Origin of the sequence: Pseudonocardia autotrophica (genome assembly GCF_003945385.1) — a bacterium.
In the GTDB taxonomy this organism is placed as follows: Bacteria; Actinomycetota; Actinomycetes; order Mycobacteriales; family Pseudonocardiaceae; genus Pseudonocardia; species Pseudonocardia autotrophica.
In genome coordinates this window covers 4,847,471-4,903,056 of sequence record NZ_AP018920.1, presented here as the reverse complement: position 1 = coordinate 4,903,056, position 55,586 = coordinate 4,847,471, and the positions used below count along the sequence as shown (strand labels likewise).

Annotated in this window: 54 protein-coding genes, 1 tRNA gene and 1 pseudogene (2 of these 56 running past the window's edge); 26 read left to right on the top strand and 30 right to left on the bottom strand. The window is 73.0% G+C overall.

Going from position 1 to position 55,586, the window contains the following annotated elements; genetic code table 11:
• The 3 genes from Pdca_RS22800 to Pdca_RS22790 form a co-directional block, all read left to right on the top strand.
• Positions 1-1,492 carry the 3' portion of a sigma-54-dependent Fis family transcriptional regulator gene (locus Pdca_RS22800; RefSeq protein ID WP_085915554.1) on the top strand. The gene continues 173 nt to the left of window position 1, outside the view, so the window shows 1,492 of its 1,665 coding nt (coding positions 174-1,665); its start codon lies beyond the left edge, outside the window; its stop codon occupies positions 1,490-1,492.
• A gap of 8 nt (positions 1,493-1,500) precedes the next feature.
• Positions 1,501-1,806, top strand: coding sequence for a hypothetical protein (locus tag Pdca_RS22795; protein WP_085915555.1), 306 nt, complete (start codon positions 1,501-1,503; stop codon positions 1,804-1,806).
• Positions 1,807-1,959: 153 nt separating this feature from the next.
• Positions 1,960-2,163 carry a cold-shock protein gene (locus tag Pdca_RS22790; protein ID WP_085915556.1) on the top strand — a complete coding sequence of 68 codons (204 nt, stop codon included), beginning with the start codon at positions 1,960-1,962 and terminating at the stop codon, positions 2,161-2,163.
• 75 nt (positions 2,164-2,238) lie between these two features.
• Here the strand turns inward: Pdca_RS22790 and Pdca_RS22785 are convergent, their stop codons facing one another.
• The 3 genes from Pdca_RS22785 to Pdca_RS22775 form a co-directional block, all read right to left on the bottom strand.
• Positions 2,239-2,883, bottom strand: coding sequence for a TetR/AcrR family transcriptional regulator (locus Pdca_RS22785; RefSeq protein WP_158092288.1), 645 nt, complete (start codon positions 2,881-2,883; stop codon positions 2,239-2,241).
• Between the two features lie 161 nt (positions 2,884-3,044).
• Positions 3,045-4,649, bottom strand: a complete 1,605-nt coding sequence (locus Pdca_RS22780; protein WP_085915558.1) for an alpha/beta hydrolase — start codon at positions 4,647-4,649, stop codon at positions 3,045-3,047.
• Between the two features lie 4 nt (positions 4,650-4,653).
• On the bottom strand, positions 4,654-4,959 hold the full coding sequence (locus Pdca_RS22775) for a hypothetical protein (protein WP_125911525.1): 306 nt from the start codon (positions 4,957-4,959) through the stop codon (positions 4,654-4,656).
• Positions 4,960-5,163: 204 nt separating this feature from the next.
• On the opposite strand from Pdca_RS22775, the gene Pdca_RS22770 reads away from it, so the two are divergent.
• Positions 5,164-5,610, top strand: coding sequence for an SRPBCC family protein (locus Pdca_RS22770; RefSeq protein ID WP_085915560.1), 447 nt, complete (start codon positions 5,164-5,166; stop codon positions 5,608-5,610).
• Here Pdca_RS22770 and Pdca_RS22765 read toward each other — a convergent pair.
• Complete coding sequence (locus Pdca_RS22765; RefSeq protein WP_174824357.1) at positions 5,607-6,371, bottom strand: IclR family transcriptional regulator; 765 nt, start codon at positions 6,369-6,371, stop codon at positions 5,607-5,609. The two genes, Pdca_RS22770 and Pdca_RS22765, sit on opposite strands and share 4 nt — an antisense overlap.
• Before the next feature lie 140 nt (positions 6,372-6,511).
• Here Pdca_RS22765 and Pdca_RS22760 point away from each other — a divergent pair, with 140 nt between their 5' ends.
• Both Pdca_RS22760 and Pdca_RS22755 read left to right on the top strand, forming a co-directional pair.
• Positions 6,512-7,999: an aldehyde dehydrogenase family protein gene (locus Pdca_RS22760; RefSeq protein ID WP_174824358.1), complete on the top strand. Its 1,488-nt coding sequence runs from the start codon at positions 6,512-6,514 to the stop codon at positions 7,997-7,999.
• A complete protein-coding gene (locus tag Pdca_RS22755; RefSeq protein WP_085915561.1) occupies positions 7,996-9,543 on the top strand; it encodes a GMC family oxidoreductase in 1,548 nt (515 codons plus the stop codon). Before Pdca_RS22760 ends, Pdca_RS22755 begins: the two co-directional genes overlap by 4 nt.
• 30 nt (positions 9,544-9,573) lie before the next feature.
• Here the strand turns inward: Pdca_RS22755 and Pdca_RS22750 are convergent, their stop codons facing one another.
• Positions 9,574-10,338, bottom strand: a complete 765-nt coding sequence (locus Pdca_RS22750) for a helical backbone metal receptor (RefSeq protein ID WP_085915562.1) — start codon at positions 10,336-10,338, stop codon at positions 9,574-9,576.
• Positions 10,335-11,252, bottom strand: coding sequence for a LysR family transcriptional regulator (locus Pdca_RS22745; protein WP_197719802.1), 918 nt, complete (start codon positions 11,250-11,252; stop codon positions 10,335-10,337). The genes Pdca_RS22750 and Pdca_RS22745 overlap by 4 nt, the downstream gene beginning before the upstream one ends.
• Positions 11,253-11,320: 68 nt before the next feature.
• Between Pdca_RS22745 and Pdca_RS22740 the strand changes: the two genes are divergently transcribed.
• Both Pdca_RS22740 and Pdca_RS22735 read left to right on the top strand, forming a co-directional pair.
• On the top strand, positions 11,321-12,562 hold the full coding sequence (locus Pdca_RS22740) for an MFS transporter (RefSeq protein WP_085915564.1): 1,242 nt from the start codon (positions 11,321-11,323) through the stop codon (positions 12,560-12,562).
• Between the two features lie 63 nt (positions 12,563-12,625).
• A complete protein-coding gene (locus tag Pdca_RS22735; protein ID WP_232021128.1) occupies positions 12,626-13,840 on the top strand; it encodes an alpha/beta fold hydrolase in 1,215 nt (404 codons plus the stop codon).
• 51 nt (positions 13,841-13,891) lie between these two features.
• Here the strand turns inward: Pdca_RS22735 and Pdca_RS22730 are convergent, their stop codons facing one another.
• Both Pdca_RS22730 and Pdca_RS22725 read right to left on the bottom strand, forming a co-directional pair.
• The gene (locus tag Pdca_RS22730; protein WP_085915566.1) at positions 13,892-14,116 is read right to left on the bottom strand and encodes a helix-turn-helix domain-containing protein; all 225 of its coding nucleotides are present in this window, start codon (positions 14,114-14,116) and stop codon (positions 13,892-13,894) included.
• Positions 14,117-14,118: 2 nt separating this feature from the next.
• Positions 14,119-14,727 carry a DUF2975 domain-containing protein gene (locus Pdca_RS22725; RefSeq protein WP_158092289.1) on the bottom strand — a complete coding sequence of 203 codons (609 nt, stop codon included), beginning with the start codon at positions 14,725-14,727 and terminating at the stop codon, positions 14,119-14,121.
• A 140-nt stretch (positions 14,728-14,867) separates the two neighbouring features.
• Between Pdca_RS22725 and Pdca_RS22720 the strand changes: the two genes are divergently transcribed.
• The 3 genes from Pdca_RS22720 to Pdca_RS22710 are packed head-to-tail and all read left to right on the top strand — an operon-like array spanning position 14,868 to position 17,096.
• Positions 14,868-15,257, top strand: coding sequence for a GntR family transcriptional regulator (locus tag Pdca_RS22720; protein ID WP_085915568.1), 390 nt, complete (start codon positions 14,868-14,870; stop codon positions 15,255-15,257).
• A 4-nt stretch (positions 15,258-15,261) separates the two neighbouring features.
• Complete coding sequence (locus Pdca_RS22715) at positions 15,262-16,149, top strand: ATP-binding cassette domain-containing protein (RefSeq protein ID WP_085915569.1); 888 nt, start codon at positions 15,262-15,264, stop codon at positions 16,147-16,149.
• Complete coding sequence (locus Pdca_RS22710; protein WP_085915570.1) at positions 16,146-17,096, top strand: hypothetical protein; 951 nt, start codon at positions 16,146-16,148, stop codon at positions 17,094-17,096. The genes Pdca_RS22715 and Pdca_RS22710 overlap by 4 nt, the downstream gene beginning before the upstream one ends.
• A gap of 42 nt (positions 17,097-17,138) precedes the next feature.
• On the opposite strand, the gene Pdca_RS22705 is transcribed toward Pdca_RS22710, so the two are convergent.
• From Pdca_RS22705 to Pdca_RS22685, 5 genes are all read right to left on the bottom strand, one after another.
• Positions 17,139-18,215 (bottom strand): serine/threonine-protein kinase, encoded by a 1,077-nt coding sequence (locus Pdca_RS22705; RefSeq protein ID WP_085915571.1) that lies wholly within the window; start codon positions 18,213-18,215, stop codon positions 17,139-17,141.
• Positions 18,212-18,796, bottom strand: a complete 585-nt coding sequence (locus Pdca_RS22700; RefSeq protein ID WP_085915572.1) for a hypothetical protein — start codon at positions 18,794-18,796, stop codon at positions 18,212-18,214. Before Pdca_RS22700 ends, Pdca_RS22705 begins: the two co-directional genes overlap by 4 nt.
• A 509-nt stretch (positions 18,797-19,305) precedes the next feature.
• Entirely contained in the window at positions 19,306-20,730 is a 1,425-nt protein-coding gene (locus Pdca_RS22695) for an MFS transporter (protein ID WP_158092290.1), read from the bottom strand.
• Positions 20,731-20,806: 76 nt separating this feature from the next.
• Positions 20,807-24,106 carry a fused isobutyryl-CoA mutase/GTPase IcmF gene (gene icmF / locus Pdca_RS22690; protein ID WP_085915574.1) on the bottom strand — a complete coding sequence of 1,100 codons (3,300 nt, stop codon included), beginning with the start codon at positions 24,104-24,106 and terminating at the stop codon, positions 20,807-20,809.
• A 206-nt stretch (positions 24,107-24,312) separates the two neighbouring features.
• Positions 24,313-24,717 carry a hypothetical protein gene (locus Pdca_RS22685; protein WP_085915575.1) on the bottom strand — a complete coding sequence of 135 codons (405 nt, stop codon included), beginning with the start codon at positions 24,715-24,717 and terminating at the stop codon, positions 24,313-24,315.
• An 85-nt stretch (positions 24,718-24,802) separates the two neighbouring features.
• Here Pdca_RS22685 and Pdca_RS22680 point away from each other — a divergent pair, with 85 nt between their 5' ends.
• Positions 24,803-25,585: a maleylpyruvate isomerase N-terminal domain-containing protein gene (locus Pdca_RS22680; RefSeq protein WP_085915576.1), complete on the top strand. Its 783-nt coding sequence runs from the start codon at positions 24,803-24,805 to the stop codon at positions 25,583-25,585.
• Positions 25,586-25,592: 7 nt separating this feature from the next.
• Here Pdca_RS22680 and Pdca_RS22675 read toward each other — a convergent pair whose 3' ends face one another.
• Both Pdca_RS22675 and Pdca_RS22670 read right to left on the bottom strand, forming a co-directional pair.
• Positions 25,593-27,314 (bottom strand): alkaline phosphatase D family protein, encoded by a 1,722-nt coding sequence (locus tag Pdca_RS22675; protein ID WP_085915577.1) that lies wholly within the window; start codon positions 27,312-27,314, stop codon positions 25,593-25,595.
• The gene (locus Pdca_RS22670) at positions 27,311-28,309 is read right to left on the bottom strand and encodes an ROK family protein (RefSeq protein ID WP_085915578.1); all 999 of its coding nucleotides are present in this window, start codon (positions 28,307-28,309) and stop codon (positions 27,311-27,313) included. The genes Pdca_RS22675 and Pdca_RS22670 overlap by 4 nt, the downstream gene beginning before the upstream one ends.
• A gap of 81 nt (positions 28,310-28,390) precedes the next feature.
• Here Pdca_RS22670 and Pdca_RS22665 point away from each other — a divergent pair, with 81 nt between their 5' ends.
• The gene (locus tag Pdca_RS22665) at positions 28,391-29,524 is read left to right on the top strand and encodes a DoxX family protein (protein WP_085915579.1); all 1,134 of its coding nucleotides are present in this window, start codon (positions 28,391-28,393) and stop codon (positions 29,522-29,524) included.
• Positions 29,525-29,603: 79 nt separating this feature from the next.
• Here Pdca_RS22665 and Pdca_RS22660 read toward each other — a convergent pair whose 3' ends face one another.
• Positions 29,604-30,764 (bottom strand): hypothetical protein, encoded by a 1,161-nt coding sequence (locus Pdca_RS22660; protein ID WP_085915580.1) that lies wholly within the window; start codon positions 30,762-30,764, stop codon positions 29,604-29,606.
• A gap of 127 nt (positions 30,765-30,891) precedes the next feature.
• Between Pdca_RS22660 and Pdca_RS22655 the strand changes: the two genes are divergently transcribed.
• From Pdca_RS22655 to Pdca_RS22640, 4 genes are read left to right on the top strand one after another with little or no spacing between them, the layout of a single operon-like run.
• Positions 30,892-32,088, top strand: coding sequence for a Tm-1-like ATP-binding domain-containing protein (locus Pdca_RS22655; protein ID WP_085915581.1), 1,197 nt, complete (start codon positions 30,892-30,894; stop codon positions 32,086-32,088).
• Entirely contained in the window at positions 32,085-32,918 is an 834-nt protein-coding gene (locus tag Pdca_RS22650; protein WP_085915582.1) for a phosphoenolpyruvate hydrolase family protein, read from the top strand. Before Pdca_RS22655 ends, Pdca_RS22650 begins: the two co-directional genes overlap by 4 nt.
• Positions 32,918-33,673, top strand: a complete 756-nt coding sequence (locus Pdca_RS22645; protein ID WP_085915583.1) for a hypothetical protein — start codon at positions 32,918-32,920, stop codon at positions 33,671-33,673. The genes Pdca_RS22650 and Pdca_RS22645 overlap by 1 nt, the downstream gene beginning before the upstream one ends.
• A 22-nt stretch (positions 33,674-33,695) precedes the next feature.
• Entirely contained in the window at positions 33,696-34,130 is a 435-nt protein-coding gene (locus tag Pdca_RS22640) for an SRPBCC family protein (protein ID WP_085915584.1), read from the top strand.
• Between the two features lie 819 nt (positions 34,131-34,949).
• Here the strand turns inward: Pdca_RS22640 and Pdca_RS22635 are convergent.
• Positions 34,950-35,972: an alanine racemase gene (locus Pdca_RS22635; protein WP_085915585.1), complete on the bottom strand. Its 1,023-nt coding sequence runs from the start codon at positions 35,970-35,972 to the stop codon at positions 34,950-34,952.
• Entirely contained in the window at positions 35,954-37,252 is a 1,299-nt protein-coding gene (locus Pdca_RS22630) for a D-arabinono-1,4-lactone oxidase (protein ID WP_085915586.1), read from the bottom strand. The genes Pdca_RS22635 and Pdca_RS22630 overlap by 19 nt, the downstream gene beginning before the upstream one ends.
• Before the next feature lie 155 nt (positions 37,253-37,407).
• On the opposite strand from Pdca_RS22630, the gene Pdca_RS22625 reads away from it, so the two are divergent.
• Positions 37,408-38,592, top strand: a complete 1,185-nt coding sequence (locus Pdca_RS22625) for a cytochrome P450 (protein WP_085915587.1) — start codon at positions 37,408-37,410, stop codon at positions 38,590-38,592.
• Here the strand turns inward: Pdca_RS22625 and Pdca_RS22620 are convergent.
• The gene (locus Pdca_RS22620; protein WP_125911524.1) at positions 38,582-39,403 is read right to left on the bottom strand and encodes an alpha/beta fold hydrolase; all 822 of its coding nucleotides are present in this window, start codon (positions 39,401-39,403) and stop codon (positions 38,582-38,584) included. The two genes, Pdca_RS22625 and Pdca_RS22620, sit on opposite strands and share 11 nt — an antisense overlap.
• A 159-nt stretch (positions 39,404-39,562) precedes the next feature.
• Here Pdca_RS22620 and Pdca_RS22615 point away from each other — a divergent pair, with 159 nt between their 5' ends.
• Both Pdca_RS22615 and Pdca_RS22610 read left to right on the top strand, forming a co-directional pair.
• Positions 39,563-40,804, top strand: a complete 1,242-nt coding sequence (locus Pdca_RS22615) for an acyl-CoA dehydrogenase family protein (RefSeq protein WP_158092292.1) — start codon at positions 39,563-39,565, stop codon at positions 40,802-40,804.
• Between the two features lie 88 nt (positions 40,805-40,892).
• Positions 40,893-41,921 (top strand): 5-methyltetrahydropteroyltriglutamate--homocysteine methyltransferase, encoded by a 1,029-nt coding sequence (locus Pdca_RS22610; protein ID WP_232021126.1) that lies wholly within the window; start codon positions 40,893-40,895, stop codon positions 41,919-41,921.
• A gap of 7 nt (positions 41,922-41,928) precedes the next feature.
• Here Pdca_RS22610 and Pdca_RS22605 read toward each other — a convergent pair whose 3' ends face one another.
• Positions 41,929-42,153, bottom strand: a complete 225-nt coding sequence (locus Pdca_RS22605) for a DUF2795 domain-containing protein (protein ID WP_085915590.1) — start codon at positions 42,151-42,153, stop codon at positions 41,929-41,931.
• A gap of 223 nt (positions 42,154-42,376) precedes the next feature.
• Here Pdca_RS22605 and Pdca_RS22600 point away from each other — a divergent pair, with 223 nt between their 5' ends.
• A complete protein-coding gene (locus tag Pdca_RS22600) occupies positions 42,377-42,913 on the top strand; it encodes a metal-dependent hydrolase (protein WP_085915591.1) in 537 nt (178 codons plus the stop codon).
• A 6-nt stretch (positions 42,914-42,919) separates the two neighbouring features.
• Here Pdca_RS22600 and Pdca_RS22595 read toward each other — a convergent pair whose 3' ends face one another.
• From Pdca_RS22595 to Pdca_RS22585, 3 genes are all read right to left on the bottom strand, one after another.
• The gene (locus Pdca_RS22595; RefSeq protein ID WP_085915592.1) at positions 42,920-43,117 is read right to left on the bottom strand and encodes a DUF4177 domain-containing protein; all 198 of its coding nucleotides are present in this window, start codon (positions 43,115-43,117) and stop codon (positions 42,920-42,922) included.
• Between the two features lie 82 nt (positions 43,118-43,199).
• Positions 43,200-45,020: a DUF2075 domain-containing protein gene (locus Pdca_RS22590; RefSeq protein WP_232021125.1), complete on the bottom strand. Its 1,821-nt coding sequence runs from the start codon at positions 45,018-45,020 to the stop codon at positions 43,200-43,202.
• A gap of 227 nt (positions 45,021-45,247) precedes the next feature.
• Positions 45,248-46,114 carry an LLM class flavin-dependent oxidoreductase gene (locus Pdca_RS22585; protein ID WP_085915594.1) on the bottom strand — a complete coding sequence of 289 codons (867 nt, stop codon included), beginning with the start codon at positions 46,112-46,114 and terminating at the stop codon, positions 45,248-45,250.
• Positions 46,115-46,372: 258 nt separating this feature from the next.
• Here Pdca_RS22585 and Pdca_RS22580 point away from each other — a divergent pair, with 258 nt between their 5' ends.
• Positions 46,373-48,151 (top strand): BCCT family transporter, encoded by a 1,779-nt coding sequence (locus Pdca_RS22580; RefSeq protein ID WP_085915595.1) that lies wholly within the window; start codon positions 46,373-46,375, stop codon positions 48,149-48,151.
• 52 nt (positions 48,152-48,203) lie between these two features.
• A tRNA-Ile gene (locus Pdca_RS22575) sits at positions 48,204-48,278 on the top strand.
• 257 nt (positions 48,279-48,535) lie between these two features.
• Here Pdca_RS22575 and Pdca_RS22570 read toward each other — a convergent pair.
• A complete protein-coding gene (locus Pdca_RS22570; protein WP_085915596.1) occupies positions 48,536-49,273 on the bottom strand; it encodes a CbtA family protein in 738 nt (245 codons plus the stop codon).
• 13 nt (positions 49,274-49,286) lie between these two features.
• Positions 49,287-49,502, bottom strand: coding sequence for a CbtB domain-containing protein (locus Pdca_RS22565; protein WP_085915597.1), 216 nt, complete (start codon positions 49,500-49,502; stop codon positions 49,287-49,289).
• A 99-nt stretch (positions 49,503-49,601) separates the two neighbouring features.
• Between Pdca_RS22565 and Pdca_RS22560 the strand changes: the two genes are divergently transcribed.
• Complete coding sequence (locus Pdca_RS22560) at positions 49,602-50,201, top strand: histidine phosphatase family protein (RefSeq protein WP_197719801.1); 600 nt, start codon at positions 49,602-49,604, stop codon at positions 50,199-50,201.
• 17 nt (positions 50,202-50,218) lie between these two features.
• Here Pdca_RS22560 and Pdca_RS22555 read toward each other — a convergent pair whose 3' ends face one another.
• A complete protein-coding gene (locus Pdca_RS22555; protein ID WP_232021124.1) occupies positions 50,219-51,082 on the bottom strand; it encodes an SDR family NAD(P)-dependent oxidoreductase in 864 nt (287 codons plus the stop codon).
• Between the two features lie 87 nt (positions 51,083-51,169).
• Here Pdca_RS22555 and Pdca_RS22550 point away from each other — a divergent pair.
• Both Pdca_RS22550 and Pdca_RS22545 read left to right on the top strand, forming a co-directional pair.
• Positions 51,170-52,049 (top strand): annotated as a pseudogene (locus Pdca_RS22550) (IS5 family transposase).
• Between the two features lie 149 nt (positions 52,050-52,198).
• Positions 52,199-52,795 (top strand): TetR family transcriptional regulator, encoded by a 597-nt coding sequence (locus Pdca_RS22545; protein WP_085916840.1) that lies wholly within the window; start codon positions 52,199-52,201, stop codon positions 52,793-52,795.
• A 17-nt stretch (positions 52,796-52,812) separates the two neighbouring features.
• Here the strand turns inward: Pdca_RS22545 and Pdca_RS22540 are convergent, their stop codons facing one another.
• The 4 genes in view from Pdca_RS22540 to Pdca_RS22525 are tightly spaced (each overlapping or abutting the next) and all read right to left on the bottom strand, a layout consistent with a single transcriptional unit that may run on beyond the window.
• On the bottom strand, positions 52,813-53,622 hold the full coding sequence (locus Pdca_RS22540; protein ID WP_158092388.1) for an ABC transporter ATP-binding protein: 810 nt from the start codon (positions 53,620-53,622) through the stop codon (positions 52,813-52,815).
• A complete protein-coding gene (locus Pdca_RS22535) occupies positions 53,615-54,430 on the bottom strand; it encodes an ATP-binding cassette domain-containing protein (protein ID WP_085916838.1) in 816 nt (271 codons plus the stop codon). The genes Pdca_RS22540 and Pdca_RS22535 overlap by 8 nt, the downstream gene beginning before the upstream one ends.
• Positions 54,427-55,200 (bottom strand): ABC transporter permease, encoded by a 774-nt coding sequence (locus Pdca_RS22530; protein WP_085916837.1) that lies wholly within the window; start codon positions 55,198-55,200, stop codon positions 54,427-54,429. The genes Pdca_RS22535 and Pdca_RS22530 overlap by 4 nt, the downstream gene beginning before the upstream one ends.
• On the bottom strand, positions 55,197-55,586 hold the end of the coding sequence (locus Pdca_RS22525; RefSeq protein ID WP_085916836.1) for an ABC transporter permease subunit. 582 nt of this gene lie beyond the right edge of the window; only the last 390 of its 972 coding nucleotides appear in the window; the start codon falls outside the window, past its right edge — the gene reads right to left on this strand; the stop codon is at positions 55,197-55,199. The genes Pdca_RS22530 and Pdca_RS22525 overlap by 4 nt, the downstream gene beginning before the upstream one ends.

The window sequence follows — 55,586 nt, the reverse complement described above, 5'->3', positions numbered from 1 at the left end:
CCCGATCATGACCGAGATGGCCGGGCTGCTGGTCGGCGACCGGTCCTGCCTGGCGCTCTCCGACGAGCACGGCAGCGTGATCTGGCGCTGGGTGTCCGAGCCGATGCTGCGCGGCACCCTCGACAACCTGTCGGTGATCGAGGGCTTCTGCTTCGGCGAGGAGTACGTCGGCACCAACGGCCTCGGCACCGCGCTGGAGACCGGCGCGCTCGCCGTCGTGCACGGCACGGAGCACTACGTGCAGCGCTTCCACGACGTCACCTGCGTCGCCGCGCCGGTCCGGCACCCGATCACCCGGCGCACCGTCGGTGCCGTCAACGTGACCTGCCGCGCCGGCGACGCGAACCATCTGCTCGTCGTGGTCGTGCGCAAGCTGGTGGAGGAGATCCGGACCGCCATGCTCGACCAGGCGAGCATCCGCGAACGGCACCTGCTCGACGCCTTCCTGGCCGAGCAGCGGCGGGGGAGCGGGCCGGTCGCGGTGATCGGCGAGGGTGTCCTGATCACCAACTCGGAGGCCGCCGACATCGGCCTCGACCGGCTCGACATCTGGGACGAGCTCCGCTCGCCGCGCTCCGTCGTGGACGGGACCTCGATCGACCTGCCCGCCGATCTGACCGCCCGGGTACGGCTGGTGCGGGCCGGCGGCACCACGGCGGGCGCGCTGCTGACCGTGTCCGCGCAGGAGCCGGCGGCCGCGGTCCCCGGCCCGCGCCGCCGCCCGGCCCCGGAGGCCGATCCGTGGTCGGCGGCCGCCGACCGCGCCGCCCGGCTGATCGACTCCGGGCCGGTCGCGGTCCGCGGCGAGGCCGGGACGGGGAAGGCGACCGCGCTGGGCACCGTCCTCGGGCCGCACACCACGGTGGACGCCGCGATGCAGGCCGTCGACGGCCCTGGGCCGTGGATCGGGCGCCTGCGGGCCGCGCTGGACGAGGGTGCCGTGCTTCTGCGGCACGTCGAGATGCTCGATCCGGCCACGGCCCGCGCGGCCGCCGCCGTGCTCGCCGGCCGGTCGCCGATCGGGCTGACCGTCACCGTCGGCGACGGCGAGGTACCCGGGCCGTCCGCGGCGATGCTGCTCGACGCGCTCGGCGCCGGCACCGTGTCGTTGCCGTCGCTGCGCAGCCGCCCCGACGACGTCGCCGCGCTCGCCAGGACGCAGCTGCGCCGGCACGGCGAGGGCCTGTCGTTCGCGCCGGACGCACTCGCCGCGCTGCGCCGTCACGACTGGCCCGGCAATCTGGCCGAGCTCGCCAGGGTGGTCCGGGACGCCGTCGCCGAGGATCCCGGGCCGGTGCTGCCCGCCACCGCGCTGCCCGACGGGATCCGCGCCGCGGCCGCCCGCCGGGCGCTGTCCCCGCTCGAGCGTGCCGAGGCACAGGTCATCCGTACCGTGCTGGGCACGCACGGTGGGAACAAGTCCACCGCCGCCCGCGAGCTGGGGATCTCCCGGACCGCGCTCTATGCCAAGATCCGCAGCTACCGCCTCTGAGGAGACCCGTGTTCGTAGCAGTCACCGAGTCCGACGTCCGGCTGGCCGAGCCGGAGGTGTTCACCGCCTTCCACGTGGTCCGTCCGGCCGACATGACGCCGGAGGGGCTCGCCGCTGCGCTGGCCGGGCACGACGTCGGGCAGCTCGACGGCGAGGACGTCCTGGTGCGGGTCGACGCGGTCCGCAGGCTCGCCGCGGGCCGGGTCGGCGACGACTGGGAGGACGGCTTCGCCGGGATGCTCGCCTACGCCGACCGGAAGGGCTGGCTCACCGACGACGGCGCGGCAGTGCGCGCCCACGTCGAGATCGGCTGAGCACGCCCGGGGGGCGGTCGCAAAGATCAGGACCGAGCGGACGCCGCCCGGCGACGCGCCCGAGATTTTGATGCTGTTGTGCAGTCCCCCTCGGGCGTGTTGACGGCTAGGGTCCATCTCGTAGGTACCGGCAAGACGCGAGGAGATATCCGGATGCCACAGGGAACCGTCAAGTGGTTCAACGCGGAGAAGGGGTACGGGTTCATCACGCCGGACGGAGGCGGGCAGGACCTGTTCGTCCACTTCAGCGCGATCCAGTCCTCCGGATACCGCTCCCTCGACGAGGGGCAGGCCGTGACCTTCGAGGTCACACAGGGGCAGAAGGGTCCGCAGGCGGATCAGGTCGTGCCCACCTGAGCGGGAGAATCTCTCACCGACGGGAACGCCCGGGGTGCGTCGAGCACCCCGGGCGTTCCCGTGTCGGTAGGTCGGTCAGCCGGCGGGCCGGGCCTCCAGCCCGGCGATGACCAGCTCGACCCGGCGCAGTGTCCAGCTGCGGGGCGGATTGTCGACCTGGTCGCGGAACACCGCGCGGATCCGCGGGTCGAGTTGCCGCGTTGAATCGATGATCTGGTCGCGGCGGCGGGCATCGCCCACCCCCTGGCCGTTCGCGCTGAGCCAGGGGTGCATGCCCATCTCGAACGCCGTGCTGGTGGCCAGCACGGCATCCTCGGCACTGAAGCCCGCGGCGAGCAGCCGGTCGGTGAGCCGCTGCATCGCCGCCATCAAGGCATCCGGCGTCTCCGGCAGCCGGACCATCGCCGGTGCGAGCCCGGGATGCGCTGCCATGATGTCGAAGGTCGCCGCCGCGAAGGCGAGTAGCTGCTCCTGCCAGCGGCCCTCGGCGTCGGGAAAGGCGTCCTCGGTCACGACGTCGTCCACCAGGGCTGCCACCAGCGACTCCAGGCTGGGGAAATGCCGGTAGAACGTCGAGTACTTGACGCCGACCCGGGCGGTCACCGCGCCGACCGTGAGGTCGGAGAAGCCGAGCTCTCGGGCCGCTGCGAGCAGCGTTGCCCGGTCGGTCAACGGGGGACGTCCGGTGCGCCGCGCCGGTCTGCTCTCGGTCTCGGTCACGCTCGGCATGCTACTGCTCGTTCCTGCTCCGGTGGGAGGGTAGTCGCCGTCTATCTGACGACTATCTGTGACCTGCGCCATCGATGGTTCCTTGAGCGGTCGCTCATTCCGCCGGACGGAGGGGTGGCGGTCCCGAAGAGCGTCCTTCCGGTCACTCAGCGTCATCGTGTCGCAGTGCCCGCGACGATCCGCCCGATGGTGTGGAGTCCGGGTGTCCCCGGATCCCAGTAGGCGCTGTGCGCGGACATCCATTCCGACTCGTCGGTCGGTGTCGCGGGGTCGTCGAACCGGTCGCGACCCAGCGGTCCCGGCGCCGAGTCGAACACGGTGCCGCCGAATCCGGCACCGGCCGGATTCGCCCCGTGCACCAGGCCGGTCGGTGCCTGCCCACGCGAGGTGCTGAACACCTCGGTGCCCGGAGCGTGCTGGATCGGGTCGTTGCGTGCGGTCGTCGCCCAGACCCGGTCGGTAGGCACCCCGAGCTCGGACGCGTGCGGCACCCCGACGCCGGGGCTGCCGACGAACACCACGTCGTCGGCGGCGATACCGGGCCCCGCCGCCCGGCCGAGCACCAGCGAACCGTACGAGTGCCCGACCGCGGTCAGGTGCACCGGTCCGTCGTGACCGGTGCGCAGCCCGTCCTGGAAGCGGCGCAGGTCCGCGGCGGCGCGGTCCGCCTCCCGGCCGTCGGTGGCGCCCGCGAGGTCGGCGGGGGCGTCGTAGCCGGTCCACAGCACCGCGGCCACCTCGCCGTCGCCCGCCGCGTCGCGGGCGGCGTCGCGGGTCGCGTCCACCCGGCGCAGGTCCTCCTTCGCGGAGGTCCAGCCGGTACCCGTCCCCGGGACGTGCGTGACGACGTGTGCGGCCCGCTCCGGATCGCCGACGGCCAGCGCCACCCGCCCGTTCCCGGAGCCGCGGTCGAGCCCCATGAGCGTCGCGTCGCCCGCGTCGAGCCTGCGGGACACCGCGTCCAGTCCGGCGAGGCCGGCCTCCGCGCGCTCGGCGCCGTCGTCGTCGCCGGCCATCCGCAGCCGGTCGGCGTGTGCCCGCAGCCTGCTGCGCTCGGCGTCCAGCCGGATCCGGTTGGCCCGGTCGCGGGCCGCCGCGGGGATCCCGTCGGTGCCCCCGACGAGATCCGGCCGGGTGCGGGTCAGCCGGTCGCGCTCGCCCTCCGGCAGGCCGGCCCACCAGGTACGGGCGGCGGCCGCGCCGGCCGGCGCCACCGCCGGGACCCCGCCGGGCGCCGCCGGGCGCAGTGCGTGCAGCGCTGCGGTGGTCGCGGCGTCCGAGCGGGCGGCCTCGGCGAGCGCCGACCGTACGGCGTTGCCGAACCGCAGGTTCTCCACCGCGAGCAGGCGGACGACCGCGGGTCCGCCGACCGCGAACACGGTGGCGATGCCCCGTGTCACGGCCGGGACCGAGACGGTGCCGGAGGCCAGATCGACGTCGAGCAGCGGATGCACCGCGAGCGCGGCCTGCACGATCCGGCGCTGTGCCGCGAGCACCTCCCCGGCGTGCCGGCCCAGCACCTCCCCGGCGCGGGTCGCGACCGCGCCGTCGGTCGTCAGCCGGGCGCGCAGCGCGTCCTGCTGCTCGCGCGCACGATCGGCGTCGGCGCCGGTCCAGCGCCCGGGCAGCGCCGCGTGCCCGGTGCGGTCGAGATCGTCGGCGCGGGCCGCGAGATCGCGCGACAGCGCGTCCCAGGCACCGGCTCGGCGCAGCCAGGCTCCCGGATCGGCGGCGAGCAGCTCGCTCAGTGACGGCACCGGATCAGCCGGCGAACGACGCGGCGGCGGTCGCGTCGGCCTCGAGCCAGCTCGCGGCGGCGGCGCGCACCGCACCCGCGGTGTGCCGGGCCCGCTCTGCGTGCCCGCGGACGGCGTCGATCAGGTCCGCCTCCAGGTCGGCGGCCGCTGTGCCCGAACCGAATCCGGGCTCCGGCGGCAGCGCGGGCACCGATGCGGCTGCGGAGCCCAGTGCGTCGGCGAGCAGGGTCAGCCGCTCCGCCGAGCTGACGAGCAGGTCCGGCTCGACCTGCACCGTTCCGGTCGTCGCGGACGTGTTCCTCGGTGCCACCGGTCGGCCTCCCGGGTGCGGCGCGGGCGTTCGGTACGTCCCGCTGGGGTTCCGCAGTCTGCGCCGGACGGCGCTGTCCGCGCGGCGGAACGCCGGAACCGGATCACGGCCGCGATCGCCGCACCGGTACCCGGCCGCGCTCTCGATCAAGGTTCCGCGACGTGAGACCATCTTCGCCGTCCGAGTCGGGGTGAGAGGAGCGACGTGGTCGGCTTCCAGCGGGTGATGACGGTGTCCACCCCTGCCGGTGCCGTGCTCGGCTACCTGGCCGATCTCGGGCACAGCGAGGACTGGAACCCCGGGACGAAGTCGTGCACCCGGTCCGACGCCGGGGGGCCGATCTGCGTCGGCTCCACCTGGCACGCGGTCGCGGTCTACAACGGCCGGGAGACCGAGCTGGCCTACACCCTGATCGGGCGCAGCGACTCGCGGCTGGAGTTCGTCGGGGAGAACAGCACGGTCACCGCCACCGTGGACGTCGTCGCGGAGCCCGTCGAGCCCGCCCAGGACGGCGGCAGCGTCGTGACCTACCGGGCGGACCTGCGCTTGAAGGGGCTGCTCAAGCTGGCCGCGCCGTTTCTGCGCCGTGAGTTCGAGCGGCTCGGGGACGAGATCGAACGCAATCTCCCGCCGGCGCTCGAGAAGCTCTAGGCGGGTGGCTCCCAGAAGCCCATCCGGCGGCTGATCTCGCGCCCGGCCGCGACCACGTCCGGGGTGATCAACTCGATCCGTTCGACCGAGAGCCGGTAGGACGGCCCGGACACCGACAGCGCCGCGACGACGCTCCCGCTGTGGTCGCGCACCGGTGCGGCGACCGCGTTCAGCCCGGTCTCCAGCTCCTCCATCGACCATGCGTACCCGGCGGCGGCGACCTCGGCGAGCTCCTCGGACAGCGCAGCGCGATCGGCCGGCCGGACCTCATCGGGCAGCGCCGTGGGATCGTCGATCACGGCGGCGGCGAGCAGAACCTTGCCGCTGGACGTGTTGTGCATCGGGGTGATCCGGCCCAGCCAGTTGTAGGTCGTGACCATCGACGGCCCGCGGGCCTGGTCGACGTTCACGGCGAAGCCGCGGTCCGGGATCGCGATGTTCACGGTCTCGCCGAGCCGGGCGGCGAGCTCGTCGCACACCGGGCGGCCCTGGGTGGTGACCTCCAGGCGCTCGGCTACCCGGCCGGCGAGCGGGATCAGGCCGAAACCGAGCCGGTACTTGCCCCGGTCCCCGATCTGCTCGACCAGGCCGTGCTCCTCCAGCGCCCCGAGCAGCCGGAACGCCGTGGACTTGTGCACCTCGAGCGCAGCGGCGAGTTCGCTGACCCCGGCCTCGCCGAGCCCGGCGATGAGCTCCAGCACGGTGATCGCGCGATCGACGGACTGCACCCCGGACTCGCGACTACGCACCGGGTTGCCCATGGCGCAACCCTAACCGGGCAGTCGGCGGGACGCCCGCCCGGACATCGCGGAATGGCGTCACCCTCACCCACCCGGTGCGGATCGTCATACCGTTCCGACCACGGCTTGCGTTCGTTCATCCGCAGGTGAACGCTGCCCCGGTGCCGAGTCTCTACATTGACGGAACCTGGACCGGCGGCTCCGCCGGGACCGCTCCGGTGATCAACCCGTACGACGCCTCCACCGTGGCCGAGGTCGACCAGGCCGGGCCGGACGACGTCGACCGTGCCGTCGCCGCCGCCCGCCGTGCGTTCGACACCGGGCCGTGGCGTGCCACGTCCACCGCCGAGCGCGGCGAGATCCTCTCCACGATCGCGGACCTGCTGGTCCGGGACCGGGAGGAGATCGCCCGGACCGAGACGCTGGACACCGGAAAGACCATCGCCGAGGGCAGGCAGGACGTCGACGACGTCACCGCCGTCTTCCGTTACTACGCCGGACTCGCCGACAAGGACGCCGGACGGATCGTGGACACCGGCAGCAGCACCGTGGTGTCCCGGATCGTGCACGAGCCGATCGGCGTCTGCGCGCTGATCACGCCGTGGAACTACCCGCTGCTGCAGCTGTCCTGGAAGGTCGCCCCGGCGATCGCCGCCGGGAACACGATGGTGATCAAGCCCAGCGAGGTGACCCCGCTGACGTCGGTCAAGCTGGTCGAGCTGTGCGCGGAGGCCGGGATCCCGCCCGGCGTGGTCAACATCGTGCTCGGCGACGGCCCGTCGGTGGGCGCCCCGCTGACCGAGCACGACGACGTCGACATGGTGTCGTTCACCGGCGGGCTGAACACCGGGCGGGCGATCATCCGGGCCTCGGCGGAGACGGTGAAGCGCACCGCCGTCGAGCTCGGCGGGAAGAACCCGAACATCGTCTTCGCCGACACCGACTTCGAGCTGGCCGTGGACTACGCGATGCTCGCGGTGTTCCTGCACTCCGGGCAGGTCTGCTCGGCCGGTGCGCGGCTGATCATCGAGGACTCGATCGCGGATGCCGTGGTCGACGAGATCGTCCGCCGGGCGCAGCTGATCCGGCTCGGCAACGGATTGGCCGACGGTGTCGAGGTCGGCCCGCTGGTGTCCGCCGCGCACCTGGCCAAGATCGAGGACTTCGTCGCGGCGGCCCGTTCGGAGGGGGCGACGATCCGCTGCGGCGGCGCCCGGCCGGACGACCCGGAGCTGAAGGACGGCTACTTCTACCTGCCGACCGTGATCACCGACCTGGCTCCCGGCTCGCGGCTGATCGGGGAGGAGACCTTCGGCCCGCTGCTCACGGTCGAGCGGTTCAGCACCGAGGCCGAGGCGATCCGGCTCGGCAACGACACCGAGTACGGCCTCGCGGGCGCGGTGTTCACCCAGGACATGGGGCGCGCCAACCGGGTCGCGAACGCGCTGCGTCACGGCACCGTGTGGATCAACGACTTCCACCCGTACTTCCCGGGGGCGGAGTGGGGCGGCATGGGCCGTTCCGGCAACGGCCGTGAGCTCGGTCCGACCGGGCTGGCCGAGTACCAGGAGATCAAGCACATCTGGCACAACACCGCGCCCGAGCCGCAGCGCTGGTTCGCCGGGAGCACCGAGGGAGGCCGGGCATGAGCGACCGGTTCGACTACGTCGTCGTGGGTGGCGGCTCGGCCGGATGCGCGCTCGCCGCGCGGCTGTCCGAGGACCCGTCGACCCGGGTGCTGCTGCTGGAGGCCGGCCCGTCGGACGTCGGCGACCAGGCCATCCTGCGGCTCGCCGACTGGATGAACCTGCTCGACTCCGGCTACGACTGGGACTACCCGGTCGAGCCGCAGGAGCGCGGCAACTCGCACATGCGGCACGCCAGGGCGAAGGTGCTCGGCGGCTGCTCGTCGCACAACTCGTGCATCGCGTTCTGGACCCCGCGCGAGGACCTCGACGAGTGGGCCGCGTCCGGGCTGACCGGCTGGTCGGCCGACGAGTGCTGGCCGCTGATCGCCCGCCTGGAGACCAACGACGGGGAGTGGGACGGGCACGGCCGCTCCGGCCCGGTCAATCTCATGCAGATCCCGCCGCACGACCCGTGCGGCAATGCCGTGCTGGAGGCCGCGGCCGCGGTCGGGATGCCGACCGTGCGGTTCAACGAGGGCACGACGGTCACCGACGGCGCCGGGTACTTCCAGATCAACTCCTTCCCGGACGGGACGCGGGCGTCGTCGTCGGCGTCCTACCTGCACCCGATCCTGGACTCACGGCCGAACCTGGAGGTCCGGACCGACTGCTGGGCCTCGCAGGTGCTCTTCGAGGGCAACCGGGCGACCGGCGTCGAGTACCAGCGCGGGATCGGCCCGGGCCGCGAGACGGTGCACGCCGACCGCGAGGTGATCCTCTCGGCGGGCGCGATCGACACCCCGAAGCTGCTCATGCTCTCGGGCATCGGGCCGGCCGGGCACCTGCGCGAGTTCGGCATCGACGTGCGGGTGGACGCACCCGGCGTCGGGTCCAACCTGGACGACCACGTGGAGGGCCTGGTCTTCTGGGACGCGGCACGCCCGATGGTGACCGAATCGACCCAGTGGTGGGAGATCGGCCTGTTCCACCGCACCGACCCGGGGCTGGACCGGCCGGACCTGATGATGCACTACGGCTCGGTGCCGTTCGACATGAACACGCTGCGCTGGGGCTACCCGACCACCGACAACGGGTTCTGCCTGACCCCGAACGTCACCCGCGGCCGGTCGCGGGGCACGGTGCGGCTGCGCACCCGCGACTTCCGGGACCGGGCCCGCGTCGATCCGCGGTACTTCACCGATCCCGAGGGCCACGACATGCGGGTGATGACCGAGGGGATCCGGCTGGCCCGGCGGATCGCCGAGCAGCCCGCACTGAAGGAGTGGATCGCCGCGGAGCTGGCACCCGGCCCGGACGCCGTCACCGACGACGAGCTGGCCGACTACATCTCCAAGACCCACAACACCGTCTACCACCCGGCGTGCACTGCGAAGATGGGCACCGACGACGACCCGGCGGCCGTCCTCGATCACCGGCTGCGGGTGCGCGGCGTGACCAACCTGCGGGTCGCGGACGCCTCGGCGATGCCGTTCCTGCCGGCGATCAACCCGAACATCACCACCATGATGATCGGCGAGAAGTGCGCCGACCTGCTCCGGTCCTGAGCCGGGCCCGCGCCGGGGCCCCGCCGGGCCTCAGGTGCGGGCCGGTAGGCCCAGCGCGCCGGGCAGCTCCCGCGCCGCCTCCACCAGGCTGGGGCCGTACCAGGTCAGAAGTCGCCCGCTGACCAGGGCGGACGGTGCGCCGAACGCCTCCGGGCCGTCGTCGGCGGTGAACAGGTACGGCTCGTCGGGCAGCACCACCAGATCGTGCGGGGGCAGCTCGGCCGGATCGATGCGCGGGTAGCGCTCGGCGGAGCCGGCGAGCACGTTGTCGAACCCGAGCCGGTCCAGCACAGCGCCGGTGAAGGTGTCCGAACCGACCGCCATCCAGGGCTTCCGCCAGATCGGGACGACCACCCGGCGCCGTGGCGAGGACGGCCGGATCGCGCCCCACAGCTGGTGTGCCTCGCGCAGCCACCCCGGCTCGTCGAGCCGGCAGGCGGTGAGCAGCCGGCCCAGCGAGGTGAGCCCGCCGTCGACGTCGCGGATGTCGGTGACGTACACGGCCAGGCCGGCGGCGCGCAGCGCGGCCAGGTCCGGCGGCCGGTTCTCCTCCTGGTTGGCCAGCACGAGATCCGGGGCGAGCGCGACGATCCGCTCGACGTCCGGGTTCTTGGTGCCGCGGACCCGCTCGGCGGCCAGGTCGGACGGGTGGGTGCACCAGTCGGTCGCGCCGACCACCAGGCCGGGGGCGGTGGCCTCGACCGCCTCGGTCAGCGATGGCACCAGCGACACCACCCGTCGTACCTCGCCGGGAACGGGCACCGCGGTGCCCTCGTCGTCGATCACCGGGGTCATCGTCCGACGGTAGCCCGAGGATCCGGGCCGAGCAGCCGCGGACCGTGCTCGGCGACGAAGTCGCACAGGTCGCGGACGGGCACGGTCCGGCGGCCACCGGCGGCATGCACCATCCCGAGCGTGCGGACGGTGCGCGGCGTGCGGACCGGCAGCTGGACGACGCCGGGGACGTCCGGCCCGAGCGGCAGCAGCGCCACCCCCAGACCGGCGCCGACCAGGCCGCGCAGGGTCGCCGTCTCGCCGCCCTCGAACGCCACCCGCGGCCGGAACCCGGCCTGCTCGCACCAGGCGCGGACGATGCCGTGCAGCCCGTACCCGCGGGCGAACTGGAGGAACGGCTCGCCGGCCACCTCAGCGAGATCGGCGACCGGCTCGTCCGCCAGCCGGTGGCCGGACGGCACCGTGAGCCGCAGTTCCTCCTCGGCGAGCGCGTTCGCGACCAGGCCCGGTTCGTCGGGCATCGGCGAGGTCAGGGCCAGGTCGACGGTGCCGTCGCGGACCCGGTCGAGCAGTGCCGCGTGCTGGGTCTGGACGAGGTCGATCCGGATCCGCGGGTGTGCGTCGCGGAAGCCGCGCAGGATCCGGGGCACCACCTCGGGGCCGAGCGTGCCGAGGAAGCCGAGGGTGACCAGGCCGGTCGCCGGGTCCGCGTCGCCTGCCAGCTCGGCGGTGGCCGCCGCGAGCTCGGCCAGCGCCGCCTCCGCCCTGGTCTGCAGGGTGCGGCCGGCCGGGGTCAGCCGCAGGCCGCGGCCGACCCGCCGGAACAGCGCGATGCCCAGATCGTCCTCCAGGCGGGCGATCGAGCGGGACAGCGTCGGCTGCGGCACGCCGATCCGCTCGGCCGCGCGGGTCAGGTTCCCGTCCTGCGCGACGGCGACGAAGCGGTGCAGCGCCGGTGCCAGCAACTCATGCATATCTGCATGGTAAATGTCCAGCACATGCATTGGACGCATCGCAGCGGTCCGGCCTACGGTCGTGTGCGATGACAACGACCGAACGTCCCGCCGCGCTCGCCGCCCCGCCGCACGAGCGCGGTTCGCCGGGCTACCGGCGGCTCGGCGCCGCGCTGTGGCTGTCCGGGATGGCGACGTTCGTGCTGGTCTACAGCGTGCAGGGGCTGCTGCCGGCGTTGTCCGCCGAGTTCGGTGTCAGCTCGTCGAGGGCCAGCCTGGTGCTCTCGGCGACGACCGGCGCGCTGGCGCTCGCCGTGCTCCCGCTCTCGGCCGTCACCGAGGCGTGGGGCCGGGCCCGGGTGATGACGTGGGCGCTCGCGGTTTCGGCCGTGCTCGCGCTGCTGGCCCCGCTGGCGCCGACCTTCGAGACCCTCGTCGCGGTCCGGGCGCTCCAGGGGGTGGCACTCGCGGCGCTGCCCGCGCTGTCCATGGCGCACCTGACCCACGAGGTCTCCGGGCGGCATCTCGGCGGCGCGGTCGGCCTGCTGATCGCGGGCAACACGCTCGGCGGGCTGTCCGGCCGGCTCGTCGCGGCCTGGGTGGCCGAGTTCGGCGGCTGGCGGGCCGGGCTCGCCGCCGTCGGCGCGCTGTCGGTGCTGGCGACCGTCGCGTTCCGGCTGCTGCTGCCGCCGGCGACCGCACCCACCCCGTCCCGGACCCGGTTGCGCGACCTCGGCGGGCCGTTGCGCCGGCACCTCACCGATCCGGGACTGCTGTGCCTGTTCGGGATGGCGTTCCTGCTGATGGGCGCGTTCGTGACGGTCTACAACTACCTCGGGTTCCGGCTGCTCGCGGCGCCGTTCTCGCTGCCCGGCACGCTGGTGGGCCTGGTGTTCCTCGGCTACCTGGCGGGCAGCTGGGCGTCCACCCGGGCCGGTCGGCTGGGGGACCGGTTCGGCCGTCGTCCGGTGTTGTGGTCGGCCACCCTGCTCGCGCTGGCCGGGGTGTGGGTGACGGTGCCGGACGTCCTGGGCTCGGTGCTCGCCGGACTGGTGATGATCACGGTCGGCTTCTTCGGTGCGCACTCGGTGGCCAGCAGCTGGGTCGGCCGCCGCTCCCGGCTGCTCCCCGGTGCCGTGCCCGCACAGGCGTCGTCGCTGTACCTGGTCGGCTACTACGCGGGCTCCAGCGTCGGCGGCGCGGCCGGTGGGATCGCCTTCGACCACGGCGGCTGGTCCGCGCTGGCGGGTTACGTCAGTGTGCTGCTGCTGGCGGCACTCGCGCTGGCGCTGGTACTGCGCCGGGTCGGTGCCCCGGCAGGCCAGGGCTGAACCGGGAACGCGGCGGACCCTTCGTTCGTGGATCATCGGGGTACACGACGAGGGGGGGCGACGATGGGGGACCCGACAGCCGCGTGGACGTCGATGGGGCAGGCCGAGGTGGCGCGCTTCGGCGGCCGGGTGCCGCGCCCGCTGGACGGCGGCCGGGAGCTGCCGCTGGCCTGGGCGCGCTCCGGTCCCGGCGAGCGGACGCCGGTGCTGGCGATCCCGGGCGGCCCGGGGCTGGCCTCGGTGCTGCCCTACCGGGGACTGCGCCGGGCCGCGGTGCGCCGCGGCCTGGATCTGATCATGGTGGAGCATCGTGGTGTCGGGTTGTCCCGGCACGACTCGACCGGGGCGGACCTGACCGTCGACGACGTCACCAGCACCGCGGCGGCCGACGACCTGGCGGCGGTGCTGGATGCGGCGGGGGTGCCGCGGGCGATCGTCTACGGCACCTCGTACGGCAGCTACCTGGCCCAGGTGTTCGCGATCCGGCACCCGGACCGGATCGCGGCGATGGTGCTCGACTCGCCGGGCCTGGACGCCGGTGACATCGCCGAGGTCCGGGCGCACCTGCGCGCGCTGTTCTGGGACGGGCACCATCCGGCGACGGCCCGGTGCGCGGCGCTGGTCCGGGAACTCGCCGCCGCGGGGGAGGACCCGCTGGACCTGTCCGGTGTGGTCCAGCACGTGTACGAGTTCGCGGGCACCGCGCCGCTGGAGCGGCTGCTCGAGGCGCGCCTGCGCGGCCGGGGCCGACGCAGCTGGGCCCGGATCGCCGGGCTCGGCCGGGCGGAGGTCGAGTCGCCGACCGGGCAGCCGATGGTGTTCGAGCCCGACCTGGTCCGGCCGATCGGGCAGAGCGAGCTCGGCTTCGACGCCCCGCCGGACGGGCATGTGCTCGATCCGCAGCGGCTGTTCGCGCGAGCCCCGGCGGCGGAGCCGCGCACCCCGCCCTACGACGTCGCGGCCGAGCTGGACCACTTCGGTTGGCCGGTCGCGGTGGTGTCCGGCGACCGGGATCTGCGCACGCCACGACCGGTCGCCGAGCGGGTCACCGAGCTGCTGCCCGACGCCGTGCTGGTCCCGATCGCGGCACACGGCCACAGCGCGCTGGACACCCACCGGCTCGCGGCGCTGAATGTCGCGCACGTGATGGAGGCCGGCGCGCACCGTGCGTTGCCGAAGCTGGCGGGCCGGCTCGCCGCGCTCCCGAAGCGCGGGCCGTCCGCCCTGCTGGGCCCGCTGATGCGGGCCGGCATCGCACTCGACACGCTGGGCAGCTGAGCCGGCGGTGATCCCGGGTTCCGGAGCACGCGGGACCGGACCGGGGATCGCTCAGTCCGAGCGGTACGCCATCAGGTCCCCGGGCTGACAGTCGAGCTCCTCGCAGAGAGCTGCCAGGGTGGAGAACCGGATCGCGCGAGCATGCCCGTTCTTCAATACGGACAGGTTCGCGTGCGTGATCCCGACCCGGCGCGCCAACTCGGTCACCGTCATGCCTCGCTCGGCGAGCAGTGCATCGAGACCGACCCTGATGGTGCCCGTCGTGCGTGGTGGCACGGCTACACCGTCCCGTCGAGGTCCCGGCGCATCCCGACCCCTTCGATGATGATCGAGCGGAACACCAGGATCCCGGCCCCGGAGGCGATCGCCGCCCACGTGAGCGCATCACCGAAGGCGCTGGAGAACTCGTCGCCGAACGTGGACCCGGCCAGCACGGTGCTTCTCAGCTGCGCCGTGCACAGGGCCTGAGCGGCCGCGCTCACCGGCTGCGCCACCAGGGCCCAGCCCAGCCGGCCCAGGCGCGTCGGCATCGCCTCGCTGAAGGGGCCGTCACTGCGAGCCAGGTCCAGAGCGCGCACCGCCAGAACGGCGATCAACATCGGATAGCCGACGGTGAACACGGCGTCGAGCTCGACGGCCACCGCTCCCAGGAACGCCTGGCTGCGCCCGACGACCAGCAGCGTCCCCTCCACCATGTTCGCATCCGGGGCCAACGGCAGCCGATCGTCGCCGAGCTCGAACACGAACGACGGCCACCCCACGAACACGCCGCCGATCAGCACCGACACGAGCTTGTACGCAGGCACCATCAGTCCGAGCACGACGAACCAGATGAAGACCTTGGCGAGCAGCCGGACGACGTCGAGGACTCGCGAGTGGACGGTCACGACGCGGTCCCGGTCATATCGATTAACAACATATCGATGAACGATACATGCGGTGGCCGGGCCGCGCCGGGCCGGCGCGGCCGATTTGACCCGCGGTGGTCCGCACTGCCACCATTCCACTAAGAGCTTAGTGGTTTGGGGTGGTCGTGGAGTTCCGGATAGAGCGCCGATCAGGCGTGCCGACATACCTGCAACTCGTCACGCAGGTGCGGCAGGCGCTGCGCGTGGGTGCGCTCGCACCCGGCGACCGACTGCCGACGGCGAAAGCGGTCGTCGAGGCCATTGCGATCAATCCGAACACCGTGCACAAGGCCTACCGGGAACTCGAGCGCGAGGGACTGGTGGAGGCCCGGCCGGGGAAGGGCACGTTCGTGCTCCACACGCTGGGCCGGCCCGACTCGGTGGCCGACCGGGCGCTGCGTACGCGCCTGGAGGACTGGATGAACGAGGCCGTCGCGGCCGGGATGACGGTCGAGGACGTGCAGGCGTTGTTCGCCGACGTCGTCGAGCGGTGGTACGAGGGGGAGTGAACCGATGAATGAGGACGAGACAACGGACACGGTGTTGCGCTACGACGCCGTCGGTAAGCAGTTCGGGCGTCGGGACGCGTTGCGCGACTGTTCCTTCGCCCTGCCCCGCGGTCGGGTGGCTGCGCTCGTCGGTGCCAACGGGGCTGGCAAGACGACGCTGTTGCGCATGGCCGTGGGGCTGGCGCGGCCGAGCGCGGGGCGGATCGAGGTCCTCGGTGAGAATCCAGCCGCGACGGGGACGCCCGCGGGGGTGAGCTACGTGGCCCAGGACAAGCCGCTCTACCGCCGTTTCCGGGTGCGGGAGATGCTGCGTGCGGCGGCCGTGCTGAACTCGGGCGGGAACTGGGACGGCGCCCATGCCGCGTCGCTGATCGCCGATGCCGGCATCGGCGTCGGGCAGCGCATCGGGGAGTTGTCGGCGGGGCAGCGGGCCAGGGTCGCGATCGCCCTGGCCCTGGGGCGGCGCCCGCGGCTGCTGCTGCTCGACGAACCACTGGCCGAGCTCGACCCGCTGGCACGCCGGGAGATCATGGGCACGGTGCTCGCCGCGGTCGCCGAGACCGGGATGACCGTTCTGCTGTCCTCGCACGTCGTGACCGACATCGAAGACGCCTGCGATCACCTGGTCCTGCTCGGCGACCGGCGGGTGATGCTCGACGGAGGTATCGACGGGCTGCTCGCCGGTCACCGGATCCACTCGGGACCGGCCACGTCCTTCGTCGACGACGAGACGGTCGTGCACCGCAGCAACGGCGGACGCCACACCGTCGCGCTGGTCCGCGACCACGAGCCTGCGGCCGAACCCGGGCCCTCGGGTTCGGCACCGACCCTCGAGGAACTCGTGGTGGCCTACCTCCAGGCTCCGGCCGCGTCGGATCCGGAGGCGGCATGACCTGGTTGGTATGGCGGCGTCAACGTGGTGCCCTGCTGCTGGCGGCCGCCCTGGTCGTCGTCACCGTCGCCCTGCTCGTGGTCGCGCGGCTCCTGCTCGAGTCGCGTGCCGCAGGCCTGGGCGACTCGGCCTGCCTCGTCGATCCGGCTCAGGACTGCACCGGCTGGGGTCGCGGGCGCGAGCTCTACGACTCCTTCCTCTGGCCCCACCGGTTCCTGCAGTTCTGGCTGTGGGCGTTGGTTCCGCTGCTGGGGCTGATCGTCGCCGCCGCCCTGTTCACACGAGAGACCGAGGAAGGCACCGCGGGATTCGTGCTGACCCAGTCGGTGAGCCGGGCACGGTGGTGGACGACGAACATCGCCACGACCCTGCTTCCCGCGCTCGCCGGTGCGCTCGTGCTCACCCTGGTCGCCCGATGGGCGCTGGCGCCGTTCGAGACGCTCTTCCGGCAGGGCCGGATCGAACCACTCGGCTTCGAGCTCCACGGGACCTGGCCGCTGGCCTCCGTACTGATCAGCTTCAGCCTCGCCGCGGCACTCGGGACGTGGTTGCGCAGCAGCCTCGCCGTCGTCGTGGGCACCGTGCTCGGGTGGCTCGTGATCTTCGCGGTTCTGCTCTACACGCGATACGACATCCTCCCGACATCGGTGCAGGTGGTTCCGATCGGTGAGTTCGACGGAACCGCCGACGTCGACGGGATGCCCCGTGACATGGCCTTCCGAGGCCCTGCCGGCGAGATGATCGGGTCGGGCCAGGTCGGAGTGGGCTGTGGTCCGCAGGAGAACTACTCGGCCTGCCTGCAACGCGAGGGCGTGACCGCCGCCGAGTTCGAGTACCAGCCGGAGTCGAACTTCTGGCCGCTCCAGCTGATCCAGTCCGGTGTCGCGATCATCCTGTCCGCGGCGTTGCTGAGCAGCAGCTACGTGCGGGCCCGCCGCCTGGGCTGACGGACATGGCTGACGGACATGATGGCGTGTGGCCGGCCCCGGTCAGAGGAGCAGGGCGGCGGCCAGGACCACCAGCACCAGCAGGGCGGCCAGCACGATCAGGGCCAGGCCGACCCGGCGTCGCCGGTCGGCGGCGGCCGCGTCGTCGTTGTCGACGTCGTCGAGGGTGCTGTGCAGCGCGTGCGACGCCTCGGCCTGCCCGCCGCCCGGGAGCTGCCGGGTCGAGCCGGATCCGGCGTCCGGCCGCTGCACCGGCGTCGTCGTCCCGATGGTCGCGGCCAGCGCGCGAGCCAGTGCGGCCGCGTCGGGCGGGCGCCGCTGCGGGTCCTTCGCCAGGGTCCACAGCAGTGCCTCCTCCAGCGCCGGCGGGATCCCCTCCCGCAGCGTGGACGGGCGCGGCGGGGCGTCGCGCAGGTGCGCCAGCACCACGGTGAAGGCGTCCGGGTCGGTGAACGGCGGGCGGCCGGTCAGCGCGGTGAACAGGCAGCAGGCCAGCGCGTAGAGATCGGCGCGCCCGTCCACCCGGCCGGTGGCCCGGCCCTGCTCGGGCGCCATGTGCAGCGGGGTGCCGATCACGTACCCGGTGCGGGTGCGCCCGGCGCCCTCGCCGAGCCGCGCGATGCCGAAGTCGGTGACGGTCACCCGGCCGTCCGGACCGAGGACGATGTTGCCCGGCGTCACGTCACGGTGCACCACCCCGGCCCGGTGCGCGGCGCCCAGCGCGTCGCACACGGCGACACCGATCCGCACCACCTCGGCCGGATCGAGCGGGCCGTCGCGCTGCACCCGCTGCGCGAGCGTGTCGCCCTCGATCAACGACATGACCAGATAGACCCCGCCGCCACCGTCGCCGGTGTCGCCGACGTCGTGCACCGTCACCACACCCGGGTGGTCGACCGCCGCGGCGGCACGGGCCTCGTCGCCGATCCGGGCGATGTCGTCGGGATCCGCGGAGTGCAGCAGCTTGATCGCGACCGGCCGGTCGAGCTGGCGGTCGTGCCCGAGATGCACCCGGGACATGCCGCCCTCGCCGAGCACACCGCGCAGTTCGTAGCGGCCGCCGAGCAGGTCCCCCTCGGCGGCCGGGACCTGCGTCGTCCGCTCGCCCGGTCCGGTCACGACGCCCGGAGATCGCGGTGCGTGCTCTCCGGGTGCCCGGCACCGATGAGCTCGTCGAACAGGTATCGGTAGTCGACCATCGCCTGCCGGAGCTGCTCGGTGTCGGCGTCATCCTGGGTGTCGGCGACGGCGATCGCGTGCGCGGCCCGGTAGTGCCCGACCAGATCGGGATGGTCCACCGACACCATCGCCTCGCGCTCCGAGAAGTGCTCGACCGGGTAGCCGCGGCTGCGCATGACCTGCTGCACCAGCAGATCGGTGTCGCGCAGCCCGGTCCGCGGCGTCTCGACGAACGAGTTCTGAGCCTGCTGGAAGCCGGCCGCGAACTGCTCCCGTTCGTCGGCGTCGAGCTCGCGCACGTCGAGCCCGTTGCGCCGGGACAGCCTGCGCTGCAGCTCCGCCTCACCCTGGGTGCGGCCGCCGGAGTGCTCGACCACGTGGTCGTACTCCGGGCCGAAATGCCTGCGCAGCGCCGCCGTCCGGCGTCTGCCCCGCATCCGCGAGCCGACCACCAGCACGGCTCCCAGTACGAGCAGCACGACCGCCGCGATCACGACCCACATCACTACGTCCGGTGTCACCTGACCCCCTCGATACGTCGTGCCCGGCAGCGATCGGTGTTCACTCCACCGGGTGACCCGCGCGGAGTACCACCGCGGAGCGCAGATCACACACGGCAGCGGGGTCACCCGGGAGGCGGCGGTGCTGACGGGGTGGCCGCCGACGCTGGTCCGGACGGCGGGCACCGAGCGGACACGCCGGGGCCCGGTGCAGCAGGTGGGTGATGTGTTTCCGATCCGGAACGAATCGGCGGCCCGGCGTCACCGGGATGGAGCAATGACCCCTCGCGAACTGCGGTCCGGGGCTCTGAGACGGTGGACGCCGCTCCCGAGCACCACCCCGTGCAGAACCGAATCCCCGTGGAGGACACCCGATGAAGAAGGCCGGTCGAAAGCTCTCCAAGGCTGCCGAGTCGTTCGTCGAGGCCATCGGCATCCTGGGCGGCTGGAACCGCGGCCGTCGCGGCAGCAGGTCCCGGTCGCGCCGCTGACCGGGCGGTGTCCGTCCGGGTCGGGGCGGGCGGACACCCTCACCAGCGGCCGCGCTGATTGGGCAGCCGGGCCGCGACCAGCGTGATCCCGCCGAGCAGGGTTGCGAGCACCACCAGTGCGACCGCTCCCGCGGTTCCGGGGGAGCTCGCCGCGGCGACCGCCGCCGTGGTCGCCGACACCGCGGCGATGCCGCCCACCTGCCGGAACATGATCCGCAGTCCGGACACGGCGGCGACCTCGCCCGGGACCAGGTGCATGCCCGCGTTGTTCGCCGCCGGGGCGGTCAGTCCGGTTCCGGCGCCGAGCATCGTGGCGGCGACGAGCAGCCAGATCTCCGGCGTCGTCCGGAACGGCGGTGCCGCGGCGAGCAGCAGCCCGGTCACCACGAGGCCCATCCCGCAGAGCAGCAGTGGCCGGTGCCCGGTCCGGCGCAGCAGCGCGACCGACACGCCGGACAGGACGATCGAGCCGACCCCCCGCCCGGCCAGCAGTGCGCCGGCGGCCAGCGGCGCCATCTCGTAGCGGGTCTGGGCGTAGAGCGGCAGCAGCGCCGATGAGCCGATCATCGCGGCGCCGAGCAGCAGGTTCGTCGAGTTCATGATGCCGAGCCCGCGTCCGGCGATGAGCCGCCACGGCACCACCGCATCGGGCCGCCGCCGGGCGTGCCGGACGAACAGGTACCCGGCGGTGACGGCGAGCAGCGCGGCCGGCACGACGATCGCGATCCCGGTGGGGCCGGTGCCGACCGCGCCCAGCACGGTGATCGCGATCATCCCGGTGACCAGGGTGCTCAGCAGCAGGGCGATGCCCAGGATGTCGAGCCTGCCGGGATCGCGGCGTGGCGGATCGAGGACGAGGAACGCCCCGGCGGTCATCACCACGATTCCGAGTGGGGCGTTGACCAGGAAGATCGCGTGCCAGGACCAGACGGTCAGCACCAGGCCGCCGAGCAGCGGGCCGAGGATCGCCCCGATCGGCAGCACGCTGGTGAACAGCGCGAGCGCCCGGTCCCGGTCGTATCCGTAGTGGTGCGCGACGATCCCGTTCGCCGCCGGTAGCATCACCCCGCCCGCGACGCCCTGCAGGAACCGGCAGGCGATCAGCTGGCCGATCCCGGGGCTGAGCGCGCACAGGCAGGTCAGAACGGTGAAGCCGACGATCGCCAGCAGGAACACCCGACGGGCGCCGTAGCGGGCGGAGAGCCTGCCGCCCAGCGGCAGCGCGAGGATCTGCCCGACCGCGTAGCCGGTGATGATCCAGCCGACCCAAGCCAGGTCGGTGCGCAGGTCGTTGCTGATCGTGGTCAGCGCGGTGGCGACGGCGGTCTGGTCCAGGGCCACCATCAACAGGGCGAGCGCGACGACGGCGAATACGGCGTGCCGCCGGGGGAGCGGCTGGGCGGCGGCGTGCGGCGTGTCGCGGACGCTCTCGGTCACGGTCGGCGTGCCCTTCGTCGGGGTCACGCCCATGATAGTTATCTTGAAGCAAGCAAATCGAGTGGGGGCGACGCCGGATGTCGCCGGCGCCGCCCCCACTCGATCACATGTTGCGCCGGTACTGCCCGCCGACCTCGAAGAACGCCGTCGTCAGCTGCCCCAGCGAACACACCCGCGCGGCCTTCATCAGCTCGTCGAACACGTTGCCGTCACCGGTGGCGACGTCCTGCAGGCGGCGCAGCGCCTGCTCGGCCTCGGTGCGGTGCCGGGACTGGAAGTCCGCCAGCCGCTCCAGCTGCGAGCGCTTCTCGTCCTCGGTGGCGCGGGCGAGCTCGATCTCCTGCGGCTCGTCGTCGTTCTCGGGCTTGAGGAAGGTGTTCACACCGACGATCGGCAGCTCGCCCGAGTGCTTGCGGTGCTCGTAGAGCATCGACTCGTCCTGGATCTTGCCGCGCTGGTAGCCGGTCTCCATCGCGCCCAGCACGCCGCCGCGCTCGGCGATCGACTCGAACTCGCGGAGCACGGCCTCCTCGACCAGGTCGGTCAGCTCGTCGACGACGAATGAACCCTGCAGCGGGTTCTCGTTCATCGAGAGGCCCCACTCCTTGGTGATGATCATCTGGATGGCCATCGCGCGGCGCACCGACTCCTGGCTCGGCGTGGTGATCGCCTCGTCGTAGGCGTTGGTGTGCAGTGAGTTCGCGTTGTCGTAGAGCGCGCACAGCGCCTGCAGCGTGGTCCGGATGTCGTTGAAGTTCATCTCTTGCGCGTGCAGCGACCGGCCGGAGGTCTGGACGTGGTACTTCAGCTTCTGCGAGCGCTCGTTCGCGCCGTAGCGCTCCTTCATCGCGACCGCCCAGATCCGCCGGGCGACCCGGCCGATCACGGTGTACTCGGCGTCCATGCCGTTGGAGAAGAAGAACGACAGGTTCGGCGCGAAGTCGTCGATGCTCATCCCGCGGGCGAGGTAGCTCTCGACGAAGGTGAAGCCGTTGGCGAGCGTGAAGGCCAGCTGCGAGATGGGGTTCGCCCCGGCCTCTGCGATGTGATAGCCGGAGATCGAGACCGAGTAGAAGTTGCGCACCTGGTGCGCGATGAACCACTCCTGGATGTCGGCCATCATCCGCAGCGAGAACTCGGTGGAGAAGATGCAGGTGTTCTGCCCCTGGTCCTCCTTGAGGATGTCGGCCTGCACCGTGCCGCGGACGTTCGCGAGCGCGTACGCGGTGATCTGCTCGCGCTCGGCGGCGTCCGGCTCGCGATCGTGCTCGTCGCGGAATCGATCGGTCTGCTGGTCGATCGCGGTGTTGAGGAAGTAGGCCAGGATCGTCGGGGCCGGGCCGTTGATCGTCATCGACACCGACGTCGTCGGCGAGCAGAGGTCGAAGCCCTCGTAGAGCGCCTTCAGGTCGTCCAGAGTGGCGATCGAGACGCCCGAGGTGCCGACCTTGCCGTAGATGTCGGGCCGGGTGTCCGGGTCGTGCCCGTAGAGGGTCACCGAGTCGAACGCGGTCGAGAGCCGCTTGGCCGCGGAATCCTGCGACAGGTACTTGAAGCGGCGGTTGGTGCGGAACGGGTCGCCCTCGCCGGCGAACATCCGGGCCGGGTCCTCGCCCTCCCGCTTGAACGGGAACACCCCGGCGGTGAAGGGGAAGCGGCCGGGCAGGTTCTCCCGCCGCAGGAAGCGCAGCAGCTGCGCGTCGTCGTCGTAGCGCGGGAGCGAGACCCGGCGGATCTTGTTGCCGGACAGCGTCTCGCGCGTCAGCTTCGTGCGGAACTCCTTGTCCCGCACGGTGTAGACGTACTCGTCGCCGGAGTAGTCCTCGACCAGCGACGGCCAGCTCTCCAGCAGCTCGGCCGCCTCGGCGGGCAGCTGCCGCTCGGCCTTGTCGAGCGCCTCGATGACCTGCTCGCCGACGAGCTCGCGGGCGGTACGCAGGTGCTGACGGGTGCGCGCGGCGAGCGCGTGCCGCTCGGTGTCGGCGTGGTACCCGCGCAGGGTGTCGGCGATGTCGGCCAGGTAGCGGCTGCGCTCCGGCGGGATCACCGCGGCGTGATCCGACGAGGTCTTGGTGTCGACCCGGGCGAGCCTGCCCTCGCCCACGGCCAGCCCGCCGGCGGCGAGCAGGCCGCGCAGGTGCTGGTAGAGGGCGGTGACGCCGTCGTCGTTGAAGGTGGCGGCCGAGGTGCCGTAGACCGGCATGTCCTCCCAGCTCGCACCGAACTCCTCGCGGTTGCGGACCAGCTGGCGGCCGACGTCGCGACGCGCGTCCTCGGCGCCGCGACGCTCGAACTTGTTGATCGCGACGACGTCGGCGAAGTCCAGCATGTCGATCTTCTCGAGCTGGGACGCGGCGCCGAACTCCGGCGTCATCACGTACAGCGAGTGGTCGACGAACGGGACGATGCCCGCGTCGCCCTGGCCGATGCCGGGCGTCTCGACGATCACCAGGTCGAACCCGGCGCTGCGGAGTACCGCGATGGCGTCGCCGAGCCGCTCGGGCAGCGAGCTGCCCTCGTTGCCGCGGGTTGCGAAGCTGCGGAAGTACACGTTGCCGTGGCCGCCCGCACCGGCGGGCCCGCTGCCGGAGATCGCGTTCATCCGGATCCGGTCGCCGAGCAGCGCGCCGCCGCCCCGGCGACGGGTCGGGTCGACGGCGAGGACGGCGATCCGCAGCTTGTCCTCCTGGTCGAGCCGGAACCGGCGGACCAGCTCGTCGGTCAGCGATGACTTGCCGGAACCGCCGGTGCCGGTGATACCGAGGACCGGCACCGGCCGCTCGGTGGCGGCGATCCGCCGGTGGATCTCCTCGGGCAGACGCCCGGTCTCGGCGAGGGTGAGTGCGCGGGCGAGCGTCGCGGCCTCGCCGGAGAACACCCCGTCGGCGAAGGCGGCCTCCGCCGGTCCGTCGGTGGCCGACGGCGAGGGCGGCAGCTCGGCCAGGTCGGTGTCGCACTCGCGGATCATCAGGTTGATCATCCCGGGAAGGCCGAGGCGCTGGCCGTCCTCCGGGGAGAAGATCCGGGCGACGCCGCGCGAGTGCAGCAGCTCGATCTCCTCGGGGACGATCACGCCGCCGCCCCCGCCGTAGACCCGCACGTGGCCGGCGCCGCGCTCGCGCAGCAGCTCGACCAGGTAGGAGAAGTACTCGACGTGGCCACCCTGGTAGGACGAGATGGCGACGCCCTGCACGTCCTCCTGGATGGCTGCGGTCACGACCTCGTCGACGGACCGGTTGTGCCCCAGGTGGATCACCTCGGCGCCCTGCTTCTGCAGGATCCGCCGCATGATGTTGATCGCGGCGTCGTGGCCGTCGAAGAGGCTGGCCGCGGTGACGAACCGGACCGGGTGGGTGGGGATGTGCAGCTCGGTCTCGGTGCTCACTCCGCGGCTGTCGGCCATGACCCGCTCCTCCCGCCGGGTGTGCGGACGACGGGCCCGGCTCATTTAGTTTGACATCCTAGTATCGGACGTACAAGAAACGGGGTGCGGGTCACATCACGATCACTCCCGGTGCAGGCCACACACGCCTCGGCCCCGCCGCGCACCCGTGACGACAGGTGTGTGGCGGGGCCCGAGGCGTGGAACGAGCCGGGTCGGAGCAGCCCTCAGGCTGCGCTCTGCTCGGCGGGCTCCTCGGCGGCCGCGATCGGCTGTGCGGCAACGCTGTGCGGCTGCCGGGGGCGTCGGGCGTGTCGTCCGGTGGGCCATGCCGCGGGGCAGGGCGCCGGGCGCTCCGAGATGCCATCGGTGCCGGGCTCCTCGCCGGCCCCCGGGGCGACCTGCTCCGCAAGCTCGGCAACCGCCCGCCGGGCCCGCGCGAGTCGCCGTGCGCGCCAACGCTTCCCGGCGAAACCGCCGATCAGGCCGAGGAACAGCAGGCCGAATCCCGATACGATCACGAGCGGCACCGCGACGGCAGGGAAGGCCGCCACCAGCAGAAAGGCCACCAGCGGCCAGTAGAGCAGCGCGCGCCCTACTCCCCGTCGCGTCCAGTCGCGGTGCGGAGGCATGATCTATACCTACCCGACCGGCGCGGTCGTCATGCGCGACTCGCCGGAACTACCTCGACAGTTTTGCGAGTGGAGGCCCGAGTTCATGCCGGGGACACCCCAGGGCAGCACGATCGACCCCTACGCCGGGCTCCTGATCTCGGAGAACGACCGGCTCGCCGACCTGCTGCGGGCGGCCGACCTGTCCGTCCCGGTGCCGACCTGTCCGGGATGGAGCCTGCTCCAGCTGGAGCGGCACGTCGGCCGGGGGCACCGCTGGGCGGCCCAGATGATCGCCGCGGGGGCCACCGAGGGGCTGGACCCGCGCGCCGTCGTCGGCGGCAAGCCTGCCGAGGACGGCCCCGAATCGGGAGCACAGTGGTTGCGCGACAGCGTCACCGAGCTGCTCGATGCGGTGACGGTCGCCGGCCGCGACGCCCCGGTGTGGACGTTCACCGGGCCGAAGCCCGCCGCCTGGTGGATCCGGCGGCGACTGCACGAGGCCACCGTGCACCGGGCCGACGCGGCGCTCGCGCTCGGCGCCGCCTTCGAGATCGCGCCCGAGGTCGCCGCGGACGGCGTCTCGGAATGGCTCGACCTGCTGACCGCCCGCCCCGCGGCCGCGGAGCCGCCGCTGCCCGACGGCGTGACGCTGCACCTGCACGCGGTGGACGACGAGCTCGGCGCGGCCGGCGAGTGGATGATCACGACCGCCGGCGGCCGGGTGGTGTGGGAGCACGGGCACGGCAAGGGCGCGGCCGCCGTCCGGGGCGCCGCCGCCGATCTGCTGCTGGGTGTGCTGCGCCGGATCCCCGCCGACGACGCCCGACTGCAGGTGCTCGGCGATCCGGCGGTCTGGACGACCTGGCTGTCCCGCACCGGGTTCTGAGCGCGGGCTACCCGCCCGCGCCCAGCGCGACCTGCGCCGGGGAGCGCTCGGCGGGAGGTTGCGGCGTCAGTGCGACCTCGGCGGCCAGCTCCAGGGTGGACGCCGAACGCGGGCGCTCGAAGCGGACCGCCGCCCGGCGCCCGTCCAGGGTCAGGGTGGCGATCAGGTTGCCGAACAGGGGCCCTGCCGTGCGCCCCCAGGAGACCCCGGCCCGGCCGGTGCCGTGGTCGCGGGCCCACCGGTTACTGGCCCGCGCGATCAGCCGCGACCAGGTGACGCGGAACAGCACCCGCATGAACCCGGGCACGACGTTGTGCACCGGGGAACAGGTCAGCTGGTGCACCCGGGTGCCGTCGACGCCGCGACCGGGCCGGTCGCCCGGGGCGTCGGCGTGCACGTCGGCGACGGCGGCGTAGGAATGGTGCACGTCGCCGGACAGCACCGAGACGCTCGCCGGTGGCGGGTCCCCGGCGCGCGGCAGGCAGGCGTCCCGCACCAGATCGGCCATCCGCGCGAACGAGTGCCCGAACGCCGGCCAGTGCTCCAGGTCGGCCTCCTGGCGGAGGAACTCGGCCGCCCGGCCGGACCGGCCGCCCCGGTTCGCGGCCTTCTCCACCCCGGCCTGCAGGTCGGAGATGACCTGGGGCAGCAGCCAGGGGATGGACGACCCCAGCACGAGGTGGTCGATCCGGCCCGGCGCGAGTGCGCGCTCGCGCACCCAGCCGAACTCGGCGTCGGAGACGATCTTGCGGGGCAGCGACTCGACGATCCGGCCGTTCCGGGAGTCGATCACGATCAGCCGGGTGCCGCCGAGCTCCCAGCAGAAGGAGAACCGCTCGTCCTTGTGCCGGTCGTCGCCGTCGCCGATCTCGCGGTCCCACCGGTCGGCCCGCTCGGCGAGCAGCGGCCACACGTCGCCGTCGGCCGCCTGCACCGCCTGCCAGTCGGGATCGGCGGCGAGCTCGGCCGGGGTGAGGTTGCCCAGGTGCTGATGCACCCAGTACGACGCCAGCCCGGCCCGGATCCGCTCCGGCCACCAGGGCAGTTCCGCCATCCGGGCCCGCCAGGCGCCGGAGGTGTTCCAGTCGTCCCGGACGTCGTGGTCGTCGAAGATCATCGCGGTGGGGACGGTGGACAGCATCCACCGCACCTCCGGATCGGACCAGGTGTCGCGGTAGAGCCCGGAGTACTCCTCGAAGGAGACGATCTCGTCGTCCGGCCAGTCGGGGTGGCGCTCCCCGCGCCCGGCGATCCGGCGCCGGGTCTGCGGGGTGAGCTCGTCGGCGTACACCTGGTCGCCCAGCATCAGCAGCACGCTCGGCCACTCCTGCGGCGGGCGGCCCGCCATCCGGGCGGCGTAGACGTCGAGGGCGTCCAGCCCGTAGGTGCGTGCGGTCTTCGGGTCCGAGAGCTTGACGTAGCGGCAGGACCCGAACACGATCCGCTGCCGCCGCTCGGTGGACGGCCCCCGGGTCGGGATCACGCTGCCCGGGAACGGGGAGTGCGGCTGCGGCCACGCCTTGACCCCGTCCAGGTGCACCTCGTAGGGGTGCCGGGTGTCCGGCTCCAGGCCGTGCACGACGACGAGGGCGTAGTGCAGGCCCGAGACCTCGAAGGTGCGGGCCGCGCAGCCGAGCACCTCCACCCGGCACGACCGGTCGGTCTGCACCCAGACCAGGGCGGATGTCTCGTCGACGTGCCGCAGTACCGGCCCGAGCAGGAGTGTCACTCGTTCGAGGGTAGACCTGCCCGTTCCGGGGCGATCGTCTCCTCCAGCGCGAGCAGTCCCGCGCCGATCTTCCCGGCGTCGCCCTTGTACGTCGCCGGCAGCACCTCCGGGATCGGCCGGACGTGCGGCGGGCCGTAGTGGAACTCGCGCGCGGCGCGCCGGGTGGGCCCGAGGAGCAGTTCGCCGGCGTCGACCAGACCGCCACCGATCAGGACGACCTCGAACTCGAAGATCGCGTTGAGGCCGGCGATCCCGGTGCCCAGCGCCCGGCCGAGGCGTTCGAACAGTGACTGCGCGGTGGGGTCACCGGCCATCGCCGCCGTGGTCACGTGCCGGCCGTTCACCTCGCCGCCGTCCTCGGCGGCCAGATGCGCCAGCATCCCGTCCGGGTCGTGCGCGGCGGCGGTGCGGCCCATCCTGGTGAGCGCGGTACCCGAGGCGACCGACTCCAGGCAGCCGAAGTTGCCGCAGCCGCACTGCGGACCGTCGGGATTGACGTTCATGTGCCCGACCTCGGCGCCCAGGCCGTGCGCGCCTCGGTAGATCCGGCCGCCGAGCACGATCCCGGCCCCCACCCCGGTGCCGACGGTCAGCAGGAGCATGTCGTCGAAGCGGCGTTCGCCCAGCCGGGCCTCGGCCAGGCCGGCCACGTTGCCGTCGTTGTCGACGACGGTCGGCAGCCCGGTCATCCGTTCCAGGTCGCCGCGCAGGTCCCAGTTCTCGTAGTTGTTGTTGGGCGCCCAGCGGATCCGGCCGATCGGCCACTCGACCGTCCCGGCCGCGCCGACGCCGATCGCGCACACACCGTCGCCCGCGTCGCCGCCGCGCAGCTCCTCGACCATCCCGCGCAGGAGGTCGTTCATCGTGGTCGCGTCGGACGTGTCCGGGGTGTTGCGGCGCAGTTCCGCGTGGACCGTGCCATCCTCGCCCACGATCGCTCCGGCGACCTTCGTTCCTCCGATGTCGAGCCCGATAGCCCGCCGTCCGTTCGTCACCCGGGCATGATTGCCGCACAGTCGCTGTGATGCCAGCGCACCCGGGGTTTGCGGACGCGGTGAACCGGGGAAAGGTGACCCATGCCAGTCTTGCGACGAGTTGCCCGGCCGATGCTCGCGGCCGTTTTCATCTATGGCGGCGTGACCGCTCTCCGCCAGCCCGAGGGCCACGCGCAAGCCGCCAAGCCCGTGCTGGACCAGGCCGCACCGGCGATCGACAAGGTCGTCGAGAACGCGCCGCTGAACAGCCGCCCCGACTACGAGACCCTCGTCAAGGTCGACGCCGGGGTGAAGATCGCCGCCGGGTCGCTGCTCGCGCTGGGCAGGTTCCCGCGTCTGGCGTCCACCGCGCTGGCCGCCACGATCATCCCGACCACGCTCGCCGGGCACCGCTTCTGGGAGGAGACCGACCAGCAGAAGCGGACCGAGCAGCAGATCCACTTCCTGAAGAACGTCGGCCTGCTGGGCGGACTGCTGATCGCGGCGTCCGACACCCACGGCAAGCCGTCGAACGCCTACCGCGCCCGTCAGGCCGCGGCGAAGGCCCAGGCCCGCCTGTCGCCCGGCTCCGACTCGGACACCGGTGCGCAGATCGCCGCCGGACTGGCCGGTGCGGGCACCTCGATCGCGGCCGCGGCCGCGGGCACCCGGGAGAAGCTGCACGACGCAGCGGAGGAGTACGGCCCGGTCGTGCGCGAGCGGGCGACCGAGTGGAGCGGCAAGGCCTCCGAGCAGGCTGCGCATCTCGGTGAGGTCGCCTCCGAGCGGGCTTCCACCTGGTCCGAGCAGCTGTCGGCGGCCGCCCAGCGGGCCGCGAAGAAGGCGGAGAAGAAGGCGCAGGCAGCCGAGAAGAAGGGCGCCAAGCTCGCCAAGGCCGCCGCGAAGCAGGGCAACAAGCTGGAGAAGGCCGTCGACAAGCGCGGCGCGCAGTACCGCAAGGCCGCCGGCAGGACCGGCGACAGGTGGCTCAAGGAGGCCGAGAAGCGGCGCGCCCGCTGGGAGAAGCAGGCCCAGAAGGCCGTGGCCCGCGCCGAGAAGCGTGCCCCAGAGTACGCCGACCGGTTGAGCACGCTGGCCAGCCAGGCTCAGGCCCAGGCCGCCCGCTTCGGCTCGGACCTCGCCGACCGCGCGTCGAGCGCCGGTGCGGACGCCGCCAAGCAGGCCAAGGGCGCAGCCAAGGACGCCCGGAAGCGGGCCAAGGCCGCCGCGCGCTGATCGGACCCCGCACCATCACGAACGGACCCTTCGTGGGCGGTACCGCCACGACAGGGTCCGTTCGTGGTTGCGGGTCCGGTCAGGCCGGGCGCAGGATCTGCAGCTCCCCGGACGGGAGCGCGCGCACCTCCACCGCGACCCGGCCGCACCACGCCGGCGGGTGCAGCGCGTTCGCCATCCGGGTGAACAGGGCCTGGGTGCGCGCATTGGTCGCGGCCTGCTCCGCGATCAGGTTCGGCAGCATCCCGCCGGAGCGCTTGCGCACGGTCAGCGGCAGCACCGACAGGGTGCCCAGCAGCCGGTGCAGCCGCGCGATGTCCGATGCGCGCCCCGCCAGATCCGGCTCGATCAGCGGGCGCAGGGCGGCCAACGGCCTGCTCGGTGAGCGCAGCAGCTGATCGGCCGCGGACAGCAGGATCCGCCGGGCGTCGAGGACGAGCGCCTGGTAGGCGCCGTGCACAGCGGCCGGGAACCCGTCCCACCCGAGCTTGCCGACCTCGCCGAGCTGCTCGCGCAGCGCGATCCCGGGCGAGCCCGCCGGATCGGCGGCCGCCGCGACCCGTTCCCAGCCCGAGAGCCGGGCGTGCGTCTGGTGACGCAGCACCGACAGGTTCGCGATCGCGGTGTCCAGACCGGTGCCGGCGCCGACCGCGCCGTGCTCGAGCAGATCGTTCTGGGCCGCCCGCAATGCCTCCTCGGCAGCCCGCAGCCGGGAGTCCGGCCCGGTCACACCGGCGGGCGCGAGAGCAGCGGCCGCGGAGGTGATCGCGTCCAGCACCCGGCTCTGGGTCCCGGTGGCGGCGATCTCCACGGCGACCGAGAGGACCAGCGCCCCCAGCGGTGCGCCCGGCGCGGGCCCGGAACCGGGCGCCCCGACCGGCAGCAGCGTCGAGGGGCCGGACCCGGCCGGCGGCGCCTCGGCCCCCACCAGGCGCAGCAGCGGCTCCGCGCCGAACGCCTCGGGCAGCGCGAGCCGTACGGCGAGATCCGCCTGCGGGGCGCGCGGCCGGACCAGATGGCGGGCCAGCTCACAGGACGCGCTGAGCCGGTCGCCCCAGCCGCGTGCGTCGTCCGCCTCGGCGGCGGGCTCCCAGCTCAGCAGCAGCGCGGGTCCGGGCGGCGGCCCCACGTAGGGGGGCCGACGGCCGCCGTTGCGCTCCGGTGGCCCGGGTGCGGGGCCGCCGGGCCGCCCGTCGAGCGGGAGCACGATGCCCTGGTGGTCGTCCGGTTGACCGTGCATGTCACTCCAACGACGTCGGGGGCCGCGAGGTCACGAGCCCGGCTGGCGGGCACCGGACCCATACTGCCCTGTGTCGTTCCGGCCTCGGCCCTCGCCCCGGAGCGGTGGGTACCGGTAGAACTCCGGTGTGCGGAGTGCGTATGTGATCGGGACTCGCGACACCAAGCACGCCGAGATCGACTTCGTGGCGGACCTGGTGGCCGCGACCGGGGTCGCGGTGTGCCGGATCGACGTGTCCACCGGGCCCGGCCCCGCGCCGGCCGGTGGCGACGTGAGCGCCGCCGAGGTGGCGGCCCACCACCCGGACGGCGCGGCGGCGGTGTTCACCGGTGACCGGGGGAGCGCGGTGGCGGCGATGGCGCTCGCGCTGCGGGTGTTCCTGCTCGCCCGGGCCGACGACGTCGCCGGGGTGCTCGGGCTCGGCGGCTCCGGGGGGACGGCGCTGGTCACCCCAGCGATGCGGGCGTTGCCGGTCGGGGTGCCGAAGGTGATGGTGTCGACCGTGGCGTCCGGCGACACCGCGCCCTACGTCGGGGCGAGCGACATCGCGATGCTGTACGCCGTCACCGATGTGGCCGGGCTGAACCGGATCTCCCGGGTGGTGCTGGGCAACGCCGCGCACATGCTGGCCGGTGCGGTCGCCGCCGGGCCCCCGCCGGCCGGCACGGATCGGCCCGCGGTCGGGCTGACCATGTTCGGGGTGACGACGCCGTGCGTCACCCGGGTCCGGGAGCTGCTCGGCGACGAGGTGGACGCGCTGGTCTTCCACGCGACCGGCTCGGGCGGTGCGTCGCTGGAGAAGCTGGTCGACGACGGCCTGGTCGACTCGGTGCTGGACCTGACCACCACCGAGGTCGCCGATCTGCTGGTGGGCGGTGTGATGGCGGCGGGCGAGGTCCGGCTCGACGCGATCGCCCGCACCGGGGTGCCCTGGGTCGGGTCCTGCGGGGCACTCGACATGGTCAACTTCGGGGCGGTCGCGACCGTGCCGGACCGGTTCGCCGGGCGGCTCCGCTACGAGCACAACGCGAACGTCACGCTGATGCGGACCACCGTGGAGGAGAACCGCGCGATCGGGGAGTGGCTGGCGCGCAAGCTGAACACCTTCACCGGACGCTGGCTGTTCCTGCTCCCTCTGGGCGGGGTGTCCGCGCTGGACATGCCGGGCCAGGCGTTCCACGATCCGGAGGCGGACGCGGCGCTGTTCGCCGCGATCGAGTCCGGTGTGGCCGGGACCGGCCGGGTGCGGCGGATCCCGCACCACGTCAACGACCCCGAATTCGCCGACGCGGTGCTCGCCGCGTGGCGGGAGGTGCAGGAATGAGGCGGTTCACCCGCTCCGAGCTGATGGAGCGCTTCGCCGGGATGGCGGCGCGCGGCGAGCCGATCGTCGGCGGCGGCGCCGGGACCGGCCTGTCCGCCAAGTGCGAGGAGGCCGGCGGGATCGACCTGATCGTCATCTACAACTCCGGCCGCTATCGGATGGCGGGTCGCGGGTCGCTGGCCGGGCTGCTCGCCTACGGCAACGCCAACGAGATCGTCGTCGAGATGGCCGCCGAGGTGCTGCCGGTGGTCCGCCGGACGCCGGTGCTCGCCGGCGTCAACGGCACCGACCCGTTCCTGCTGACCGACCGGTTCCTCGACGAGCTGGCCTCGCTCGGTTTCGCCGGGATCCAGAACTTCCCGACGGTCGGGCTGATCGACGGCGTCTTCCGGGCGAACCTGGAGGAGACCGGGATGGGCTACGGGCTGGAGGTCGACCTGATCGCCGCGGCCCGGGTGAAGGAGCTGTTGACCACGCCCTACGTGTTCTCCGCCGAGCAGGCCCGCGAGATGGCCAGGGCCGGCGCCGACATCGTCGTCTGCCACATGGGGCTGACCACCGGCGGGGCGATCGGCGCGGAGACCGCGAAGACCCTCGACGACTGCGTCGAGCTGGTCGACGACTGGGCGGCCGCGGCGCGTGAGGTCCGCGACGACGTGCTCGTGCTGTGCCACGGCGGCCCGATCGCGATGCCGGAGGACGCCGCCTACGTGCTGTCCCGGACGAAGGCCTGTCACGGCTTCTACGGGGCGTCCTCGATGGAACGGTTGCCGACCGAGCAGGCGTTGACCGCGCAGACCCGCGCCTTCAAGAACGCGCTCGAACGGTGATGGCGTCCAAGCGGCCCGCGCCGCCGCCGGGTGGCGACTGGCGGCGGCGGATGCGGGTCCGCGGGGGGCGGCTGCAGCACGCGATGGCCCGGTTCGGGGCCCTGATCATCGGTGGGCTCGCGGCCTTCGGCTTCGGCCTGCTCGGCATGATCGGGATGGCGGTCTCGGAGGAGCCCAGCACCCTCGACGGCGTGCCGGGCGCGATCGCGATCCTGCTGGTGATGGTGATGTTCGTCGGGATCCCGGCCGGTCTGCTGGTGGGCCTGCCGGTGCAGCTCGCCACCCGCGCCTGGCTGCGCTCGCCCAGCCCCGACGAGCTGGCGGCGATGCGTGCCGCGCAGGGTCAGGCCCGGCCGGTGCAGCCGCCAGGGCTGCGTCCGGGCAGCTGGTGGGCCGGCGCCTACGAGGACTGCGTGCGCGCGGTGACCGCCTATCACGCGGTCGTGCGGACCACCCCGGACGGCCCGGCCCGCAGCTGGTTCGCCGACGTCGGGCGGAAGCTGGACTGGCAGCTCGACGAGGCGCTGCGGCTGGCCGTGCTCGGCGAGAGCCTGGACGCCGGGCAGGCCCCCGGCGGGCCCACCGCCGTCACGATCGCCGCACGGCTCGAGGAGGCCCGCGCCGCGTTCGGCCAGACCACCGAGCAGGCCGCGTCGATCGCGCTCGACCTGCGCTCGGCCACCGGGTTCGCCGACGTCCGTGCCCAGCTCGACACCCTCGCCGCCCAGGCGCCGCACCTGCGCACCGAGACCTGACCGCTCCCGAGGAGGAGACACGATGCCCCGCCCCTATTCCAGTGCCGTGATCCCCGTACCGCTGGCCGAGGTCTGGCCACACGTGCGCGACTTCGGCGGTATCCACCGCTGGCACCCGGCGATCGACTCCTGCGAGCTGACCCGCGGCGCGTCCGGCGCCGAGATCGGGGCGCAGCGCCGGCTCGTGCTGGGCGACGGCGGTGTCGTCGTCGAGGAGCTGCTGGCCCTCGACGAGCGCGGGCACGCCGTCACCTACGAGATTCTGGAGTCACCGTTCCCGGTGCGCCGCTACGTCTCCACCCTGCGGCTGGCCCCGGTCACCGCCGCCGGGCACACCTTCGGTGAGTGGTGGACCGAGTTCGACGCCGACGCGGCAGCCGAGGGTGAGCTGGTCGAGCTCTTCGCGAACGGGGTGTTCGCGACCGGCCTGGAGGCGCTCGCCCAGCGCTACGCCTGACAGCACACCCGCGGCCCCGGCTTTCGTGTGGGCTCCGGTTTTCGCGCGGGGGCCCGGCGGCCGCACGGTTTTCCGGTGTTCGCACTGGGTCGTGGTGTTCGCATGGGATCGGATCTCGTGCGAACGTGGCGATCCCGTGCGCATGCTGGTTGGCGCGCGGCCCCGATGCACTGCGCGGCCCCGATGCACGGCGCGGTCTCGGTGCACGGCGTGGTCCCGCACCGCGCGGCCCCGGTGCACTGCGCGGTCTTGGTGCGCTGCGCGGCCGCGGTGCACTGCACGCCCGCGGTGACCGCGCGGCTTCGGTGCGCCGGCGGGGCCGGGTCGGGGCTCGGTTCTGCGACTGTCCCGCGCATGCGTAGGACTGGCATGTCGCGCAGCCGCGGTGCGTCCGCGTTGCGCGGGAGCGATCGCACCGGCACCGGCACCGTGCTCGCGCAGGACCGGCAACCCGCACGGAGTCGGCACAGCCGCACGGGATTCCGGCGTTCGCACGGGATCCGATCCCGTGCGAACGCGTCGATCCGGTGCGAACGTGGCGACCCCGTGGAGTCGGCGACCCGGTGCGGACGTGGTTATCCCGTGCGGCCACCGGAGTCCCGTGCGAGCGCGTCGGTCCGAGCGGGTGCGGCGATCCGATGCGGACACGTCGATCCCGTGCGGACGCCGGAGTCTCGTGCGTACGTGGCGACCCAGTGCGGGTGCGGTGGTCCTGTGCAGACCCGCCGGGCGCCGGCGGCCGTGGTGCGGCCGGGACACCGGGACACCGTGGTGGGGCGCCGGCGCGTCGGTGCGGTGGGGTGCGCGGCGCGGGGACGGTCACCAGCCTCGGAGGTCCACCGGCCAGCTGTCGAGGACCTCGGCGTCCGGGCCGTCGCCGTCGACCACGTGCATCCGCTCGTGCAGTGCGACGGTCGGGTCGACGTGCGCGGGCACGATCCGGATCCGGTCGCCGGGCCGGGGTAGCGGGGTCGCGGTGAAGGTCAGGTGCTCGTCGGAGCAGAACCACACGTCGGCGCCGGGCACGGTGGGATTGCCATGGTCCATGCCGAAGGCCTTCAGCCCGGCGTCCGCGACGGCCCAGCCCGGCATGTCACCGGCCGGTGGGGTCGCCGATACCACTGTGGACAGCACCGTGAGCGACTGCCGGAACGTCAGCCCGGCCGCGGTGTAGGCGGTGTCCATCAGCGCGTACGAGCCGGCCTGGATCTCGGTGCAGGCGGTGTTCATCGTGTGCGTCCCGGTGCCGCCACCGGAGATCACCTCACCGCCGACGTCGGCGTGTGCGGCGAGCAGCCGGTCGGTGCACTCGGTGGTGAGCCGGGCCCGTTCGGCCTGGTCGGCGAGCATCTGAAGGTGCCCCTCGTAGCCCATCACGCCGCGCACCCTCAGTCCGGCGGCGCGGGCGGCGTCGGCGAGCGCACCGGCCCGGTCCGGTGCGATCCCGCAGCGCGGGAGCCCGATGTTGACGTCGACGAGCACCTCGCGGATCCCGCCGTCGACGGCCGCCCGCAGCGTCGCCTCCGAGTCGATCGCCAGGGTCACCCGGGCACCGGAGTCGACGACGGCGCCCAGCCTGCGGGCGTCGAGCACCTCGTTGGCGAGCAGCAGGTCGGCGCCCAGGCCGGCGGCCGCCATGCCCTCCACCTCGCGGACGGTGGCGCAGGTGAAGCCCTGGTGGCCGTGCGCCAGCTGCCGGGCGGCGAGCGCGGTCGTCTTGTGCGCCTTGACGTGCGGGCGCAACCGCGGTCCGGGCAGGACGGCGGCCATGTCGGCGAGGTTCGCCTCCAGTGCGCCCGCCTCGACGAGCAGCGCGGGTGTGGTCAGGTCGGCGACGCGCACGGCACTCCCAGTACCCGGTCGAGATAGGGGTTGCGGAACCGGCCCTCCGGGTCGAGCCGGTCGCGCACGGCGACGACGTCGTCGTACGCCGGGTAGCGGGACCGCAGTGTCGGCGCGGTCATGGTGTGCAGCTTGCCCCAGTGCGGGCGTCCGTCCAGTGCGGCCAGCACCGGTTCGACGGCACCGAAGTAGGTCTCGTGCGGCCGTCCGGCCCGCACGTGCACGGCCAGGTAGGCGGTGTCGCGGCCGTACGCGGTGGCAAGCGGGACGTCGTCGGCGCCGAGCACCCGCACCTCCACCGGGAAGGTGACGCCGTGGCCGTGCCGGGCGGCGGCGGCGCGCAGACCGGCGAACGCCTCCGGCAGCGCCGCCCGCGGGACGGCGTACTCCATCTCCAGGAACCGGACCCGGCGCGGGCTGCAGAACACCTCGTAGGACCTGCCGGTGTAACCGCCGGCGGGCATCCGGCGGGCGAGGATCCCGTTCAGCCGGGGGACCAGCGGCGGGGCCAGCTCCCCGGCCCGGCAGGCGAGGCCGAACCCGGCGTTGCCGAGCAGCTCGTCGCCGATCCAGGCCGCTGCCCGGCCGCGCCCCGGGGTGTCGTCGCCGGTGCGGTCGTTGACCTTGAGCACGGCCAGGTCGGTGTGTGGGAACCAGTAGAACTCGACGTGGTCGTGCGCCGCGGTGAGTGCGTCGAGCCCGTCGAGCACCTCCGGCAGCGGGCGCACGGTCTCGGTCGCGCGCAGCCGGAACGCAGGCACGGTCCGCAGGCTCACCTCGGTCAGCACGCCGAGGGCGCCGAGCCCGATCCGGGCGGCGGCGAGCTCGTCACCGGCGGGGCGCCGCACGGTCCCGTCGGCGAGCACCAGCTCCACGCCCTCGACCTGCGCGGCGATGCCGCGGTACCCGGCGCCGGTGCCGTGGGTGCCGGTGGAGATCGCACCGGCGACGGTCTGCGCCTCGATGTCGCCGAGGTTGGGCAGCGCCCGGCCGAGCTCCCAGAGCCGCCGGTTCAGCGCGTGCAAGGTGACCCCGGCCGGGACGTGCGCGGTCTCGCCGTCCAGCCGGATCCCGCTCGGGTCCGACGGTGCCGCGATCGCGACCCCGTCGGCGACCCCGACGCCGGTGAAGGAGTGGCCGCTGCCGACCGCCTTGACCCGCAGGCCCTCGTCGGCGGCCGCGCGGACGGCGTCGGCGACCGCACCGGTGTCGTGCGCGCGGACCGTGCGGACCGGCCGGGTCCGCTGGTTGCCCGCCCAGTTGCGCCAGGTGCCGTTCACGGCCCCATCCTGCGTGGGCGCGGCGGTCGTTGACCACCCCGGCCCCGTTTCGCCGGACGGAAGGGGCGTTGCCCGGCCCGCGCCGATCGGGCATCGTCGATTCGCCCGCCGCGCGGACAGGTCGGCGGTGTGGCCCGACGGCGAGGGAGCCGCTCATGACCACCGCGCAGGCCCCGGTCTACCCGGCGGACGTCTACAGCGACGACGCTCTGCACGATCCGTACCCGCACTACCGGGCGATCCGGGACCTGGGACCGGCGGTGTGGCTGCCCGAGCACGGGGCGTACGCGGTGGGCCGCTACGCGGACGCCCGCGCGGTCCTGCTCGACGGGGAGACGTTCCGGTCGGCGCACGGGATCGCCCTCAACGAGCCCGCGAACGACGCCATCCTCGGCTGCACCCTGGCCAGCGACGGCGAGCGGCACGCGCACCTGCGCCGGGTCGTCGCGCACCGGCTGACCGCGCGCTCGCTCGCACCGATCCGGGAGGCCGTCACCGCCGGAGCCGACGCACTGGTGGACGAGCTGGTCGCCCGCGGGTCGTTCGACGCCGTCACCGATCTCGCGCAGGCGCTGCCGCTCTCGGTGGTGCCGGACTTCATCGGCTGGCCCCGCGAGGGGCGCGAGCACCTGCTGCGCTGGGCCGCCGCGAACTTCGACTCGTTCGGGCCGATGAACGCCCGCACCGAGCGGGCGCTGCCGCAGTGCGGGGAGATGGCCGCGTACGGCTCCGAGCTGGTCCGCACCGGCAACGTGCTGCCCGGCAGCCTGGGTGCCGGCGTGCTGGAGTCGCGGGATCGCGGCGACATCGACACCGAGCAGGCGATGATGCTGATGCTCGACTATCTCGCGCCGTCGCTGGACACCACGATCAGCGCCGTCGGCAGCGCGATCTGGCTGTTCGGGAACCACCCCGAGCAGTGGGACCGGGTACGAGCCGATCCGCGGCTGGTGGCCGGCGCGGCCAACGAGGTCGTCCGGCTGGAGGCCCCGGTCCGCGCGTTCGGACGGATCACCGTGCGGGACACCGAGATCGGTGGAGTTCCGATCGCCGAGAGCTCCCGGGTGCTGGTGATCTACGCGTCGGCCAACCGCGACGAGCGCCGCTGGGACCGGCCCGACGAGTTCGACGTCGGACGGCCGGACTCGGCACAGCAGCTCGGCTACGGCTACGGCGAGCACGGCTGCGCCGGGCAGGCACTGGCCCGGATGGAGATCGAGGCACTGCTGGCCGCGCTCGCCCGCTCGGTGACCCGGTTCGAGCTGGGCACCCCGCAGCGCGCGCTGAACAACGTCATCCGCGCGTTCGGTTCGCTCCCGGTGCGGGTGCTCACCGGGTAGCGCCGACCCACCGCAGCACCCGGTCGGCGACCGCCCGCGGCTGCTCGAAGTACAGCGCGTGCCCGCATCCTGCGACGGTGTCGGTCCGGGCCCCCGGTATCGCCGACGCGTAGGCCTGCCCGTGCTCGCGCGGGATGATCTCGTCCTGCTCGGCGAGCAGGACGAGGGTCGGCGCGGAGATCCGCGTGAGCCGGCCGGGCAGCTCCGGGTCGTGCAGCGGGGGCGCGTCGGGCAGGGCCCTGGCGAACCGGGCGGCGGCAGCGGCGTCGCGTGCGGCTCGGGCGAGTGCCGGCGCGGACCGCGGCGCCGCCAGCACCTCCTCGGCCCGCCGGGGATCGAGGTAGAGCGCCCGTACGACCCCCTCCGGGCCCAGCCCGGCGAGATCGGCGGGCGGATGCTCGGGCAGGTGCAGCCCGGCCGGGGCCATCAGCACGAGCCGGCGGACCCGCTCGGGCGCGAGGCTCGCCAGCTGGGCGGCCACCCAGCCGCCGAACGAGGCTCCGGCGACGTCGACGGGCCCGATCCCGAGCCGGTCGAGCAGCTCCAGGTACAGCCGGGCGATCCCGGCGGTGTCGGTGACCTCCGGCAGGTCGTCGCTGTGGCCGAACCCCGGATGGTCGGGGGCGATCACGTCGACGGCCGCGGAGAGCAGCTCCAGGTACTCGTTCCACTCCCCGGCACCGCCCGCCGCGTGCAGCACCAGCAGCGGGGCGCCGCTCCCGTGGCGCAGCAGCGCGATCCGGCCGGAACCGATCGGGACGTGGATACGGGTGGGCTCCGGCACGGGTGCCTCCTGGTCAGGTTCGGACATCTGGCCGCCTCGTGGATGGTGTGCCGGGCGCACACCGGCGACAAGGGCGGTTGCCGAGCGGCGGAAGTCCGGCCGGTGGGCCTTTCGCCGGGCGGGACGGGCCTCGTGCCGGCCGGTCCGGCGGTCCTAGCGTCGGCCGGGACGGAAACGGGGGAGCCGATGACCGGAACCACGCCCAGCACCGCCGACGGGGCCGTCCGAGCCGCCGCCGAGCCGGACGAGCCGACCGCGGAAACCCTCCTGCGCACCGTCGTCGAGCTTCGTCCGACGCTGCTCGCGGAGCAGGCGGCGACCGAGCTGCGGACCCGCTACGCACCCGAGCTGCACGAGCGGTTCCGTGCCGCCGGGCTGTACCGGGTGCTGCAGCCGCGCCGGTTCGGCGGGCTGGAGCTCGATCTGGAGACGTTCGTCCGGCTGCAGCGGGAGATGGCCCGCGGCTGCCCGTCGACGGCGTGGTGCTGGGCGCTCGCCACCAGCCACGCGATGCAGCTCGGCTCCTACTTCCCGGAGTCCGCGCAGCAGCGGATCTTCGCCGGTGGCGACGTCCGGTGCGCCTCCTCGGCGTCGGGGCCGGTGCGGGCGGTCCGGACGGGCGAGGGATGGCGGCTCGACGGCACCGTCCGGTACTGCTCCGGGATCCCGTACTCGACCCACTTCCTGGGCCAGGCGTTCGTCGACGGGGACCCGGAGCGGCCGCTGGTGTTCGTCGCGCCGCGATCGGCGTGGACCGTGCTCGACGACTGGGGCGACGTGCTCGGCCTGCGCGGCAGCGGCTCGAACGGGATCGTGCTGGCCGATGCGGTGATCCCCGCCGACCAGGTCGTCGAGGGTGCCGGGCTGGTCTCGGTCGACGTCTCGGGCGGCACACCCGGCCTGGAACTGCACGGCAACCCGCTCTACGCCGGACGCGCGCTCGCCCCGTTCACGGTGTCGCTGGCGGCGCTGGCCGTGGGCGCGGGTCTCGGCGCGCTCGACGAGTTCGGACGGCTGATGCACAGCCGGGGCACCGCGGTCCCGCCGGTCCGGCCGCGGATCGACGACCCGGACTTCCAGCGCTGGTACGGCACGGCGCTGAGCCGGCTGGCGGTCGCGGACGCCGTCGTCCTGCGTTGTGCACAGGAGCACGCCGAGCTGAGCGCGCGGGGCGCCGCCGGCGCGGAGCCGTACGGGGAGCACGACGAGCTGCGGCTCACGGTCGTCGCGCGGGAGGCGATCGTCGCGGCCTGGGAGGCCGTCGGCACCCTGGTTCCGGTGGTCGGATCGAGCGCGCTGAGCTCGGGGGAGCGCTTCGAGCGGGCCTGGCGCGACCTGTCGACGATCGCGGGGCACCGCAACACCGGGTTCCGGGAGCCGATGTACCGCCGGCTCGCGCAACTGGAGCTGGGGCTGTCGGCGGGTTGACCGGCCACCGGCGGTGGCCGAGGATCGGACATGTGTCCGATATGCGGTGGGGTGCATGCCTCACCGCCGCCGTCGCGAAGGAGAACCCGTGCCGCTTCCCGTGCTGCCCACGTCGTTGGTCGGGAGCTACGCCCAGCCCGAGTGGCTGATCGACCGTGCCCGGCTGGCCGATCGGTTCCCGCCGCGGGTCCGGGCCAAGGAGCTGTGGCGGCCGGCACCGGAGCACCTCGCGGAGGCGCAGGACGACGCGACGCTGCTGGCGATCCGGGCCCAGGAGCAGGCCGGGCTCGACATCGTCACCGACGGCGAGATCCGCCGGGAGAGCTACTCCAACCACTTCGCCACCGCGCTGGAGGGGGTGGACGTGGACAACCCGGGCTCGGCTCTGGACCGCAGCGGGCACCCGAACCCGGTCCCGCGGATCACCGGGCCGATCCGGCGCCCGGCGCCGGTCCAGGTGGCGGACGCCCGGTTCCTGCGGGAGCACACCGGCCGGACGGTCAAGATCACCGTGCCGGGGCCGTTCACGATGAGCCAGCAGGCGCAGAACGATCACTATCCCGATGCCGAGGCCGCGGCGATGGACTATGCGGCGGCGGTGAACGCCGAGATCCGGGATCTGCACGCGGCGGGTGCGGACGTCGTGCAGATCGATGAGCCGTACATGCAGGCGCGGCCGGATGCGGCGCGTGCCTACGGGCTGGCGGCGTTGAACGCGGCGCTCGAGGGTGTCTCCGGGACGACGGCGGTGCACATCTGTTTCGGGTATGCGGCGATCATCCACGAGCGTCCGGAGGGGTATTCGTTCCTGCCGGAGCTGGCCGGCTGTGCGGTGGATCAGATCTCGATCGAGACGGCGCAGTCCGGGCTGGATCTGGGTGTGCTGCAGGACCTGTCCGGCAAGACGATCATCCTGGGGGTGATCGACCTGTCCGATCCGCAGGTGGAGACGGCGGAGGTCGTCGCGGACCGGGTGCGGCGGGCCTTCCCGCACACGACCCCGGACCGCATCGTGCCATCCACCGACTGCGGGCTGAAGTACCTCCCGCGGGCGACGGCGGAAGGCAAGATGCGGGCGCTGGTCCAGGGCGCCGCGCTGGTCCGCGCGGAGCTCTGAGCAGGACTCAGCGCTCGATGCCGCCCGGCCGGTCGCCCTCGGGCTCCTGCGGCACGGCCCGCACCACCTGTGCGCGGTCGTCGTACGTGCGCTCCGGGAGCGCACGCATCGCCTCGAGGGTCTTCTCGTCGGCGTCGCGTTCCCGGGCGTAGTCGAGTACCTGCTGCCGGGTACGCGGGAAGTCGGCGCCCTGCAGGGACTTGGCGACGCGGAGGTCGTCACGGTAGGTCATCGATGCTCCTCGGTGTCGGTGTGCGCGGTGTCGGTGTGCGAGGCGTCGTTGCGCCCGCCGAATCCGCGTACCTCGTGGGCGGCGGTCGAATCATCCTGTCCGCCACGCGTGTCGAGCACCGGGTGCGGGACGCGTGCGCCGATAGGATCGGCGGTGGCCCGGCCGTCCCCGGGACCGCCGTTCGACGAACTCCCGGGGAGCGCGCCACCGTGATGACCAGGTGATGGGCCGGACCCACGCATTGTCCGGGGCCGTGCTCGGGCTCGCCGTGTGCGCCGCCGTACCGCCGCCACCGGTGCTGGTCCCGCTCGTGGTGGTGGTGTGCGCGGTGGCGGCGTTCGCGCCCGATCTCGACCATCCGAACAGCACGGCGACGCGGGCGCTGCCCCCGATCACCTGGCTGCTGAGCCGGCTGATCCGATGGCTGTCCCGGCTGCTCACCGGGATCTCGCACCGCGGCTTCTCGCACTCGCCGGTGTTCGCCGCCGGGATCGGCCTGCTCGCCTGGTGGGCGACCGGTCTCGTGCTGCCCGGCGACACCGCCGTGTGGACCGGGATCGCCGCGGGCGCCGGCTGCTGGATCGGGGCGATCGGCGACGAGCTGACCTCGGCCGGGAACCGCTTCGCGTTCTGGCCACTGGCCCGGATCCGGTGGCCGGACGTGCTGCGGTTCCGCACCGGCGGGCGCGGCGAGCACGTCGTCGTCGCGCTGCTCACGGTGACCGGGGTCGGGCTGGTGACCGGATCCTGGGCGTGGTGAGGACCCTCAGCGCTGCCGCTCGAACGTGACCAGGATGCCGTCGACGCCGCCGGGGCCGATCCGGCCCTTCACCTCGACCGAGGTGATCGCCTTGAGCTGCCAGCCCTTGGATGCGTGATCGTTGAGGATCCGCTCCAGCTTGTCGCCGGACATCTTGCCGCCGATGAGGCCCTCGCGGAGCTCGACCACCTTGTACTCGTACATGCGTGGTGAACGAGTCCTGTGCCGGAAGGGTTCCCGCCTGCGGGGCGGTGGGTGCAGCAGACCGGATGACGTGGCTGTGGGCTCAGCGGCACAGATCCTCGAGGAACGCCTGGGTCTCGGGATCGGTGGAGAAGATCGCGGTGCCCCGCATACCCCGGGTCAGCAGCACCTTGTAGGTGTTGCGGACCAGCGCGGCGAACTCGTCCCCTGCCTTCTTCACCGGTCCGTCGAAGGACCGTGACCGGTCGGCGGCCCATCGACCGTCCCGCCGGACCAGGTCCGGCCCCATGATCACGCCCGACCAGTCGTACTCGAAGCCCTGGGCGGTGTAGATGCATCCGACCTGGCCGAAACCGCGCGGATCGCTGGCCCAGAAGTGCGAGGGCGGCGCCCCCGGAACGGCCTTCTCGGGTTTCGCGTTCCACGGTCGGGACCAGCTCCCGATCACGACGTCGTCGACGAGTCGCCGGCCGCCCTCGTCGGTCACCGGGTCGCTCCAGCGCCAGCAGTATCCGGCGGCCAGCCGCGCGGTCGCGGACGTCCCGTCCGTCTTCCCGAGAAGCCAGCCCTCCAGCGCGGTGGGGGAGGGCAGTGCCGCGACCCGGTAGGTCTCGTCCTGCGCCGGGCCGGTGAGTTCGGACCAGCGGATCGGTGGACGGGGGTCGAGCCCGAGCAGCCGCAGCACCCACTGCTCGTAGAACTCGGAACCCCCGCACCGGTACTGGCCGGCGAGCCGGACGACCTCCACCTCGCATCCGGCCCGCTCGGCGGCCGCGCGGATCTCGGCCTCGGTCCCCATCTCGCCGGGACGCACCACCTGATGTTCGTCGAGCAGGAACACCGGCACCCGGGCGACGCTGATCAACTCGTCGACCTGGGGGCGCGCCCTGGCCCGCTTGTCCGCCTTCGTGAAGCGGTTGACGCTCGTCTCCCGAATCCGGTGCGCCTCGTCGCAGATCACCACGTCGAGGGTGTTCGGCTCGACGCCGACGAAGCTGTTGAAGTACTGGAAGACCTTCTGCGACCGCTGGGACCGTGAGCCGACGACGATCTTGCGCAAGGTCTGGGTGAAGGCGCTGGAGCCGGTCGCGTGCATGACCTCGCGGCCCTTCCGGGACAGGTCACCGAGAAGGCTGAGCGCCAGCACGCTCTTACCGGAGCCCGGTCCGCCGAGCACGATGACAGCAGTCTTCGTGTTGTGCCGATGCGCTCGAGCCACCGCGTGCTCGACCAGCGTGTAGGCCACCTTCTGCTCGTCGACGAGCACGAACTGCTCCCGCTTGCGGACCTCGTCGGCGGCCACGGCGAGCAGGGGTTTCGACGGGCGCGGGGCGGCCTCGAGCAGGTGGTCGGCCGCGAGCCGCGCCGCGTCGGCGGATGCGGGATCGGGATCGAGCAACCGGCGGAGCTCCTGGACCAGCCCGCCGCGCTGGTCGCCCCGGAACAGCCGGCCGTGCGCGTCCACCTCGAACCTGTCGAGCGTCCAGCCGGCGGCCGATGCGTTGTGCAGGTAGGCGATGCCATGGAGGTCGCTGTGCTCGGGCGCGAGGGACGGGACGAAGTCGACGAGGTACTCGCAGTAGGTCCGCACCTGGTCGACGGGGTGTGGCACCGTCCCGCCGTACTGCGGGATGTCGACCAGACCGTCCTCCCGCTGGACCGCGTTCGTCCACTGCTTGAGTTCGACGACGACGTAGCTGGGGCGTCCCGTGGACGGGCTGATCCCACAGAGGATCGCGTCCACCCGCTTCGGGGAGAAGGGCAACTTGTGCTCGAGAAGCACCTCGACGTGGTCGAGCCCGGCTTCGTGCACGTCGGCGAGCAGCGCAGGCAGGCTCTCCCGCCAGGAGCGGACCTCGCTCGCTCCGACGGCGCTGTCGAACACGATCCGTGCCTGCCGCACGAGTAGATCGTCCAGCTCCCGTGCGTCTGCTTTCGCACGCAGGACGGCTGCACTGTGGCGCACCAGGGCCACTGGGAGACCTCCACAGGACACGCGTCATCGGCGTGCGGGTGTGGAGGCAGCGTCGGAAGGATCCGGTGCCCGGCGGTCCGCTCGGGATCACCGTACGGCTTCCCCGGGTGCCGGACGTGCGCCGGGTGGCCGCAGATCCGCTCGCGAGCGCCCGGCTACCGGGCGGGCCGGACCACCGGGCGCGGCCGCAGCAGCGGCACGATCTCGTCGTCCGGCTCGGGGGCCTGCGGCACCGGGGCCGGATGCGCCGGCCCGGCGACCCCGAGGAACGGCCGCACGTACCGCGCGAAGCGCTGCATGGTCTCCCGGTGCACGTCGGCGGACACCGACGACGGCTGCGCCTGCACGATCAGCTCGCCGGCCCACGGCAGCGCCGGATCGGCGAGCAGGTCGTCGATGATCCGGCCCGGCGAGTGCCCGGCCGGGAGCGGCCGGGACAGCGCGACGCGGGCGATCCCGCGTGCGTAGGTCCAGTACCGGGCGAGATCGGGGACGACGCCCGACCCGGGCTCCGCGGGCCTGCCGGAGATCACTCCGAGTCCGCGGTCGGCGGCGGCGTCCACCGACGACGACGTCGCCCACCACATCCGCTGCTCGGCGAGCTCGGTCGGCAGCAGCTCCAGCAGGACGTCGAGGGCGGCGACCGTGTCGGTGCGCCGATCGTCGTGCCGACGACCGAACCGGAGTGACGCGGCGGCGTCGGCCCCGGCACCGATCCCGAGCTCGAGGCGTCCGCCGGACAGTGCGTCGAGCACCGTCGTGTCCTCGGCCAGCCGGCGCGGTTCCTCCAGCGGCAGGACGACGGCGGCGGTCCCCAGCCGGATCAGCCGGGTCCGCTCGGCGACCGCGGCGAGCAGCACCAGCGGGGACGGCAGGCGTCCGCCCAGATGGCCGTCGTGGTGCTGGGCGACCCAGAACGAGTCGTAGCCCAGCTCCTCGGCACAGACGGCCAGCTCGACGGTCTCGCGGTATGCCCGTGCGGGGTCGCCCCCGGTGACGTGGGTGAGGTAGCCGAGCCGCATCTGCAGAGGGTAGGAGGCGGCCCCGTGGCACCGGACAGGTGATCCCCCACGTGGACCGTTGTGGACCTGAGATGGTCCCAGGTCAGCCCTTCCGTACCGGATGGTCGAGGCCCGCGCGGTGCTCACTCAAAGGTGGACACCTGCTCTCATATCGGACATTCTTGCGCGACTGCATCGATGCCGTCCCGCCACCACCTCCGACGACCTCGCCCGATCACGCCTGGCGGTGCGGGCATCGGTCGGGGGGAGGAGTTCGACGTGCACGAACTGGCGCGCAGGCTCGGCCTGCGCACGAACCCGCTGATCTTCTTCTGGTCGGCGGGGCTGATGGTATTCATGCTCGCGGTGCTGCTGATGTTCCCGGAGCCGATCGGTGCCGCGTTCAGCGCGGGCCGCGAGTGGATCACGTTCAACCTCGGCTGGTTCTTCGTGATCGGGGTGACGGCCTGGCTGGTGTTCCTGATCTGGGCGGCGTTCTCCCGGTACGGAAACCTGAAGCTCGGCGCGGAGGGCGACAAACCGGAGTTCACGAACCTGTCCTGGTTCGCCATGCTGTTCGCCGGCGGTATCGGCACGGTCCTGATGTTCTGGGGCGTCGCCGAGCCGATCTCGCACTTCACGACCCCGCCGTTCGACGGTGTGGAGCCCTACAGCGCCCAGGCGGCACAGGACGCGATGGCGTTCTCCATGTACCACCTCAGCCTGCACACCTGGGCGATCTTCACGCTTCCCGGCCTGGCGTTCGGCTTCTTCATCTACCGGTACAAGCTGCCGATGCGGGTCTCGTCGGTGTTCTATCCGCTGCTGGGGGAGCGGATCCACGGCCGGATCGGCCGGACGATCGACATCTTCGCCGTGCTCGGCACGCTGTTCGGGCTCGCGGTCTCGGTCGGGCTCGGCACGTCGCAGATCAGCGCCGGGATCAGCGCGATGACCGGGCTGGCGGATTCGACGGAGCTGCGGGTCGGCGTCGTACTGATCATCGCGGTGGTCGCGACCTGGTCGGTCGCGTCCGGGCTGGAACGCGGCATCAAACGCCTGTCGAACATCAACATCCTGGCCGCGATCGGGCTGATGCTGTTCGTCCTCTTCGTCGGCGAGACGGTCTTCCTGCTGCGACAGATGATCGAGTCGGTCGGGCTCTACGCGACCCAGATCATCCCGCTGTCGTTCTGGAACGACGCGCTCGCCACCTACACCGATACCGACGGCTGGGGCTGGCAGGCCGGCTGGACGGTCTTCTACTGGGCGTGGACGGTGACCTGGGCGCCCTACATGGGCGTGTTCCTGGCCCGCATCTCGCGCGGCCGGACCGTGCGTGAGTTCGTGGTGGGCGTCCTCGTCGCACCGGCCGCGTTCACCGTCGTCTGGTTCGTGATCTTCGGCTGGTCGGCGATGGCGGCCGACGGCATCGGTGGTGAGGGTGGCCCGATCTCGGCCGCGGTCGCAGAGAGCGTGCCGCTGGCGATGTTCGCGTTCTTCGAGCAGTTCCCGCTGTCCACGGTGGTGTCCGGGATCGCGATCGTCATCGTGATGCTGTTCCTGATCACCTCCGCCGACTCGGCGTCGCTGGTCGTGGACATGCTCTGCACCGGCAAGGGCGAGATGAGCCCGCTGCGTCAGCGCGTGTTCTGGGCGCTGTCGCTCGGCGGTCTCGCCGCGGCCCTGCTGCTGCTCGGCGGGGACACCGCGATCGAGGCGTTGCAGGAGGTCATCACCGTCATCGGGTTGCCGATCTTCATCCTGGTCTGCGGGATGATGGTCGCACTGCTCGTCGGGTTCCGCCGCGAGGTTCCGCCGCGCACGGCGGTCGTCTCCGGTCACCTGCGCGAGCAGCCGACCGAGGTCGACGCACCGTCGCGCGAGGTCGTGAGCGGTGACGCCTCGGACGACACGGAGGACGACACGGGAAACGACACGGGGGATCCGGCGGACGCGCCGGGCGAGTCGGCGGCGGCGCAGGTGGGGCCGCCGGCGGAGTCGCCGGAGCCGCGGACCGACGTGCGCGGGCCGGGGAAGGCACCGCCCTCGGAGTGAGTGAGTTGCCGGGGGAGGGGCGACCCTCCTCCGGTAATCTCCCGCGCACACCGCGGCGGTAGCTCAATTGGTCAGAGCAGCGGACTCATAACCCGTCAGGTTGCCGGTTCGAGCCCGGCCCGCCGCACAGAAGTGCAGCTCAGAGCCGCTTCCGCGACATCGGCGGACGGATGCGATCGAACGGAGCGGTCCGATCGAGGACGCCGCATCGCGCGCTGTCCGTGAGGCCGGGTGGCATCCGACCTCACGGTCGTGTCGATCACCGACGACGATGTCGCGGGCACGCAGCAGCCGCGGTGCGGGCGACACCATCGATGTGGGGTGACCGGGCGTTGCGAACCGGCTGACCGACGAGCGGTCCGCTCCGCGCTGCCGCCCGTCTGATCAGTCGACGGCGGTCTGCTCTCGTCTTCCCGTTCTCTGCCGTTCGTGCACCAGCGTTCCGAACACCAGGGCGTACACGCCCCAGAGGACGGCCTGGGTGCCGAGTGCCGCGGCGCGGAAGTCGTAGAGCACGGTCGACGGGAAGTCGGCCGGGGTCTCCGCGACGGCCGGGAGCAGTGAGCCGACGACCAGCACGACGATGAGATAGCCGAGCCCGGCCGCGACCACGGCGTTCCAGCGGCCGAGTCGTGGGGTCAGCCGCTCGGAGACGACGACCGCCACGACCATCAGCGCGATGGAGACGACGACCACCAACAGGAACAGGCCGGTCCGCGAGCCGATGGTGTCGTCCTCGGTCGAGGCCGGCGGGTTGGCCGGGTACTTGACCAGCGGGACCAGCACGGCCGAGACGAAGCCGAGCAGAGTCACGATCACGGCGGTCGCGCGGGACCCGAGCGGGGCGAGACGTCCGCGGGCGACGGCGAAGACCAGGGCGAGGATGCCGCCGATCGCGACGCCGTAGACGAGGTAGGCGACGCCGAGCCCGACGTTGGCCTGCACCGCGCGACTGACCAGCTCCTCGTGCGCGGGCTCGTGGGTGGCGGCGTTCATCGCGTCCTCGAAGGCGATGCCGCCGTCGAGAGCGGGCTCACCGACGACTCGGGCGACGACGAAGGCGACCAGGCCCGCGATCAGGCCCGCCACCATGCCACGGACCAGGAGGGTTCTCACGATCATGTCAACGGTCCGCTCAGTGGCAGGGGAAGCCGAGCAGATGCCGGCCGTCGTGGACGAACTCGTGGATCATCGAGCCCGGCACCAGGGACGTCACCCCCTGGTCGATGCCGATCAGGTACAGCAGCACGAGCATGACGACGCCGGCGAAGATCGCCCAGGGGGCGACCTCGCGCAGCGGGATGGGGGCCGGCACATCCCCGGCGCCCGGCATCGGGACGGCGTAGGTCATGGATCTTCTCCGCGGTCGAAGGTGTACATCTGAAGAGATGCACGGAGAAACGATGCGCGCCGTCATGGGGGCCGTCAAGTGACCGATGGCCGCTGTCGCGTGACGTTCGTGGTGCAGGTGGCCACAAAGGCGACACAGGGGGCGGAGTTCCCCGCCGGCGGCCCCGTCGACGACCGGATGGAACCCCGGCTGCGCCGGCTGACACGGCTGCGGGCCGATCGTGTCCGGCACGCGCCGGAGCCGGCGTCGGTGGCGACGTGCGCCGCGGTCGGGCGCGGCGGCGCGGTCGACGCGGAGCTGCGGGGGTGGGACGCGGGCCGCTGGGCCGGTCGTGCGCTGGACGCCGTCGCGGTCGAGGATCCGGCGGGGGTCGCGCAGTGGCTCGCCGACCCCGGGGCGGCGCCGCACGGCGGGGAGTCGCTGCTGGATCTGCTCGACCGCGTCACGTCGTGGCTCGGCGCCGCCCGGCCGGGGCACACGCTGGCGGTGTGCGGCCCCGCGGTCGTCCGGGCCGCCACGGTCGTGGTGCTGGGAGCCCCGCCCGCGGCGTTCTGGCGGATTGACGCGGCGCCGCTGACGTCGACGGATCTGCGGGGCGGTCCCGGGCGGTGGACGGTACGGGCGACCGGTGTGCGGCTCGCGCGCACGGAAACGGCCGGGACCCGGCATGCGATGCCCCGCCGTTCCCGTCCGCGGTGACGACGGTCGTCGTCGGGCTAGCGGTCGCGGGTGGAGCGCAGCGACTCCTCCGATGTCTCCCACAGGCGTTCTGCTGCTGTGGGGTCGAGCGCCCAGTGCCGTACCCCGTGCACGCCGTCGGTCTCGGCGTCGTCCTCGACGATCGGGGCTTCGCCGCCGTCTTCGAGGTAGCGGCCCCCGACGCCGGCGAACTCGGGTGCGACGGCGGCGACCAGCGTGGTGGCCGCACCCTGCTGCGGTGTCTTGTTCGACGGCACCTGCTCCCACTGCGCGCGCACCTCGGCGGGGACGTGCCGCTGCAACCCGGTCATGATCCCGCCGGGCATCACCGCGTTCGCCACGATGCCCTCGGTGGCCCAGCGAGTGGTCGCCGCCACCGCGAAGAGCACGTTGGCGGTCTTCGACTGTCCGTAGGCGCTCCACGGGTCGTAGGCGCGCTGGCGGTAGTGGATGTCATCGAAGACCACCGGGCTGACGTGATGGCCACTGGAGCTGACCGAGACGATCCGCGCCCCGGAGGCCTCGGCCAGCGCGTCGTGCAGGCCCAGGGCGAGGGCGAAGTGCCCGAGATGGTTCACCGCGAACTGCATCTCCCAGCCCTGCTCGGTGCGGGTCGGCTCGGGCAGGGCCATGATCCCGGCGTTGTTGATCAGTAGATCCAGCGGGCCGGCCCATTCCTTCGAGAAGGCCGCGACGGATGCCAGGTCGGCGAGATCGAGCGGGCGGACGTCGACGGCCTCGTTGCCGGTCTCGGCGCGGATCTCGCGGGCGATCTCCTGTGCGTCGTCGATGCGGCGCACGGCCAGGGTGACCTCCGCGCCGGCGCGGGCCAGGGATCGTGCCGTCTCGCGTCCGATGCCGGCACCGGCGCCGGTGACCACGGCACGCCGCCCGCCCAGGTCGAGGCCTTCGACGACATCGTCCGCGGTGCTCGCAGCGGTGAGTCGAGTCGTGATCTGAGAGCGTGTTTGAGAAGGCCGGCGTGTCTGCGTGGTCCGGGCGCCGGTGTGGTCCATCGTGGATGGGTGGCTCGGCGTAAGCGGCGGTATCCCTCGGACACCAGCGATGCCCAGTGGGCGTTGATCGAGCCGCTCCTGCCCGAGGCCGGATCGGGTGGGCGGCCGGAGAAGCATCCACGCCGGGACGTGGTCGACGCGATCCTCTACGTGGTGCGCGCGGGGTGCGCATGGCGTGCTCTGCCTGCGGACTTCCCGCCATGGCAGACCGTGTACTGGTACTTCAACCGATGGGAGCAGCAGAAGGTCACCGAACAGATCCTGCCGGTCGTACGCGGACAGCTGCGCGCCGACGAGGGCCGCGACCCGGAGCCGAGCGCGGGCATCATCGACTCCCAGTCCGTGCGCGGCGCCGACACCGTCGGACAGGACACACGTGGATACGACGCCGGAAAGAAGGTCAACGGTCGGAAGCGGTTCATCATCACCGACACCCTCGGCCTGCTCTTGACGACGATGGTGTGCTCGGCGTCGGTCCAGGACCGCGACGGCGCCAAGTCGATCCTGCTCGACCTCTACCTGCGCACGAGGGTGCGCTTCGTGTTCGCCGACGCCGGGTTCGCCGGCCGCCTGCTCGACTGGGCCACCTCGATCCTGCGGACCACGGTCGAGGTCGTCCGCAAACCGCCTGAGCAGCGCGGATTCGCCGTCCTGCCGCGCAGGTGGGCGGTCGAGCGGACCCTGGCCTGGCTCACCGCGCACCGGCGTCTGGCCCGAGACTACGAACGCGACCCCGCCGTGTCCGAGGCCATGATCCGCTGGGCGGCGATCAACACCATCACCCGCCGCCTCGCCCGCGGCACCCCGGCCGCCCGGCAACAGAAGTACATGATCACACCCGCGACTTGATCTTCTCAAACACGCTCTGAGACAAGGGTTCTCCCGAAGAGCGTTGTGGACAGACTGACTAGTAAGTCTGCGACGAGGCTACGCCTGGGCGAGGAGGCCTTCAAACTGACCGGTCAGTCCTAGACTGCCGGGATGAGTGACGAACCGACCACCGCTCGCGGGGCCGCCAGCTACCGGCGCCTCCTGGACGCGGCCACGTCCGAGTTCGCCGCTGCCGGCATCGCCGGGGCCAGGATCGACCGGGTCATCACAGCGGCCGACTCCAACAAGACCCAGCTCTACAGCTACTTCGGCAGCAAGGACGGCCTGTTCGACGCGGTGTTCGCCCGAGCCCAACGGGAGTTCACCGAGGGCGTCCGGATCGAGGACGACGACCTCGCCGACTGGGCCGTCCGGCTCTACGACGAGTACCTGCGGCGCCCGGACCTGGTGCGCCTGGTGACCTGGGCGCGCCTGGAGCGTCGTCCACGCGGTTCCATGGCCGACCCCGAGCCGGACGGGCAGCGGGTCGACGACGCGAAGACGGAGCGCATTCGTGCCGCTCAGAAAGCCGGCCGGGTTCGCGAGGGCGACCCGGCAGACATCATGGCCATGGTCATCGCCATGTCCATGGCCTGGTCCCCGGTCAGTAACGTCTACGCCGCCCATCCCGACGAGCCCGATTCCGTCCACGAGCAACGCCGCACCATGCTGCGCGAATGGGTGCGCACAGCCGTGGCACCGCGTTAGCGCCCGGGGTCCGGGAGTCACGCCTCCGGGTTCCCCGGCAGCCGGGGCACCGCGTCGAACAGTGCTCGTGTCGCCGGCGCCCGCCGGGCAGCGATCACCGACCGGGTGGCGCCGTGCTCGACGATCCGGCCGTCGTCGAGGACCGCGATGCGCTCGCAGGACGATGCGACGACACCCAGGTCGTGGCTGATGAACAACACCGCCATCGACCTGGCACTCGACACCTCACCCAGCAACGAGACGATCGCGGCCTGGGTGGTGAGGTCCAGCGCCGACACGACCTCGTCGGCGACCAGGACCCGCGGCCGGGCGAGCAGCGCGCGGGCGATCGCGGCGCGCTGGAGCTGGCCGCCCGAGAGCTCTGCGGGGCGCCGGTCGAGGTGGTCCTCGACGAGCCCGACCTCGCCGAACGCGTCCAGGGCGGCGGCGCGGCGGGCGTGACGGTCCGCGCCGGGCAGCAGCCGGCGGGCGTTGAGGTCGATCGTCCGGCCGACGGTGCGGAACGAGGGGAAGGTCGAGTAGGGATCCTGGAACACCATCTGGAGGGTCGGCCGGGCCGCGCGGAGAACCCGGCGGCCCATCGGGACGAGGTCGTCGCCGGACGCGAGGCGCGCATGGCCGTTCTCGGTTCCCTGCAGCCCGACACAGACCCGGCCCAGCGTCGACTTGCCGCTCCCGGACCGCCCGACGACCCCGAGGACCTCCCCGGCACGCAGGTCCAGGTCCACCTCGTGGAGCACGCGGCGGCGGCCCCGACCGGTCCCGACGGAGACGTCGACCGCCTCCAGGGTCAGGACCGGTGTCGGGTCGGCGGCGCCGTCAGCCATCGATCGCATTCCGGAGACGGCGGGTCTCGGCGACGAGGTCGCGGGTGAGCTGATGCGACGGCGAGGAGACGATCCCCGCCGTCGGGCCCTGCTCCACGATGCGTCCCGTGTCGACGACCGCGATGCGGTCGCACAGCCCGGCGACGAGCGCCAGATCGTGTCCGACGAGCACGAGGGTCCGCCCCCCGTCGGAGCACAGCCGGTCGAGCAGCGCCAGACACTCGGCCTGATGGACGGTGTCGAGCGCGGTCGTCGGCTCGTCCGCGACGATGATCGTCTGGCCGCCGCAGAGCGCCAGCGCGATCACGACCCGCTGCCGCATCCCGCCGGACAGCTGGTGGGGGTGGGCCGCGGCGACACGCTCCCGGTCGCTCATCCTGACCCGCGACAGCCAGGCGAGGGACTCGTCGGCCCGGCGGCGTCGGGGGAGGTCCGGACGGTGCCGGCGCAGTGTGTCGGTCAGCTGGCGCCCGATCGTCAGGCAGGGGTTCAGGCCGCGCAGGGAGTCCTGGTGGATCACCACCAGATCCGCCGCGAGGCCGGCCCGGTCCGCGGGCGTGATCCGGCCGAGCTCGATCGTCCGGGGCGGGGCGGTCCCGAGCGTCAGCCGGCCCGTGGTCGCCACACCAGCCGGCGGGGCTCCGGCCAGGGCGGAGACCAGCAGGCTCTTCCCCGCGCCGGACGGGCCCACCACCCCGAGGCGTCCCCCGGGCGGGACCGTGAGATCGACGTCGTCGAGCAGGACCCGGTCGCGGGCGTCGCGGACCGTCAGGCCGTGCACGGCCAGCCCCGGCAGCTCAGCGGTCATCGGCGGCCGGCTCCGGTGTCGACGACGCTGTTCAGGCAGATCGCGACGAGCAGGATCCCCAGGGTCGGCCACAGCAGCAGCAGCGGATTGCTGAACAGGTTCACCCGGTACTCGTAGAGCATCGCGCCCCAGTCGGGCACCGTCGTGTCCACGCCCAGCCCGATGAACGCCAGGCCGGCGTAGGCGACGGCCGCCCCCGCGCCGGTGGACCCGAGGTAGGCGAGGACGGGCCGGGCGACCTCCGGCATCACGTGCCGGAGCAGGATCGTCGTCGCGGGGGTCCCCATCATGCGCTCCACGTCGATGCTCTCCCGGGTCCGGACCGCGCGGACCAGCGAGCAGGTCTGGTTCGCGAACGGTCCCGCTCCGAAGACCCCGAGCGCGATGCCGGCGCTGACCGGGCCGAAGCCGAAGACCGCCGAGACGATCAGGGCCGCGATGAACGTCGGAATCACGAGCACCGTGTTCGCCAGCGACATGACGGCGCCGCCGACGACCCGTCCGGTGTAGCCGGCGATCAGACCGAGCAGCACGCCCAGGCCGAGGCCGATGCCGCCGGCGAGCGCGATGACCAGCAGCGTGCGCCACAGCCCGACGGCCATCCGGGCGGCGAGATCTCGCCCGAGCTGGTCGGTCCCGAGCAGGTGGTCGGCGCCGGGCGGTGCGTAGGCCCGGGCGATCGCGACCTCGTTCGGATCACCGTGCGGCAGCAGCGCCAGGACGACCAGGGTGACCAGCACACCGAGGCCGACCGCCCGTCGCGCGGTCACCGTGTCCGCCGCGGATCGAGGCGGCCGAGCACCACACCCAGCACGACGTGCACGAGTACGACCCAGACGGTCGTCGCCATCAGGTACGCCTGGATGACGGCGTAGTCGCGCCCGCGGATGCTGTCGATCATGAACAGGTTGATGCCGGGTACGGCGAAGACGAACTCGAGGACGGCCGCGGCCCCGGTCACCGTGGCGATCTTGCCGATGGAGGCGGAGAACATCCCGTAGAGGACCTGCCTGCGGCCGTGGACCCACACGATGGTCGACCGGTCGAAGCCGCGTCCGAGCTCGGCCCGCACGAACGGCTCGTCGGACAGCGCGCGGGCGTGTTCGGTCACGGTGCGGGTCAGCTGGCCTGCGGTGAACAGCGCCAGGATCACGGT

Bases quoted from the DNA above. Each gene is read 5' to 3' on its own strand.
- Pdca_RS22790 (WP_085915556.1), top strand. From the start codon at position 1,960: ATGCCACAGGGAACCGTCAAGTGGTTCAACGCGGAGAAGGGGTACGGG.
- Pdca_RS22765 (WP_174824357.1), bottom strand. From the start codon at position 6,371: ATGGGCAACCCGGTGCGTAGTCGCGAGTCCGGGGTGCAGTCCGTCGAT.
- Pdca_RS22755 (WP_085915561.1), top strand. From the start codon at position 7,996: ATGAGCGACCGGTTCGACTACGTCGTCGTGGGTGGCGGCTCGGCCGGA.
- Pdca_RS22750 (WP_085915562.1), bottom strand. From the start codon at position 10,338: ATGACCCCGGTGATCGACGACGAGGGCACCGCGGTGCCCGTTCCCGGC.
- Pdca_RS22745 (WP_197719802.1), bottom strand. From the start codon at position 11,252: ATGCATGAGTTGCTGGCACCGGCGCTGCACCGCTTCGTCGCCGTCGCG.
- Pdca_RS22740 (WP_085915564.1), top strand. From the start codon at position 11,321: ATGACAACGACCGAACGTCCCGCCGCGCTCGCCGCCCCGCCGCACGAG.
- Pdca_RS22735 (WP_232021128.1), top strand. From the start codon at position 12,626: ATGGGGGACCCGACAGCCGCGTGGACGTCGATGGGGCAGGCCGAGGTG.
- Pdca_RS22715 (WP_085915569.1), top strand. From the start codon at position 15,262: ATGAATGAGGACGAGACAACGGACACGGTGTTGCGCTACGACGCCGTC.
- Pdca_RS22710 (WP_085915570.1), top strand. From the start codon at position 16,146: ATGACCTGGTTGGTATGGCGGCGTCAACGTGGTGCCCTGCTGCTGGCG.
- icmF (WP_085915574.1), bottom strand. From the start codon at position 24,106: ATGGCCGACAGCCGCGGAGTGAGCACCGAGACCGAGCTGCACATCCCC.
- Pdca_RS22685 (WP_085915575.1), bottom strand. From the start codon at position 24,717: ATGCCTCCGCACCGCGACTGGACGCGACGGGGAGTAGGGCGCGCGCTG.
- Pdca_RS22680 (WP_085915576.1), top strand. From the start codon at position 24,803: ATGCCGGGGACACCCCAGGGCAGCACGATCGACCCCTACGCCGGGCTC.
- Pdca_RS22665 (WP_085915579.1), top strand. From the start codon at position 28,391: ATGCCAGTCTTGCGACGAGTTGCCCGGCCGATGCTCGCGGCCGTTTTC.
- Pdca_RS22660 (WP_085915580.1), bottom strand. From the start codon at position 30,764: ATGCACGGTCAACCGGACGACCACCAGGGCATCGTGCTCCCGCTCGAC.
- Pdca_RS22650 (WP_085915582.1), top strand. From the start codon at position 32,085: ATGAGGCGGTTCACCCGCTCCGAGCTGATGGAGCGCTTCGCCGGGATG.
- Pdca_RS22645 (WP_085915583.1), top strand. From the start codon at position 32,918: ATGGCGTCCAAGCGGCCCGCGCCGCCGCCGGGTGGCGACTGGCGGCGG.
- Pdca_RS22640 (WP_085915584.1), top strand. From the start codon at position 33,696: ATGCCCCGCCCCTATTCCAGTGCCGTGATCCCCGTACCGCTGGCCGAG.
- Pdca_RS22625 (WP_085915587.1), top strand. From the start codon at position 37,408: ATGACCACCGCGCAGGCCCCGGTCTACCCGGCGGACGTCTACAGCGAC.
- Pdca_RS22620 (WP_125911524.1), bottom strand. From the start codon at position 39,403: ATGTCCGAACCTGACCAGGAGGCACCCGTGCCGGAGCCCACCCGTATC.
- Pdca_RS22615 (WP_158092292.1), top strand. From the start codon at position 39,563: ATGACCGGAACCACGCCCAGCACCGCCGACGGGGCCGTCCGAGCCGCC.
- Pdca_RS22605 (WP_085915590.1), bottom strand. From the start codon at position 42,153: ATGACCTACCGTGACGACCTCCGCGTCGCCAAGTCCCTGCAGGGCGCC.
- Pdca_RS22600 (WP_085915591.1), top strand. From the start codon at position 42,377: ATGGGCCGGACCCACGCATTGTCCGGGGCCGTGCTCGGGCTCGCCGTG.
- Pdca_RS22595 (WP_085915592.1), bottom strand. From the start codon at position 43,117: ATGTACGAGTACAAGGTGGTCGAGCTCCGCGAGGGCCTCATCGGCGGC.
- Pdca_RS22585 (WP_085915594.1), bottom strand. From the start codon at position 46,114: ATGCGGCTCGGCTACCTCACCCACGTCACCGGGGGCGACCCCGCACGG.
- Pdca_RS22570 (WP_085915596.1), bottom strand. From the start codon at position 49,273: ATGATCGTGAGAACCCTCCTGGTCCGTGGCATGGTGGCGGGCCTGATC.
- Pdca_RS22565 (WP_085915597.1), bottom strand. From the start codon at position 49,502: ATGACCTACGCCGTCCCGATGCCGGGCGCCGGGGATGTGCCGGCCCCC.
- Pdca_RS22545 (WP_085916840.1), top strand. From the start codon at position 52,199: ATGAGTGACGAACCGACCACCGCTCGCGGGGCCGCCAGCTACCGGCGC.
- Pdca_RS22540 (WP_158092388.1), bottom strand. From the start codon at position 53,622: ATGGCTGACGGCGCCGCCGACCCGACACCGGTCCTGACCCTGGAGGCG.
- Pdca_RS22535 (WP_085916838.1), bottom strand. From the start codon at position 54,430: ATGACCGCTGAGCTGCCGGGGCTGGCCGTGCACGGCCTGACGGTCCGC.